We start from the raw sequence: 42,845 nt of genomic DNA, 5'->3' as shown, positions 1-42,845 counted from the left end.
TCCGGCCGCCGCCGGCCCGGCGACCCCGCCGGCCCCCTCGGCCCCCGCGGCGCCGGCCGCCCCGGCGGCCCGTGACGCCAAGCCCACCGTGCCGTCGCCCACCCCGCCCGGGGACGACGCCCCGGCCGCTCCGAGCGGCCGGACCGGGGGCCTGTTCTCCGGCTTCCGGGCCCGTCGCCCCGGCGACGACGCCCCCGAGGCGCCGACCCAGGACGGCCCGGAGGCCTCGGCGGCCGACGGTGCCGACGGTGCCGACGGCGCCGGGGAGACCCGGTCGCCGGAGCCGTCGGACGGTCCGGCGGTCGAGGTCCTGGTTCCGGCCGAGGAGGTCGCGCCGACCCCCACGCTCGAGCCCAGCTCCGCCCCGCTGCGCAGCCGCCGCGCCGTCCGCACGGAGGCCTCGCCGGCCGAGGCCGGCCCGTCCGTCGGTGCACCGGCGTCCGAGGTGGCGTCCGAGCCGACGTCCAAGCCGACGTCCGAGCCGACGTCCGGGCAGCCCGCCGCCGAGGCGACTGCCGCGCCGGCCACGGAGAGCGAGCAGGACAGCGACCCGAGCCGGCCCGCCGTCGCCGGGACGGACCGCCCTGCCGCGGACGCCCCCACCGCACCGGTCACCACCTCGGCGCAGGAGCCGCAGGCAAGCGCCCCCGCGCCGGAGCGCACCGCCCCGGCGACGGGCCGGACCCCGGTCGTCAAGGCACCCGCCAACGTCCCCACGCGCTCCGTGCCGGTCGCGTCGTCCGAGGGCGCCTCCACGCCGTCCGCGGAGCTGACCCACCTGGCCCGGACCGCGCCGACCGAGGTCGCACCGCAGGACGCGCAGGCCCCGGCGGCCGACGTCGAGGCCACCCCGGAGGCCGACCAGCCCACCGGGCCCCTGCTCGGCGCCCCCGCGGTGACGATCCTGCCCGGCGGCGGCCAGCGGGGTCGCGGTTTCCTGCGCGGTGGCCGCAAGTCCGCCGAGCCGGTGACCCCGATGACCCGGCGCGAGCTGCGCCGGCTGGAGTCCGGCGCCGGCACGGCCGACCCGGCCCCCGCGCCCGCCGTCGCACCGGTCCCCGCGCCGTCCCGGACCCGGTCGTCCGCACCGGCCCCCGTGCCGGCGGCGTCCCGGCCGTCCGCCCCGGCACCCGCGTCGGTGCGGCCGGCAGGGGCCCAGCCCACCGCGCCGGCCCCGTCCGGACTCGCCGACGTCCCGGCGCAGCGCCCCGCGCCCGCACCGCAGGACGCCCAGCCCGGCCCCTCGCTGCCCCCGCCGTCCCTCTTCGGGACGTCGCCGCAGCCGGAGCCGACCCCCGAACCGGCCATCGCCGACGGCCTGCGTCAGCGCAGCGCGCTGGCGTCGGAGGCCCTGGCCGAGCTCAGCATGCTCTCGTCCTACAGCCCCGCGGCCGTGGAGACGAAGGCGCCGAGCACCCTGAGCCGGCGCACGCCCGCGTCGACCCCGGCAGCCGAGATCTCGGTGCCGCGGCCGACCCCCGGGCCGGCGCGTCGGGCCCGCAACGCCTCGGACGTCCGGAGCATGCTCTCCGGCTTCCAGGCCGGTGTCGCCCGCGGGCGCACCTCGCCGGGCGGTTCACCGAGCGGTGAACCGGCCTCGTCCCCGAAGAGCGACTCGTGACACGGGGAGCACCACCGAACCACCGCTCCACGGCACCACCAGCACCACCAGGACCATCCCGAACCGCCCACCCGCACAGCCCGACCCCGGCGCGCGCCGGAGACCGCACCACCGGAGGAACCACGTGACCACGATGAGCACCGAGGCCGCCAACTTCAACTGGCTGCTCGACAACTTCGTCAAGAGCGTGCCCGACGTCCGCCACACCCTGGTCGTCTCCGCCGACGGGCTGCTGATGGCGATGTCGGACGAGCTCGACCGGACCAGTGGTGACCAGCTCGCCGCGATCGTCTCGGGCATGTCCGCCCTCACCGGCGGCGCCGCCCGCCAGCTGGGTGGCGGCGAGGTCCGCCAGGCGATCGTCGAGATGGACACGCTGTTCATGTTCCTGATGAGCATCTCCGACGGGTCCGTCCTGTCGGTGGTGGCCAGTGCGAGCTGCGACGTCGGCCTGATCGGCTACGAGATGGCTCTCCTGGTCAGCCGCACCGAGAGCACCCTCACCCCCCAGCTCGTGTCCGAGATGCGGTCGCGCCTGCCGCTGCACGGCGCGACCCGGGCTGCGGCGATGGGGTGACGAGATGACTGAGCTGACCCACCGTCCCTTCGCGGACGACGACCACGACGAGGACGACGCCTACACGGTCCGTCCGTACGCCGTGACCGGGGGCCGGACCGCCCCGTCGTCGGACCGCATGCCCGTCGAGGCCCTGGTCCAGGGCCTGGCCAAGCCGGACGTCGGCATGACGCCCGAGCGACGCCAGATCCTCGAGCTCACCGCCACCCAGTACCTGTCGGTGGCCGAGCTGTCCGCACACGTCCGGCTCCCGGTCGGCGTCGTCCGGGTCATCGTGAGCGACCTGTCCGACGAGCAGCTCGTGCGCGTGCACGGCCTCACCCCGAGCTCGGACTTCAACCCCGCGGCCTCCCTCAGCGTCCTGGAGAGTGTTCTCAATGGCATTTCCTCGCTCTGACGTCGCCCCGGCCGCAGCGGCCCCCGGCGACCAGAACCCTGCGGCGGCCCACGGGGTCGCCGGTGGCGGTGCCGTCGAGGCGGCCCCCACCACCGTCAAGATCGTCGTGGCCGGCGGGTTCGCCGTCGGCAAGACGACCTTCATCGGCTCGATCTCCGACATCGAGCCGCTGCGCACCGAGGCCGCGATGACCGAGCACTCGGTCGGCGTCGACGACGCCGGTGGCCAGACCGACCGCAAGACCAGCACCACGGTCGCCATGGACTTCGGCCGCATCGCGCTGCCGGGCAACCTGTGGCTGTACCTGTTCGGCACCCCCGGCCAGGACCGGTTCCTCTTCATGTGGGACGACCTGGTGCGCGGTGCGATCGGTGCGGTCGTCCTCGTGGACACCGAGCGCCTGGAGCAGTGCTTCCCGGCGATCGACTACTTCGAGGCGCGGCAGATCCCGTTCGTCGTGGCGGTCAACTGCTTCGACGGCGTCGCCAAGCACGACCTGGACGCCGTCCGGGAGGCGCTCTGCGTCCCCGAGCACGTCCCGATGATCTACACCGACGCCCGCTCGCGGGCGGCGACCAAGCAGGCGCTGATCACGCTCGTCCAGCTCGCCATGCAGCGGCTGCGCGGCTGACGCCACCTGCGACCCGGCGGACCCCTCCCGCCGGCCCCGGTCCCGGAGCGGCCACCTGACCCCTGGTCGGTGGCCGCTCCGGCACGTCCGGCCCCCCTGACCGCACCTTTCCACCAAGGTGCGGTCGATCGGCCCTCCGGACCCGCACCTTTCCACCAAGGTGCGGTCGATCGGCCCTCCGGACCCGCACCTTTCCACCAAGGTGCGGGTCCGTTGGGGTCAGGAGGCGCAGGTTTCCACCACGGTGCGGTCACGGCGCCCGGGGGAGGGTGGCTGCGCGCTCAAGGACCGCGCCTGGCGGATGCCACCCATTCGCAGGACGCAGGTGTCCGTTTGGCGAGACGCCTCGTGGTCGGGGAACGGACCGAGGGGATCATGTGTTCGCCCTGACGAGGCGTGCGCCCACACCGGTCCCCAGACCCGCGCGCGCCGAGCCCTGCGACACGAGGAGAACCGGTGCGGATCTACGACGACGTCACCCAGCTGGTCGGCAACACCCCGCTGGTCCGGCTGAACCGGGTCACCGGCGACGCCCAGGCCACCGTGCTGGCGAAGCTGGAGTTCTACAACCCGGCCAACAGCGTCAAGGACCGCATCGGCGTCTCGATGATCGAGGCAGCCGAGGCGTCGGGGCAGCTGCAGCCGGGCGGGACGATCGTCGAGGCCACCTCCGGCAACACCGGCATCGCGCTGGCGATGGTGGGTGCCGCGAAGGGCTACCAGGTCGTCCTGACGATGCCCGAGACGATGTCGAAGGAGCGCCGCGCCCTGCTGCGCGCGTTCGGTGCCGAGCTCGTCCTCACCCCGGGCAGCGAGGGCATGAAGGGCGCTGTCGCCAAGGCCGAGGAGATCGGCGAGGAGCGCGGGGCCGTCCTGGTCCGCCAGTTCGCCAACGAGGCCAACCCCGCCGTGCACCGGCGCACCACCGCCGAGGAGATCTGGAACGACACGGACGGCGCCGTGGACGTCGTCGTGTCCGGCATCGGCACCGGCGGCACCATCACCGGCGTCGGCCAGGTCCTCAAGGAGCGCAAGCCCGGTCTGCAGATGGTCGCGGTCGAGCCGGAGGAGTCGCCGATCCTCAACGGCGGCGCCCCCGGGCCGCACAAGATCCAGGGCCTCGGCGCGAACTTCGTCCCCGAGATCCTCGACACCGGCGTCTACGACGAGGTCATCGACGTCAACGCCGAGACCGCCGTGCAGTGGGCCCGCCGCGCCGCGGCCGAGGAGGGCCTGCTCGTCGGCATCTCCTCCGGCGCCGCGATCGCCGCCGCCGTCCAGGTCGCCCAGCGGCCCGAGAACGCCGGCAAGACCATCGTCGTCGTGGTGCCGTCGTTCGGTGAGCGGTACCTGTCCACCGTGCTCTACAGCGACCTCATGGAGTGACGTGCTCTCCCACGCCGACCCCGCACACCGTGCGGACAGCACCGACGGAGCCGACGCCCCCGACGGGCGCCGACCCGACCGTCGGGTGACGCACCAGCCCCCGCGAGCGCCGCACCTGCGTCCCGTGCCGTCCCCGGACGGCGCGCCGGCGCCGGCCCGCGGCTGGCGCGAGGCGCTGCGCGAGGACCTCGAGACGGCCGCCCGTCGCGACCCCGCCGCCAGGTCGCGCGCCGAGCTGCTGCTGGCCTACCCGGGCCTGCACGCGGTCTGGCTGCACCGGCTCGCGCACCGGATGTGGCGGCGTCCGGGTCTGCGGCTGGCGGCGCGCGTCGTCTCGCACGTCAACCGCGCGGTCACGGGCATCGAGATCCACCCCGGGGCGACCATCGGCCGGCGCTTCTTCATCGACCACGGCATGGGCGTCGTCATCGGCGAGACCGCGGAGGTCGGGGACGACGTCATGCTCTACCACGGGGTCACGCTCGGCGGGCGCTCCACCGAGCGCACGAAGCGGCACCCCACGCTGAGGGACGGCGTGCTCGTCGGCGCCGGTGCCCGCATCCTCGGGCCGGTGGTCGTCGGTGAGCAGGCGCAGGTCGGCGCGAACGCCGTCGTGGTGCGCGACGTCCCCGCCGGCGCGGTCGTCGTCGGCGTCCCGGGCCGCGTCGTGCGCAGCGCCCCGCGCCCGCACCCCGACGACATGGTCGACCCGGCGCTCTACATCTGAGCCGGGATCTGACCGGGACGGGTCCCGCCGGTTCGACAGCACCCGACGAGGACGGCACGAGGCCCCCGCCACCCGGAGGTGGCGGGGGCCTCGTGCACCCGGGCTACCCGATCAGAGGTTGGCCTTGCCGGCCGCCTGTGCCTCGGCCGTGGCCTGCGCGCGCCGCTCGTCGCGGTCCTGGCGGATCTCGGCCTTCTTGTCCTCACCGGCCGCCAGCTCCGGCGCGGCGGTGCGGGCCTGGGTCTTGTCCATCGCCTTCAGGGACGGCGCCTGCGCGGCGGCCGCCTCCGGCGTCGGCTGCAGGTCGACGAACTGGCCGGTGACCTCGCCGCGGACGCGGTTGCCCTCGCCGGTCGGCGCGGGGTCGTTGCCCTCGCCGCCCAGGTCGCCGCGGACGATGGTGTCGCTGACCTGGACGCCGCCGGTGCTGTTCGACACGGTCAGGTTGCCGCCGAAGTAGCTCGGGCCGTCGCACTCGCTGAGCACGCCGCCGCCGCCGATCTGCGTGCCGTAGGCGTTGCCGTCGTACAGCGCGTCACCGTCGACCTCGCTCTCGCAGAACACGGCGCCGTACTCCATGCCGGTCACCGTGAGGGTGCGGAACAGGGTGCTGTCGAAGATGTCGGAGTAGTCGCCGCCGGCGACGGAGACCGGGCCGCTCACGTCGGTGCCGTCGAGCACCAGCGCGCCGTTCGTGATGTCCACGCGCTTGCCGATGCTCGCGTCCGAGGTGAAGAGGAACGGGTCGGCGTCGCCGCCCTCCTCGACGTAGGCGCCACCCACCTGGGTGGTCTCCAGGTAGGTGCCGTAGCCCGCGCGGCTGCGCACGTTGCCGCTGACGGTGGTGTTGACGGCGTCGAGGTAGGCGTCGGCCTGGACGACGACGTTGCCGTTGAAGGTGGCGTCGACGGCGACGAGGTCGGCGCCGGCCGCGACGCGCACGTTGCCGTTGACCGTCGTGCCGGTGAGCGTGCAGGACCTGCCTGCGGGGACGACGAGGTCGCCGGGGACCGTGACGGCCCCTCCCTCACCGATGCATCGGGTGACGAGGTCCGCCTGCGCCGGGGCGCCGGTGACGGCGATCCCTCCGGCGACGAGGGCGGCGGTGACCAGGGCAGGAGCAGCTCTCATGGGGTTCCCTCCGAGTACGTAGCCCGGGCGGGTCACCCGAGCACCCCTGGACCCAACCGTGGAGCACCCGTTCGGGTCAATGCCCCGGGAGGGACCGGAGGGTGGCATTTCGGGGTCGGCCGCGTGACCTGCGCCCCACGGGGTTCCGGCCGACCGGCGCACCCGCTACATTCTAAGCGGTCGCTTACCCCTCGACGTCCGGGAGATCTTCGTGAACGACGCCCAGCGCACCGCCATCGTGACCGGGGCCGCCCGCGGCATCGGTGCCGCCACCGCCCGCCGGCTGGCGGCCGACGGGATGGCCGTCGCCGTCCTGGACCTGGTGGAGGACTCCTGCGCCGACGTGGTCCGCGAGATCACCGACGCCGGCGGCCGCGCGATCGCGGTGGGCGCCGACGTCAGCGACGCCGCGCAGGTCGAGGCCGCGGTGGCGCGCGTCGCCGAGGAGCTCGGCGCCCCCACCGTGCTGGTGAACAACGCCGGGGTGCTGCGCGACAACCTGCTGTTCAAGATGTCCGTCGAGGACTGGGACGTCGTGATGGGCGTGCACCTGCGCGGCGCGTTCACCATGGCCAAGGCCGTCCAGGCCCACATGACCGCCGCGAGGTGGGGCCGGATCGTCAACCTGTCGAGCACCTCGGCGCTCGGCAACCGCGGCCAGTCCAACTACTCCGCCGCCAAGGCCGGCCTGCAGGGGTTCACCAAGACCCTCGCCATCGAGCTCGGCAAGTTCGGCGTGACGGCCAACGCCGTGGCGCCCGGCTTCATCGTCACCGAGATGACCCAGTCCACCGCGCAGCGGATGGGCATCACGTTCGAGCAGCTCACCGAGGGCGCAGCCGCCCAGATCCCGGTGCAGCGCGTGGGGCAGCCGGAGGACATCGCCCACGCGATCTCCTTCCTCGTCAGCGAGGGCGCCGGTTTCGTGTCCGGCCAGGTGCTCTACGTGGCCGGCGGGCCCAGGGGCTGAGGTGACGACGCCCCCCGAGGTCGACGGGCCGGGGTCGCGGCAGCTGCCGGGCCTCGACCTGGACCGGCTCACCGACCACCTGACCCGGCAGGGGATCGCCCCGGCCGGGCCGCTGACCGCCTCGATCGTCCCGGGGGGCCGCTCCAACCTGACCTACCGGGTCACCGACGGCAGCCACCGGTGGGTGCTGCGCCGTCCGCCGCTCGGGCACGTCCTCGCCACCGCGCACGACATGGCGCGCGAGCACCGCGTCATCAGCGCGCTCGCCGGGACGCCGGTGCCGGTGCCGGCGACCGTGCTGCTGTGCCAGGACGACGCCGTCCTGGGCGCGCCGTTCTACGTCATGGAGCAGGTCGACGGGACGCCGTACCGGCACCGCGACGAGCTGACCTCGCTGGGCCCGCAGCGCACGCGGGAGATCGCGCACCGGCTCGTCGACACGCTCGTCGACCTGCACGACGTCGACTACGAGGCCGTCGGGCTGGGGGACTTCGGCCGCCCCGAGGGGTACCTCGAGCGGCAGGTGCGGCGGTGGGGGACCCAGCTCGACGCCTCGCGCAGCCGCGACGTCGAGGGCGTCGACGCGCTGCGCGACCGGCTGGCGGCCAGCGTGCCCGCCTCGGCCGCGCCGACCGTCGTCCACGGCGACTACCGGCTCGACAACGTCCTCGTCGACGACGACGGCCGCCTGACCGCCGTCCTGGACTGGGAGATGGCCACGCTCGGCGACCCGCTCACCGACGTCGGCCTGCTGGTCATGTACTCCGGTCGCACGCTCTCGCAGGTGCCGGGCGCACCCGTCTCGGACGCGGCCACCGCCCCCGGGTACCCCGCGGCGTCGGAGCTGGCGCAGCGCTACGCCGAGCGCTCCGGTCGCGACCTCGGGCGGCTGGAGTGGTACGTCGCGATGAGCTACTTCAAGCTCGCCGTGATCCTCGAGGGCATCCACCTCAGGTACACCCAGGGCAAGACCGTCGGTGCGGGATTCGACCGCATCGGCGACCTCGTGCTGCCGCTCGTCCAGGCCGGGCTCAGCACGCTCGACGACGGGACGGAGCACTGATGGACTTCCAGCTCGACGCGCGCACCACCGAGCTCCGAGAGCGCCTGCTGGCGTTCATGGACGAGCACGTCTACCCGGCCGAGGCGGTGTTCGAGGAGCAGCGCGCGGCCGGCGACCGGTGGGCCGAGCCGCCCGTCGTCGACGAGCTGCGCGCCGTCGCCCGCGAGCAGGGGCTGTGGAACCTCTTCCTGCCCGGCGAGCACGGCGCCGGCCTGACCAACCTGCAGTACGCGCCCCTGGCGGAGGTCATGGGGCGCAGCCCGCACCTGGCGCCGCCGGCCACGAACTGCAACGCCCCCGACACCGGCAACATGGAGCTGCTGGCCGACTTCGGCACGCCGGAGCAGAAGGAGCGGTGGCTCGAGCCGTTGCTGCGCGGCGAGATCCGCTCGGGCTTCGGGATGACGGAGCCGGACGTCGCGTCGTCCGACGCCACCAACATCGGTACGCGCATCGAGCGCGACGGCGACGAGTACGTGGTGAACGGCCGCAAGTGGTGGACCACCGGGGCGATGAGCGACCGGTGCGAGATCTTCGTCGTGATGGGCAAGACGGACCCGGCCGCGGACCGGCACCGCCAGCAGAGCATGCTCCTCGTCCCGCGCGACACCCCCGGCGTGACCGTCGTCCGCGGCCTGACCGTGTTCGGGTACGACGACGGCGACCACGGCGGCCACGGTGAGCTGAGGCTGGAGGACGTGCGCGTGCCGGCGTCCAACCTGCTCGGCGGCGAGGGCGACGGCTTCGCGATCGCGCAGGCGCGCCTCGGCCCCGGCCGCATCCACCACTGCATGCGGATGATCGGGATGGCGGAGCGGGCGCTGGAGCTCGCGTGCCGGCGCGCCCTGGGCCGCGAGGCGTTCGGCAAGCCGCTGGCTGCGCAGGGCACCGTGCAGCAGTGGATCGCGGAGTCGCGGGTGCAGATCGAGCAGCTGCGGCTGCTGGTGCTGAAGACCGCGTGGCTCATGGACACGGTGGGCAACAAGGGCGCGCACACCGAGATCCAGGCCATCAAGATCGCCACGCCGTCCGTCGTCCAGCAGGTCGTCGACCGGGCGATCCAGGTCCACGGCGGCGGTGGGCTGTCCCAGGACTTCCCGCTCGGGAAGATGTACGCCGCGGTGCGCTCGCTGCGGTTGGCGGACGGCCCGGACGAGGTCCACAAGGCGTCCCTGGCCCGCCGGGAGCTCAAGAAGTACCGCTGAGTGAGTGCCCGGCGACACCGTGCTGACGACGCGGCCGGACGAGGTCGGCCGGTGACCCGACCGTGACCTGACCGTGATCCTCGGACCCCTTCTGCGGGATAGGTTTCCGGCCGATATCCAGGTATGGCAGGAGGCTTCGTGAGCGAGACCAGTGCGGTCCCGTGCGTGCGGTACGCAGGTCTGGCGGCGGCTCGGTTCGAGCACCCCGAGGGGGTGTGCGCCTGCTTCCACGGCGGCCCGGCGCCGGTGCTGACGGACCTGGCGCGCCTCGCGCAGCCCCGCGCCGTCCAGGCCGAGGCCAGCTGACGCGAGCCGGTTCACCCCCGGACGCGCCGATCCCCGGTGCCTCGTGGCGGCCACGACCTGCGTCGGGCCGACCACGAGGGACCGGGGATCGTCTGACTCAGCGCAGGCCGTTGCTGAGCGCGCTCACGAGCTCACCGTTGGCGGTGTCGCCGGAGAGCTCCCAGAAGAAGGCGCCCGCCAGGCCCTGCTGCTGGGCGTAGTCCATCTTCCCGGCGATGGTCTGCGGGGTGTCGTAGCTCCACCACTCGTTGCCGCAGAACGCGTACGCGGTGCCGGCGACCGTGCCCGTGGCCGGGCACCGCTCACGCAGGACCTTGTAGTCCTCGATCCCCGCCTCGTACGTGCCCCGCGCCGCGCCGGACGCCGAGCCGCCGGGGGCCGCCTGCGTGACGCCCGTCCAGCCCCGGCCGTAGAAGCCGACGCCGAGCAGCAGCTTGTCCGAGGGGATGCCCAGGCTGCGCAGCTTGCTGATCGCCGTCGAGGTGTCGAAGCCCTGGGTCGGCATGCCCGGGTAGCCCGTCAGGGGCGAGTGGGGGGCCGTCGGGCCGTCGCCGTCCCAGGCGCCGAAGAAGTCGTACGTCATCGGCATGTAGAAGTCGACGTACCGGGCGGCGCCCGCGTAGTCCGCCGCCTCGATCTTGCCGCCGCTCGTCCCGTCCGCCGTGATCGCCGCGGTCAGCAGCGCGTCCTGGCCGAACTCCTGGCGCAGTGCGCCCATCAGCCGGGGGAACGCCTCCCGGCCGCTGGTGTCGCAGGTCAGCCCGCAGGCGTTCGGGTACTCCCAGTCGATGTCGATGCCGTCGAACACGTCGGCCCACCGCGGGTCCTCGACCAGGTCGTGGCACGACTCGGCGAAGGCCGCCGGGTCCTGCGCGGCCTGGCCGAAGCCGCCGGACCACGTCCACCCGCCGAAGGACCAGATCACCTTGAGGTCGGGGTGCAGCTCCTTGAGCTCGCGCAGCTGGTTGAAGTTGCCGCGCAGCGGCTGGTCCCACGTGTCGGCGACGCCGTCGACGCTCTGCTCGGCGGTGTAGGCCTTCTCGTAGTCGGCGTAGGAGTCGCCGATGGTGCACCGGCCGTTCTGCACGTTGCCGAACGCGTACATGATGTGCGTCAGCTTGTCGGCCGAGCCGGACGTCTGGATGTCCTTGACGTGGTAGTTGCGACCGTAGGTGCCCCAGTTCGTGAAGTAGCCGACGACGTAGTCACCCGGCTCCGCGGGCGGGTCCGTGGGGTCGGTCGGGTCCGTCGGGTCGGTGGGGTCGGTGGGATCGGTCGGGTCCGTGGGGTCGGTCGGCTCGTCGGCGCAGGCGCCGAGGTCCTGCCAGACGCCGGACCCGCCGGTGCTGGGCGCCTCGCCCTGGGTCCACCAGCGCGCCTGCCAGTCGCGGCCGGCGTGCGAGGCCTTGTCGCCGCCGGTGTAGACGGTGGACGACGACCACGGGGCCGCGGTGCACTGCCCGGGCTCGGTCGGGTCCGTGGGGTCGGTCGGGTCCGTCGGGTCGGTCGGGTCCGTCGGGTCGGTCGGCCCGTCGGCGCAGGCGCCGAGGTCCTCCCAGACGCCGGAGCCGCCGGTGCTGGGCGCCTCGCCCTGGGTCCACCAGCGAGCCCGCCAGTCGCGGCCCGCGTAGGACGCCGTGTCGCCGCCGTTGTAGACGGTGGACGACGACCACGGCTCCGCCGCGCACTCACCGGGCTGGGTGGGCGGGTCGGTCGGCTCGGGGTCGGGCACGCCGGGGCCGCCGACGTCGAGGTCGACGCAGTTGTAGAAGGCCATCGGGGTGTCGGCGATGTTCCAGCGCGCCAGCACCGTGTGCCGTCCGGCGGGCAGGTCGGTCAGCGTGTGGGTGACCGAGGCGGGCGGCTGCTGCCCGCCCTGGTCGAACGTGCGGTGCAGCACGCCGTCGACGAAGTACTCCCACGTGCTGGTGCGGTGCCGGGCGGTCAGGTTCCAGCGGAAGTCCACGCTGCTGCCCACGGCGGTGACGGGCCACGGCCGGCTGTGCTCGTTGAGGATGGCGAACGCCTCGACGCCGCCGTTGCACTCGGTGGAGCCCTTGGGCGCCTCGACGCTCTGCGGCTCGTAGCTGACCTGCCCGCAGTCGAAGGACGTCGTTCCGTTCGCGCAGTGGTCCTGGCGGCTGGGGGGTGACGTCACCCAGCCGTGCGCCTCGGCCGTGGGTGACATCGCGAGGGGCACGGCCAGCGCCCCCGCCATGGCGGCCGCCAGTGCGGCCAGTCTCAGTCGTCGCATCGGTCTCTCGCTTCCTCGCTGGTGGGCGGCCGGCGCGGGCGCGTGGCCCGGCGCGCGGCCGGTGTGACCGCTGCCCGCTCGGAACCGGACGACGCTCGCGTGCGTCGGCTGGGTGGAGCGGGGACGGGACGCTCCTCTCGGCTCGGACCACCGGGTCCCCGGCGATCGGGACAAAAGCGGACGTCGCGGAAGCGTATGGAAGGGTTACTAACTAAACAAGAGGTATCGCGAGGCTTTCTGAAGGCGGTCGGCGCCTATCCGGCCGTCATCCCGCGGTCATCCGGCCGTCACCCGGCCGTCACCCCGTGGCGGGCGGCAGCAGGCGCCGGCCGGCGAAGCCCGTGTCCGCGGGGTGGTACCAGTGCAGCTCGCGCTCGCCCTCCAGCCAGCACCAGGCGACCGCCGACCCGTCGAGCGTCCCGGCGAAGTCCACGAGCAGCGGGGCGAAGCCCTTGAGCTCGGCGCCGGTGCGCTGCACCTGCGACATCAGGTCGTCCAACCGCGCCTGCGCCGCCTTCAGCTCCGGCAGCCCGCCGTGAGGCGACCACGCGCCGCCGCGCACGGCCGCGGACAGGTCCGCCGCGTCCGCCCGCACGGCGACGATCTCGTCCAGCACCGGCAGGAGGCGGGCCAGCTCGGCACGCGCCTCACGCAGGGTGAACAGGCCCACCGGGCCAGCCTGCCACGCCGGACCGGGAGAACCCCACGCGAACGCGACTCCGGTCGCAGAACCGGACGAACGGGGCGAGCATCGGGTCGGCGGTCGTCGGGGTGGACGGCCCGCGGCGCAACGGGGAGGACCGATGGGAGCACGTTCGCGCGCGGTGCGGGTCGCGGCGCTCGGAGGCGCCACCGTCCTGGTGGCGGGCTGCGGAGGCGTCGGCGGCGGCGACGGGGACGACGGCGCGGGCGGCGCCACCAGCATCAGCACCATGGGCTTCGGCCTGCCCGACGAGATCGCGACCGTCCGGGTCGACACCTACGAGGAGGAGTCGGGCGTCACGGTCGACGTCACCGAGGGCGACTTCGACGAGCAGCAGTTCCTGTCCGCCGTCGCCAGCGGCAACCCGCCGGACGCCGTCCGGATGAACCGCGAGCTCCTCGGCACCTACGCCGCCCGTGGCGCGCTGATGCCCGTCGACGACTGCATCGAGGACGCCGACGTCGACATGGACGCCTTCCGCGACCCCGCCGTCGACCAGGTCACCCTCGACGGCCAGGTCTGGGGGCTCCCGGAGTTCTACTCGGTGCGCGTCGTCATCGCCGACGACTCCGTCCTCCAGCAGTCCGGCGTGACGCCCGACCAGGTCGCCACCGGCGACTGGCAGCAGATCGCCGCCGCCAACCAGGCCATGTCCGCCGGGCAGGGCGGCCAGCTGAGCCGGATCGGCTACGACCCCAAGGTCCTGGACCTCCTGCCGCTGTGGGCGCAGGCCAACGGGGTGGAGGTCCTCAGCGAGGACGGCACCCGGGCCAACCTCGACGACCCCGCGGTCGTGGAGGCGGTGGAGTTCACCGCCTCCCTCGTGGAGCAGCAGGGCGGCTGGTCGGCCGTGAAGGCGTTCCGCGAGTCCTGGGACTTCTTCGGCGAGCAGAACCAGTACGCGGCCGACCAGCTCGGCGCGATGCCGATGGAGGACTGGTACGTCAACCAGCTCGCGGAGGTGTCCGGCGGCGAGCCCGGCGTCACGGTCCTGCCCTTCAAGGACCGCGAGGGCGAGGACCTCACCTACGCGACGGGCTCGGCATGGGCGATCCCGGCGGACGCGGCGCACCCGGCCGAGGCGTGCGACTTCATCGCCACGATGACGGACGCCGACACCTGGGTCGCTGCGGCCCGCGCCCGGGCCGAGGCGCTGCGGGCCGAGGGCGGCACCTACACCGGCACGTACACCGGCAACGAGGAGGCCGACGAGGTGATCTTCTCGGAGGTCTACGAGCCGTCCGGCGTCCCGGCCCTGGACCAGGGGGTCGAGACGATCCTCGACGTCCAGGACGACGCGTTCTCGCTGCCCGCCTCACGCGCCGGTGCCGAGTTCGAGCAGGCGTGGAAGAGCGCGGTCACCCGGGTCCTCGAGGGGCAGCAGACCGCGGCCGAGGCGATGGCGCAGGCGCAGCAGGAGGCCCAGCGGGCGCTGGACGAGGCGGGCGACTGACGTGACGGCCGTCCCCACCGGCGCCACCACGAGCGCGACCACGGACGCGGCCACCGCGCACCCCGGTCGCGGGCCGTCCTCCCCGCGCAGCGCGCGGCGGCGCGCCCAGCACCGGGCGGCCTACCTGTTCATCTCCCCGTGGGTCGTCGGGATGGTCGTCTTCACGGCCGGGCCGATGGTCGCCAGCCTCGTGCTGTCCTTCCTCGAGTACGACCTCATCGGCGAGCCCGAGGTCGTGGGGCTGGACAACTACCGCCAGGCGGTCCAGGACCCTCGGGTCGCGACGAGCCTGTGGAACACGGTGCTCTACACCGCGCTGCACGTGCCGCTGTCCCTCGCGCTGGCGATGGCCCTCGCCCTGCTGCTCGTGCGCCTCGGGCGGTCCGCTGGGCTCTTCCGGACCCTGGTGTACCTGCCGGTGATGACGCCGCCGGTGGCGATCGGGGCGATGTTCCTGCTGCTGCTCAACGGCCAGACCGGCCTGGTCAACGACGCCCTCGCGCTGGTGGGGGTCGACGGACCCGGGTGGACCACCGACCCGGCGTGGATCAAGCCGGGCATCGTCCTGATGAGCCTGTGGACCGTGGGCAGCACCGCGATCATCTACGTGGCCGCGCTGCGCGACGTGCCCCGCGAGCTGTACGAGGCCGCGATGCTGGACGGCGCGGGCGCGTGGCGGCGGTTCCGGTCGGTGACCCTGCCGATGGTCAGCGGCACGATCTACTTCACCGTCGTCGTCAACACCATCGCGTCGCTGCAGATCTTCGCCGAGGTCTACACGATGTACTTCGGCAGCTCGGCCGCTCAGAACGCCTCCGGCGACGCGGCGCTGTTCTACGTCATCTACCTGTTCCATCAGGCCTTCCAGTTCCTGCACATGGGCTACGCGTCGGCGCTGGCCTGGCTGCTGTTCCTGGTGATCGTGGCGATCACCGCGGTGCAGGTGCGGCTGGCGCGCAGCCGCGTCTACTACGAGGGGGAGCGGTGAGCGCGCCCGACGCCGTCCGCTCGACGTCCGCGCTCGCCGTTCAGGAGACCGCCGCCCCGCGACGTCCCGTCGAGCCGGAGCGCACCCGCCGCTGGCCGGTGCGGGTGCTGACCTGGACGGCGACCGCGGGCGTCACCGTCCTGTTCCTGTACCCCTTCGCCTGGCTGGTCAGCGCCTCGCTCAAGCCGCGCGCGCAGGTCTTCGACAACTCGCTGTGGCCGGACCCGGTGGCGTGGGAGAACTACGTGCGGGTGTGGGAGGCCGCGCCGATGCTGCTCTGGCTCGTCAACAGCGTCGTCGTCGGGCTGGCCGCGGCGGTCACGGTCACCGTCAGCAGCGCTCTCGTGGCGTTCGGGTTCGCGTACTTCCGCTTCCCCGGCCGCAACGTGCTGTTCGCGCTCGTGCTCGGCACGATGATGCTGCCCGGCGCGGTGACGATGGTGCCGCAGTACCTGCTGTGGAACGAGCTGGGCCTGGCCAGCACCCAGGTGCCGCTGTGGGCGCAGAACCTCTTCGGGTCGGCGTTCTACATCTTCCTCATGCGGCAGTTCTTCCTCAGCCTGCCGCGCGACCTGTTCGAGGCCGCGGTGCTGGACGGCGCGTCGTACTGGCGGATGTTCCGCTCGATCGCGCTGCCGTTGGCCAAGCCCGCGCTGGTCATCGTGTTCGTGTTCGAGCTGCGCGCGAGCTGGACCGACCTCATCAAGCCCCTGATCTACCTGCGCGACACCGAGCTCTACACGATCCCCCGCGGGCTGAAGGCGGTCGTCGACCAGTTCGGCCAGGGCGGTGAGATGCAGTGGGAGATCGTCATGGCCGCGTCCGTCGTCACGACCGTCCCGATGGTCCTGCTCTTCCTGTTCGCGCAGCGGTTCTTCGTCGAGGGGATCGCCACCACCGGCCGGGGCGGGGCCTGACGCTCGCCGTGCGGGGTCAGGGGGCCTCGTGCGACGGTGGTCGCCGTGCCAGCCCCGACCGACCTCCTGCGGCGAGCCCGCGCGGCCGTCGTCCGCCACCTGCCGCTGCGCCGGGACGGGGTCGCCCTCGTCGCCGCCGTCCGCGCGGGTGACGAGCACGGACCCGGGGACGCCGGCGAGACGCACCCGTGGTTGCTGACCGCCGCGGAGCGCGGCAACCCCGCGTCCCGGCTGCGCGCCTGGACCGCGGGCAACGACGTCACCCCGCTCGTCCACGGCAGGTCGTACCTGCCGGCGGTGACCGCCGCGGTGGACGCCGCGGACGACGGCGACCTCGTGCTGTTCACCGACTGGCGCGGCGACCCCGACGAGCGCGTCGAGGACGGCGGCCGGACGATCGCCCAGGTGCTGTCCCAGGCCGCCCGCCGGGGGGCCGTCGTCAAGGGGCTGATGTGGCGCTCGCACGTGGACCGGCTGCAGTTCTCCGCGGAGCAGAACCGCGACCTCACCGAGGACGTCGTGGCCGACGGCGGTGAGGTCCTGCTCGACCAGCGGGTGCGCCCCCTCGGCAGCCACCACCAGAAGCTCGTGGTCGTGCGCTACCGCGACCGCCCGCAGGACGACGTGGCGTTCGTCGGCGGCATCGACCTCGCGCACGGGCGCCGCGACGACGCCGACCACGGCGGCGACCCGCAGTCCGTCCGGTTCTCCGACCCGTACGGCGACCGGCCGGCCTGGCACGACGTCCAGGTCGCCGTCCGCGGGCCGGCCGTCCGGGACGCCGAGGACACCTTCCGCGAGCGCTGGGACGACCCGGCGGCGCTGTCCCGGCTGCCGTGGCACGTCGTCCCGGACCTGCTGCACCGTGCCGACCGCGACGCGTCCCGGCTGGGGGAGCCGTGGCCCGACCCGCCCGCCGCGGGGTCGTGCACGGTGCAGCTGCTGCGGACGTACCCCAACCGGTGGCCGGGGTACCCGTTCGCGCCGGACGGCGAGCGCAGCATCGCCCGCGCGTACGCCAAGGCGCTGCGGCGCGCGCGGCGCCTGGTCTACGTGGAGGACCAGTACCTGTGGTCCACGGACGTCGCCCGGGTGTTCGCCGAGGCGCTGCGCCGTGAGCCGGAGCTGCGCCTGGTGGCCGTCGTCCCGCGCCACCCCCGTCAGGACAGCCAGCTGTCCGCGGCCGCGGCGAACCTCGGCCACGCCCAGGCGCTGCGGCTGGTGCGCGAGGCGGGCGGCGAGCGGGTGCAGGTGCTCGACCTGGAGAACCGGGAGGGGCGGCCGGTCTACGTGCACGCGAAGGTGTGCGTGGTGGACGACGTGTGGGCGTCGGTGGGCAGCGACAACTTCAACCGCCGGTCCTGGACGCACGACTCCGAGCTGACCGCGGCCGTCCTGGACGACCGGCGGGACGAGCGGGAGCCGCGGGACCCCGCGGGGCTGGGGGACGGCGCGCGCCGGTTCGCCCGGGACCTGCGGCTGCGGCTGTGGCGCGAGCACCTCGACCGTGCGGACGACGGCTCGCAGGACCGGTCGGACGGCGGTGACCTGCTCGACCCGGTGCAGGGTGCGCAGGCCCTGCGGCGCTGCGCCGACGCGCTCGACGCCTGGCACGACGGCGGGTGCGTGGGGCCGCGACCGCCGGGCCGGGTGCGTCACCACGTCGTCGACCCACCGCCGCGGGTGCTGCGCGCGCTCGCGGCGCCGGTGTACCGGACGATGGTGGACCCGGACGGTCGCCCGCCGCGGATGAAGCTCCGCCGGCGGCACTGACGCCCGTGGGGGCGCCGTGTCGGTGAAGGTCCGGCGCGGAGGAGCCCGCCCTGGTTACGGTGCGCACTGGCCGGTGCGGGTGCCGATCCCGGTGCCGGTGATGCCGGTGATGCCGACGATGCCGACGCGATGAGGGGGACCCGTGCCCGACTACTGGGTGCTGTGCGACGCGCTGCCCGTGCACCTGCGGCTGACCGCGGCGTCGCTGGCCGAGGCGTCGGAGCGGGTCGAGCAGCTCTTCACCGTGGAGGGGACGCTGAACGTCGGTGACGAGGAGGACGGCATCGCCTACGTCGTCCGGCTCCCCATCAGCGGTCACGCGAAGATCACCACCAGTGGCCAGCACGTCGCCGGCCGGGCGCGGATCGTGCCGTTCGACGACCCCGGGCCGCACGGCTGGGCACGGGTGGGCCGCCGGCCCCGCTGACCTGCCCCCGGCCGGCCCGCTCGGTCGGCCCGTCTCTCAGCGCCAGTGGTCCGGCGGCGGCAGCCAGTCCGGCAGGGCGGTCTGCTGGTCGCCGCGCGCGCCCCCGACCTGGGTGCGGGTGAGGAACAGCGCCCGCCGCAGGTCGGCGCCGCGCAGGTCGGCGCCCCGCAGGTCGGCGCCGGTGAGGTCGGTCAGCGTGAGGTCGGCACCGCGCAGGTCCGCGCCGAGGAGCAGGGCCCCGCGCAGGCCGGCGCGGCGCAGGTCCGTGCGCCGCAGGTCGGCGCCGACGAGGTGGGTGCCGTGCCGGTCGGGACCGGGGGTGCCGCCGTCCGCACGGGCCGCCAGCGCCGCCTCCCGCAGGACGGCGTTGACACGTCCGCGCAGGTCGTCGACGTCCGCGCCGTCGACGTCGGGGAGGCGGTCGCGCAGGGCGAGCACGTCGGACCGCTGCCGTCGCAGCGCGGACCGCAGGTGGGCGGTGCCGGGCAGGCCGAGCGCCTCGGTGACGTACCAGAGCAGCTCGTGCAGGTCCCGGGCCGGTCCGAGGGCCCGCGTCGCCGTGGTCCGCGCCGCGGGGTCGGTCAGGACGTCGCGGCCGCGCAGGACGTGCGCGGTGACGTGCTGGCCGGCGCCGAAGCAGTCGTAGGCGGTGCAGCCGGGGAAGCCGCGCCGCCGCAGCGTCGCGTGGATCCCGCACCGGTGCGTGGCCAGCAGGTGCGGACAGGGTGTGCCGGGCGGCTTGTCGACCGCGAACTCGTCCGAGGCGGTGAAGCCGGGGACGACGCAGCACAGCGCGACGCAGTCCTCGCACCGCGCGACGAGGTCGCCGCGCCCCGGTGCGTCCGTCACGCCGGTCACGTCGGTCCCACCCGTCGTCCTCGTCAGGGCTGGAACACCAGGCGGCCGGTGGTGGTCCCCTGCCCGAGCCGGGTGACGCCGTCCGCGACGGCGTCGAACGGCAGCCGCTCGCTGACGTGCGGCCTGACCAGGCCCTCGGTCGCCAGCCGGGTCAGCTCCTCGTGGCAGGCGCGGACGGCGGCCGGGTCGACCTGGTTGTACAGGCCCCAGTGCAGCCCGACGATCGAGTAGTTCTTCACCAGCGCGTGCCCGAGCGGCGGGGTGGGGATGGTGCCCCCGGCGAAGCCGACGACGACGACCCGCCCCTCGAACGCCACGCACTTCGTCGACCCGGTGTAGGCGTCGCCGCCGACGGGGTCGTACACGAGGTCGGCGCCGCGGCCGTCGGTGACGTCCTTGACGACGGCGACGAAGTCCTCGGTGTGCCGGTCGACGACGACGTCGGCGCCGAGGGCGCGCGCCACCTCCGCCTTGGCGGGACCGCCGACGACGGCGACCACCCTGGCGCCCGCGGCCTTGGCGAGCTGGACGGCGGCGCTGCCGACCCCGCCGGCGGCGGCGTGCACGAGCACCGTCTCCCCGGCCTGCAGCCGGCCGCGGCGGTGCAGCCCGAACCAGCTCGTCTGGTAGCCGAGGTGCAGCGCGGCGGCCTCGGCGTCGTCCAGCGCCTGCGGCGCGGGGAACAGCGTGGCGGCGGGTGCGGTGACGAGCTCGGCGTAGGCGCCGTCCGGCAGGCCGGGCATCCCGATCACCCGGTCGCCGACGGCCAGGCCGTCGACGCCCTCGCCGAGCCCGACGACCTCACCGCACAGCTCGACGCCCGGGGTGAACGGCAGCGGCGGCCGGACCTGGTACTGGCCGCGGCACAGCAGCACGTCGGGGAAGTTCGCGGCGGCGCCGAGGACGCGCACCAGCGCCTGCCCTGGGCCGGGCTCGGGGTCGGGGACGTCGTGCAGCCGCAGCACGTCCGCCGGCTCGCCGAGCTCGTGCACCTGCCATGCCCTCATGCGTCGTCCTCCTGGGTGGGTCGTCCGGTCGTGCGGTCGGTCGGCGGGTCGGCGTGCAGGGACGCCAGGAGCAGGTCGGCGAAGTGCCGCGCGACCTGCGCGGCGGTGAGCGGCCCGTCGGCCCGGTACCACTGGCCGACGTGGTGCACCGAGCCGAAGAAGAAGTCGACGACGAGGTCGGGTGGCACCTCGGAGCGCAGGGTGCCGTCGGCGAGCCCGTCCTCGACCAGGGAACGGAACCGCTCGTGGTACTCGCGGCGCTGCGCCCGCACCTGCTTCTGGACGTCGGCGCTGAGCTGGTGCATGGACCGCTGGTAGATCCGGGCGTCCGGGAGGTTCGCCAACGTCGTGCGCACGACGTCGGCCGCCGCCTCGTGCAGCCGGGTCGCGGCCGGGGCGTCGGCGGCCGCGATCCGCTCGAGGTGCTCGGTCTGCATCGCGAGCAGCCGGGTGTAGATCTGCGCGAGCAGGTCGTCCTTGGACGCGTAGTAGTGGTACATCGCGCCCTTGGTCAGCCCGGCGGCGTCGACGACCTGCTGCACGGACGTGCCCTCGTAGCCGCGCTCGGCGAACAGCCGGGTCGCGGCGTCCAGCAGCCGCTGCGGCACGGACGGGCCGTCGCCCCTGCTCACCACCACGTCACCGCCACCACGGGCTCACGCGCCCGCCGACCCGTGGGCCCGGGCCGGCTCGGTCACGTCGGACGGTCCGGGCGCGTCGGACACCGACTGCCGGACGTGCCGCCACATCCGGCGCATCGCGGCGACCCAGCCGTCGGGGTCGCGGGCCTTGTCGGCGTAGTACGCGGCCACCTCGACGTGCGGGAGGATCAGCAGGTCCTCGCCGCGCAGGGCCTCGGCGACGGCGTCGGCGACGTCCTCCGGGTCGAGCGCGTCACGGGTGAGGATGGCGGCGCCGGTCTCACCGGCGTCGGCGAGCATCCGGGTCCGCACGCCCTGCGGGCACAGGGCCTGGACGACGACCCCGCGGTCGCCGTACGTCGCCGCCAGCCACTCGGCGTGCGCGACGGCGGCGTGCTTGGTTACCGCGTAGGGGGCGGCGCCGAGCATGGTCAGCAGCCCGGCGGCGGAGGCGGTGACGACGAGCCGGCCGCCGCCCCCCTCCAGCCAGGTCGGCAGCAGGACCCGCGCGGCCCGCACGTGCGCCATGACGTTGACCTCCCAGGAGGCCTGCCACAGCTCCTCGGGGGCCTCGGGTCCGCCGCCGAAGGCGACGCCGGCGTTGGCGAAGAAGACGTCGACGCGCCCGAGGTGGGCGGTGGCGGCGTCGACCAGGTGGCGCACGCCCTCCTCGGTCGCCACGTCACCGGGGACGGCGAGACCGCCGACCTCGTGGGCGACGCGCTGCGCGCCGTCCGCGTCGAGGTCGGCGACGACGAGCCGCGCGCCCTCGGCGGCGAGGCGACGGGCGATGGCCGCGCCGATGCCGTGGGCGCCGCCGGTGACGACGACGCCCTGGCCGGAGACGGGGTGCGGTGTGGTGGGGTCCTGGCCGGGCTGGGAGGTCACGTCACACCCCGCCGGTCAGGGTGACGCCGCCGTCGAGGACGAGGGTGCGGCCGGTGACCCACGACGCGTCGTCGCCGAGGAGGAAGGCCACGGCGCCGGCGACGTCCTCGGGGACGCCGAGCCGCTTGAGCGGGTAGGTGTCGGCGACCTGCTCCTCGCGGCCCTCGTACAGGGCGGTCGCGAAGCGGGTCTTGACGACGGCGGGCGCCACGGCGTTGACGCGGACGTGGGGGCCGAGCTCGACCGCCAGCTGCGAGGTCAGGTAGCTCAGCATCGCCTTGCTGGCGCCGTAGAAGCCGATCCCCGGCGCGGGGCGGGTGCCGGCGACGGAGGAGATGTTGACGACGGCGCCGCCGTGCTCCTTCATCCAGGCGCGGTGGACCTCCTGCACCCACGCGAGCGCGGCGACGGCGTTGACCTCGACGATCTTGCGGGCGGCGTCGAGGTCGATGTCGATGATCGGCCCGTACACCGGGTTGATGCCGGTGTTGTTGACGAGCAGGTGCGCGCCGCCGAGCTCGGCGACGGTGCGGCGGACCGCCTCGGCGCGGTGCTCGGGGTCGTCGGCGCCACCCGCGACGCCGATCGCGACGTCCGCGCCGGCCCGATCGTTGAGGGCGGCGACCGCCTCACCCAGGGGGCCGTCCTTGCGGGCGGTCAGGCAGACCCTGGCCCCCTGGTCGACCAGCCGCTCGGCGATCGCGAGCCCGATGCCCCGGCTGGCGCCGGTGACGATCGCGGCCTTCCCCTCGAACGTGCCCATGCAGGTTCCTCCTCGTGCGCGGACCGACCGGTGGTGCTACCGACCAGTCGGTATGTTCCGCGCAGCGTAGGTGCCCGCCCGGACGGCTGACAAGGGGCCCGCGGGCCGCGTGGGGCGGCTCACCCCGCCGGTCACGCCGAGGGGGAGTCCCCGCCCAGCTCGCGCAGGTAGCGCTCCACGTCGGCGGCCAGCGCGTCCGCGTCCGGCATCTCCTCCGGCGGCAGGCTCGGGTTGAGCAGCCCGGGCCCGTCCAGCGACCGGCCCGCGGCCACGGCGTCGTACTGGCGCTCCAGCCCACGGACCGCCTCGAGCGTCTCCGGGGCGTCCGCCACCTGCTTGTCGATCTCCGCGAGGACGTCGACCCCCGCGTCGCGCAGGCGCTGCGTCGGCAGGTCCAGCTCGGTGGTCTCGCCGACGGCCTCCAGCAGGGCCACGGACGCCGGCGGGAACTCCGCGCCGGTCAGGTAGTGCGGCACGTGCGCGGTGAAGCCCATCGACCGGTGCCCGGCCTGCGCCAGCCTCAGCTCGATCAGGGCGCTCGCGTGCCCCGGCACCTCGACGTCCCCGACCCAGCGCGGGCGGCCCGCGATGAGCGACCGGTCGCTGGCGTGCGGCGTCAGCCCGACCGGGCGGGTGTGCGGGGCGGCCCACGGGATGCCGTGCAGCCCGATCGTCAGCGAGGTGCCGGTGCGCTCCACGAGGTCGACCACGGCGGCCGCGAACCGGTTCCACTGCGTGTCCGGCTCCGGCCCGGTCATGACGAGGAACGGCCGGTCGTGCCGGTCGCGCACCAGGTGGACGACGAGCTCGGGCATCTCGACGGACTCGAACCGGTCCTGGCGGAACGTCATCCGCGGACGGCGGGCCCGGTAGTCGACCAGCTGGTCGGCGTCGAACCTGGCGAGCGGCGTCGACCGCATCTCGGCGAGCAGGTGGCCGACGGCGGTCGACGCGGCGGACCCGGCGTCGACGAAGCCCTGCAGGGCGTGCAGCAGCACCGGGCCCTCGCCGCGGGCAGCCTGCGCCGGCTCGTCCTGGACCGGCAGGTCGGCGACCAGCTCGGCCAGCACCTGCTCGTCCAGCTCGTAGAGCTCCCTGGGGCTCCGCACGTGGTCCACCCTCTCCTCTTCGCACTCGTGAGCACGACCGCGCCGCGCGGGACGGGCGCGGGTACCAGTGTGAACGCCCCGCCCGCCCGGACTCATCCCGGCCCGCGTGTCCGAGATCGTCAGACACCCGTCCTTGTGGACACGACCGGGTCGCACCCACGATCGGGGACGTGCACGACGTCACGTTCGTCCTCTACGACGGGTTCCAGAGCCTGGACCTCGCCGGCCCGCTCGAGGTCCTGGACGGCGCGAGCCAGGGGCTGCCGTCCCACCAGGGGTACCGCCTGCGCCTGCTCGGCGGGACGACCGGCGCGACGTCCGTGCGCTCGTCCAGCGGGCTGCGGGTCGGGGTCGACGCCGCCCTGGTCGGGCCGGACCCGGGCGACGGCGCGCTGCGGGCCGACCGGATCGGCACGCTCGTCGTCGTCGGCGGGGACGGCGCCACCGCGGCCGCCGCCGACGGCGCGCTCGTCGCCGCCGTCGACACCCTGGCCGCGCGCGCCGACCGGGTCACGTCCGTCTGCTCCGGCGCGCTGGTGCTGGCGGCTACCGGACGGCTCGACGGCAGGCGGGCGACGACCCACTGGTCGCGGTGCGCCGAGCTGGCCGCCCGGCACCCGCAGGTCGACGTCGACCCGGACGCCATCTACGTGCGCGACGGCGACGTGTGGACCTCGGCCGGCGTCACCGCCGGGATGGACCTGGCCCTCGCCCTCGTCGCCGACGACCACGGCGCCGCGCTCGCCCACACCGTCGCCACCTGGCTCGTCATGGTGGTGCAGCGCGCCGGCGGGCAGTCGCAGTTCAGTCCCCAGCTCGTGCCGTCCGCCCGCGCCGAGCCCCTGCGGCACCTGACGACGTGGATCGCGGACCACCTCGGCTCCGACCTGTCGGTCGCCGCCCTCGCCCGCAGGGCCGCCGTCAGCGAGCGGCACCTGACCCGGCTCTTCGCCGCCGAGCTCGGGACCACCCCGGCCGCGTACGTCCAGGCCGTCCGCGTCGACGCGGCGCGGCGCCTGCTCGAGACGACCGACCTCACCGTCGCCGACGTGGCGTCCCGCGTCGGCTTCCGCAGCGACGCCGTCCTCCACCGCGCCTTCGGCCGCAGCGTGCGCACGACCCCCGCCGCCTACCGCCGCCACTTCGCGGCGCCCGTCCCGACCCCCCGGACCGCCACCACCGCCAGGAGCTGACCGTGCAGATCGCCATCGCCCTCTTCCCCGAGTTCACCTCCCTCGACGCCATGGGCCCCTACCAGGTGCTCCAGCACCTGCCGGGCGTGGACCTGCGCCTGTGCGCCGCGCGGCGGGGACGCGTCGACGACGACGCCGGGCTCCTGCACATCGACGTCGACCACACCTTCGACGACGTGCCCCGCCCCGACGTCGTCGTCGTCCCCGGCGGCACGGTCACCCGGCGGATGGCGGTCGACGGGAACGACGTCGTCGAGTGGGTGCGGTCCGCCCACCCCTCCACGGCCTGGACGACGTCGGTCTGCACCGGCTCGCTGGTCCTCGGCGCCGCCGGGGTGCTCGACGGGCTGGCCGCCACCACCCACTGGAGCGCCTACGACGCGCTCGCGGGCTTCGGGGCGCGGCCCACGGGCCAGCGGGTCGTCGTGCAGGGCAAGGTCGTCACCGGGGCGGGCGTGTCGGCCGGGATCGACATGGCGCTCACCCTGGTGGCCGAGATCGCCGGCCCCGAGGTGGCGCAGTCCATCCAGCTCGGCATCGAGTACGACCCCCAGCCGCCGTTCGACGCGGGGTCCCCGGAGAAGGCACCGGCGTCCGTCCGCGACGGGTTGCTCGCCCGCTCGATCTGACCGCCCACCCGGCCATCGACCCGGCCATCGACCCGGCCATCGATCCGGTCATCGAGCCGACCGCCGGGACGGGTCAGGCGTTCTCGCGCCGGAACGTCGTCGTGCCCCACCAGACGGCCACCGACACGAGGACCCCGGTCCACACCGCGCCCCACAGCGTCGCCGAGGTCGCGACGTCCCCGGCGAACGAGCCCCGCACCGCCTGGACGACGTGCTTGATCGGCATGACGTCGCTCAGCGTCTCCAGCCACCCCGGGGCGATCGTCATCGGCAGCAGGATCCCCGACAGCAGCAGCACCGGCAGCAGCACGGCGTTGAGCAGCGGCGCCATGACGTCCTCGCTCTTGGTGGTCAGCGCCACCGCGTAGGACGCCGCGGCGCAGGCCGCGCCGAGCAGGATCGTCAGCAGCACCCCGAGCACGAGGCCGACCGCCGACGCGCGCATGCCCATCACGAAGCCGAGGACGCACAGCACGACCGCCTGCACGAGGATCTGCAGCAGGTCGCGCCACAGCCGCCCCATGAGCAGCGCGGTGCGGCTCGCCGGGGTCACGCGCTCCGCCTCCACGACACCCTCGCGCCACTCGGCGATCAGGCCGAACCCCGCGAAGAACGCGCCGAAGACGCCGAGCTGGACGAGCAGGCCCGGGACGAAGAACGTGTACGCGTTCTGGGCGCCGAACCGGTCCACCAGCGGCTCGAGCAGCGGCGCGAACAGCAGCAGGTAGAGCACCGGCTGGGTCAGCCCGATGATCACCCACGCGGGGTTGCGCAGGTTCATCCGCAGCTGGCGCCTGAACACGATGAAGGACTCACGCAGGAAGGTCATGGTGCTCCTCACACGCCCTCGCGCAGCGAGCGGCCGGTCAGGGTCAGGAAGACGTCGTCGAGGGTGGGGCGGCGCACCTCGATGTGCCTCAGGTCGATGCCGGCCGCGTCGAGGTCGCGGACGAGCCCGGGGACCTGCGTCCCCGCCTTGCTCAGCCGCGCCCGCACGACGGTCCCGTCGACCTCGACGGGGTCGCCGCCGTCGACCGTGCGCGCGAGCGCGGCCAGCCGCTCCGCCGCCGCGGGCACCGTCGAGGGCACCACGACGTCCAGGACCACGAGGTCGCCGGACACCTCCTCCTTCAGCGCGTCCGGGGTGTCGGCCGCGATGATCTCGCCGTGGTCGATGACCACGACCCGGTCGCTCAGCGCGTCGGCCTCGTCGAGGTAGTGGGTCGTGAGGAAGACGGTGACCCCGCGCCGGTCCCGCAGGTCGCGGATGTGGGTCCACAGGTTCGCCCGGGCCTGCGGGTCGAGGCCCGTCGTCGGCTCGTCGAGGAAGACCAGCCGCGGGTCGTGCACCAGGCCCATCGCGATGTCGAGCCGCCGGCGCTGCCCACCCGACATCGCCTTCGGCTGGCGCTCCCACATGCCGTCCAGGTCCAGCTGCTCGAACAGCTCCCGCCCCCGCCGCTCCGCCTGCTGCCGGGAGACCCCGTAGAGCATGCCGTGGTCCATGATCTCCTCGCCGGCGCGGGCGACCTGGCTGGTCGAGCCCGACTGGGAGACGTACCCGATGCTGCGTCGCACGTCGACGGGCTGGGTCAGGACGTCGAAGCCCGCCACCGACGCCGTCCCCGCGGTCGGGCGCAGCAGGGTGGTGAGCATCCGCAGCGTCGTCGTCTTCCCGGCCCCGTTCGGGCCGAGGAACGACACCACCTCGCCCTCCGCGACGTCGAGGTCGACGCCCTTCACCGCCTGCACGTCCACGGTCCGGCGGCCCTGCCGGGTGCGGAACGTCTGCACGAGTCCTCGGGCGGTGATCACGGCGTGCCTCTCGTCGGCGGACGGGCTGCGGCTGGTCGCGGGGTTCGACCCCGGTGACGTGCGGCGGACGATTCTCCGGTGCGCAGGGGCGCCGCGGCCACTGCTTTTCCCGCCCCTCGGCTCCTAGGGTGAGGCCATGAGGCTGCCCGCACCGCTCGCCGCCCGCCTGCCCGGCGCCGACAGCACCCCCCTGCTGCTGGAGCTGGACCTGACCCGCCGGCTGCTCGAGGACCCGCCCGTCGCCCCGCTCGACAAGCTCGCCGCCCGCCAGGCGACCGTCCTGCGCCGGGCGGTCGACGCGCTGGAGCACGCGGCGGCCGACGAGCGGGTCGCCGGGGTCGTCGCGCACGTCGGCACCCACCAGCCGACGCTCGCGCAGTCCGCGGAGCTGCGCGCCGCCGTCCGCGCCGTCCGCGACGCCGGGAAGCTGACGGTCTGCTGGTCCGAGGCGTACGGCCCCGAGCTCGGGGCCGGCAACGCCGGCTACCACCTGGCCACCGCGTTCGAGCAGGTCTGGCTGCTGCCCAGCGGCGGCATCGGGCTCGTCGGCGTCAGCGCGTCCGCCGTCCTGCTGCGCGACGCCCTCGACAAGCTCGGCGTCCGCACCCAGATCGGCCAGCGGCACGAGTACAAGACGGCCGCCGACACGTTCACCCAGCGCGAGCTCACCGAGCCGCACCGCGAGATGCTCGCCTCGCTCGCCGGCTCGGCGACCGACACCCTCGTGTCCGACGTCGCCGCGGCCCGCGGCCTGGACGCCGACGCGGTGCGGCAGGCGCTCGCCGCCGCGCCGCTGACCGCCCCGGACGCGCTCGACCGGGGTCTCGTCGACCACCTCGGCTACCGGGACGACGTGTACGCGGCGGTGCGCGAGCGGCTCGGAGAGGTCCGGCTGCAGTACCTCGACCGGTACGCCGCCGGCGCGGAGCGGGCCCGCTGGGGGGCGTCGCTGCTGCACCGCCACCGGCCGGTCGTCGGCGTCGTCCAGGTCTCCGGCCCGATCCACCTGGGCCGCAGCCGGCCCTCGACCCCGCTGACCGGCCCCAGCACCGGCTCGGACACGGTCGGTGCCGCCTTGCGGGCCGCGGCGCGGGACGACGACGTGGAGGCGGTCGTGCTGCGGGTCGACAGCCCCGGCGGCTCCTACGTCGCCTCGGACGCGATCCGCGACGACGTGCTGCGGCTGCGCAGCCTCGGCAAGCCGGTGGTGGCGTCGATGGCGAACGTCGCCGCGTCCGGCGGGTACTTCGTCGCCATGCCCGCCGACGAGGTGCTCGCCTCGCCCGGCACGGTCACCGGCTCGATCGGCGTGCTCGCGGGCAAGCAGGTGCTGCGGGAGACGCTGGAGCGCGTCGGCGTCCGGGTCGAGGGAGTCAGCGCGGCGCCGCACGCGGACATGTTCTCCGCCCAGCGGCCGTTCGACGACGAGGAGTGGTCGCGGCTCGAGGCGTGGCTGGACCAGGTGTACGCCGACTTCACCGGCAAGGCCGCGCACGACCGGGGGATGGCGGTGGACCGGCTCGAGCCGCTCGCCCGCGGCCGGGTCTGGACCGGCGCGGACGCCGCCCGGCACGGCCTGGTCGACACCCTCGGCGGGCTGTCGGTGGCCGTGGACGCCGCGTGCCGCCGGGCCGGAGTCCGCCGCCCGGCTGCGCGGGTGCGCCCGATGCCGCACGTCGGGCTGGTGGAGCGGCTGACCCCGCCGGAGAACAGCGAGTCACCCGCGGCGGTGGTGCGGTCGGCGGGTGACGGGTCCCTGCTGGCCGGTGCCGTCGGTGGGTGGGGGGTCGAGCAGCTGCTCGCGCGGACCGGGCTCGCCCCGCACGGCGCCCTCAGCCTGCCGGTGCAGGTCCGGTTGCGCTGACCGGTTGGGCTGACCCGGGCGGGGGGGTCTGCGGGGACCGCCGGGACGCCGTCCGCACCGGCACGGCAGACTCTGCGGGCCGTCGCGTGCGGACGCGGCGCAGGGAGGGTCACGTGGACGAGGGAAGCGGCGTCGCGCTGTTCAGCGGCCTGATGGTCATGCTCATGGTGCTGCTGTACGCGGCGCTCATCGGCGGCACGGTGTACCTGTACCTGCGGATCATCCGGAAGGCCGGCTACCCGGGCTGGTACGTGCTGCTGATGTTCGTGCCGGTCCTCAACCTCGTCGTGCTGGTGATGTTCGCCCTGCAGGAGTGGCCGATCGAGCGCGAACTGCGGGCCGCGCGTCAGGCGCTCGCCGCCCGCGGCCCCGGGGCGCCCGCGATCCTGCCGGGGACGGGCCACCCCGCCCTGCACGCCGGTCCGGGCGCGGCCGCGCTCACCCCGCCCCCCGCGTGGGCCGGCGGGGCGGTGCCGCCCCCGGCCGGGTGGTCCGGGCAGGGGCAGCCGCACGGGTGGGCGGCCGGTCCGGTCCCCGGACCCGACCCGTCCACGCGGCCGCCGTCCCCCTGAACCAGGCCGGAGCCGGCCGGAAGCCCGGAGGAAGCCCGCCGGTCGACTGGTGGGATCCCGCGCGCCGGGCCGCCGATGAGGCACACTGGTCGCCGCTCGGGAGGGCTGGCCGAGTGGCCGATGGCGGCGGTCTTGAAAACCGCTGAGGCGGTATCCATCCCGTCTCCGTGGGTTCGAATCCCACGCCCTCCGCACGGTGCCCCGCGCGGCGGGGTCGGAGCCGCTCCGACCCCGTCCGCGGTGCCGGGCGGCCCGGCGGGCGAGGGCACGGGAGGCACCCGGCCGCTCACTCACCGCAGCACGCCGTGCCCGCTGCGTGGGGACCGCGTGCGGACGTCGTCGCGCACCGTGCGCGCACGGCTGCGGACACGCGACGGATGTCGTACCCGCCGCCCGGATGTGGTCGACTCGTCCTCGTGTCCGGCCACCACCCCACCCGCGCGCACGCGTCCCGCCACGTCGACCCGCGCCAGACCTCCGAGGCCCCGGCGGTCGGGCCCGCCCCGGCCCGCGGCCCGAGCGCCGGCGCCGTCGTCCTGAGCCTGCTCGCGGCGGTCGTCGCGGGTGCCGTGGTCGGCGCGCTGCTCGCCCTCGGCGGTGGCGGCGACGAGGAGCCCGGGGGTGCGTCCACGCCCCGGACGGAGCAGACCGCCGCCGCGTCCGAGCCGATCGAGCCGGAGTCGGTGGAGAGCTTCGACCCGGTACCCGACGGCAGCGGGTTCCGTGACGACGGCGGGACGTGGCGCACCCAGCGGTACAACACCGCCGACTTCGGCCGCCTCAAGCCGGGCGTCGGGCTGGTCCTGGACCTCGGGGAGCCGCGGCAGGTGAGCGAGGTGACCATCCCGATGTCGTCCTCCGGCCTGGAGGTGGCCCTGCTCGGTGGTGACGAGCCGCCCAGCGGCGAGCCCGACGACTGGACGACGGCCGCCGAGGCCACCACCGGGGACGGGCCGACCGTCCTGTCCGGGGCGGACGCCGGGGCCCACCGGTACTGGATGATCTGGGTCACCGAGCTCGCACCGACCGAGGGCGGGTTCTCGGCGACCCTCGCACCGCCGACGGTCGAGGGCCCGCCCGCCGGCTGACCCGGTGTCGGTGGGCCGTCCTAGCGTGAGCGACGTGCACGCGACCCGCACCGTCCTGCGACCCGTGGGACGGCTCGACGTCCCGGCGGTCCTGGCGTTCCTCGGAGCGCACGCCGTCCCCGGTGTCGAGCACTGGGACGGTTCCGCCTACACCCGCAGCCTGGTCGTCGAGGGGCGGCCGGCCGTCGTCACGCTGACCGCGGCCGAGGACGCGGCCGAGGGCGCGGCAGACGGGGCAGACGGGGCCGACGGGGCGGTCGCGGTGCTGGCACGCGGCGTACCGGCGGACCACCCCGACCTCGTGCGCCGACTGCGGCACCTGACGGGGTGCGACGACGACAGCGCCCCGGCCGAGGCCCACCTGGCCGCTGACCCGGTGCTCGCCGGGCCCGTGCGGGACCGCCCCGGCCTGCGCGTCCCCGGCAGCGTCGACCACCTCGAGACCCTCCTGCGCACGATCATCGGGCAGCAGGTGTCCCTCGCCGGTGCCGCCACGACGACCGCCCGTCTCGTCGCGGCCGCCGGCCGGCCCCTGCCGCACGACCTCGTCGACGCGTGCGCCGGCGTCACGCACCTGTTCCCCAGCGCCGCGGCGGTCGCCCGGCTCGACCCCACCGGCCTGCCGATGCCGCGGGCCAGGGCGCGCACGGTGACGTCGACCGCCGCGGCGCTGGCCGGGTCCGGCGGCCGGTGGGAGCCCGACGCGCTGCCCGCCGACGACGCGCTGCTCGCCGTCCCCGGCGTCGGCCCCTGGACGGCGGGCTACGTGCGGCTGCGCACCCGTCGCGACCCCGACGTGCTGCTCCCGACGGACCTGGCCGTCCGCCGGTCCCTCACCCACCACGGGCTGGACCTCGCCGCGACCGTGGCGTGGGCGCCGTACCGGTCGACCGCGATGGTGCACCTGTGGGTCGGCTACCTCGCCCGGCGGAGCGCGGCGTGAGCACGTGGTGGACGGTCGTCCCCAGCCCCGTCGACGACCTGCTGCTCGCCACCGACGGCGAGGCGCTCACACGGGTCGCCTTCCACCCCCACGACGCGCTGCACGCCGCACGCGACGGCGGCTGGCACCACGACGACAGCCACCCCGTGCTCGTGACCGCCGCCCGTCACCTCGGTGAGCTGCTCGCCGGCGAGCGCCGCACCGTCGACGTCCCGCTCGCCCCGCACGGCACCGCGTTCCAGCGTCGGGTCTGGGACGCCCTGCTGACCATCCCGTACGGCACGACGACCACGTACGGCGCCCTCGCCGAGCGGCTCGGCCTGCCCCCCGGGGGCTCGCGGGCCGTGGGGCTGGCCAACGGCGCCAACCCGCTGCCGGTCGTCATCCCCTGCCACCGCGTCGTCGGCGCCGACGGCACCCTGACCGGCTTCGGCGGCGGGCTGGAGCGCAAGCGCTTCCTGCTCGACCTCGAGTCCCGCGGCAGCACGCTGTTCTGACCGGCGCCCGACCCGTCGGTGGCGTGACACGGGTGACAGCGAGTGTCGTCTTCGGCGCCCATGGGCCATGCTGATCACTGTGCGTGGTCTGCCGTCGCTGGAGCTGCTGCTGAGGTCCAACCCGTACCCCGGGCGAGGGCTGGTCGCGGCACGCACGCACGCGGGCGGGCTCGTCGTGGGCTTCTTCGTCACCGGACGCAGCCCCGCCTCGCAGGACCGGGTGCTGACCCGCGACCCCGGCGGTGACGTCGTCGTCGGTCCCGAGCACGGCGGACCCGCCGACCCGTTCCGCCACTACACGGCGCTCGCCCGGCGCGGCGACTGGCTGTGCGTCGGCAACGGCTGCCAGGTCGAGCCGCTCGCGACCTCCCTGGCGTCCGGCACCGACCCCCTCGCCGCGTTCAGCGAGCACGGGTACACCCAGGACGAGCCCTTCTTCACCAGCCGGCTGACCCTGGCGCTGCGGCTGGACGGCGAGCCGCGCGTCCTGCTCGGCGCCACCCGCAAGCCCCTGCGCGACACGGACGCGGCGGACGTCGTCCTGCTCGGGATCGGCGCCCTGCAACCCGCCGGCGCGGCCGTCCTCATCACGACCTACCAGTCGGACGGCGACCACGTCGGACCCGCGCAGGGGTACCGGGAGGTCGCGACCGACGTCTCGGACCGCCACGAGCTGCTGGACTGCCTGTGGGGGGCGCTCACGCCGGAGTACCGGGTGTGCGCTCTGGCCCTCGACGTCGCCGACCCGGACGACGTCCTGCTGCGCAACGACTAGCAGCCGGCCGGCCGGCGGAGGCGCCTCAGGCCAGCCCGCGCAGGAACGCCTCGGCCACGGGGACGGCCACCCGGCCGCCGCTCTCGCCGTCCTCCACCAGGACCGCGAACGCCACGTCGCCCTGGAACCCGATGGTCCACGCGTGGGTCGGCGGCGGGTCACCGGCCCCGTACTCCGCCGTGCCCGTCTTCGCGTGCACCGGCTCCCCGGGGACGTCGGCGAGCGCGGCCGCCGTCCCGCCCGTGACCACGCCTCGCATCAGCTCGCGGACCGTGCCCAGGTCCGCCACCGGCTGCGGCGGCGTGGCCCCGGGTGCGGGCGCCGGGTCGACGACCAGGGACGGCGCGGCCCAGGAGCCGCGGGCGATCGTGCCGGCGGCCACGGCCATGCCCAGCGGGCTGGCCAGGACCCGGCCCTGCCCGATCGTCGCGGCCGCCTTGTCGACCGGCGACTCGCTGACCGGCACCGACCCGGTGTAGGCGTCCGCGCCGACCGACCAGTCCACGCCCAGGCCCATCGCGGCGGCGGCCCGGTTCAGCGCCGCGTCGTCCAGGGTCGTCGACAGCGACACGAACGCCGTGTTGCACGACTCGGCGAAGTCGGTCCGGAACGGCACGTCGCCCGCCGCACCCCCCTCGAAGTTGCGGAACGAGCGGCCGTCCACCGTCGCGGTCGGGGGGCAGGGCACCACCTGGTCGGGCGTGAGGCCCGCCGCGAGCAGCGCCTGGGTGCTGATCGTCTTGAACGTGGACCCGGGCGGGTACTGGCCCGTCATCGCCCGGTTCGTGCCGGACGCCGGAGTGTTCGCCACCGCCAGCACCTCGCCGGTGCCCACCCGGACCGCGACCAGCGCCGCGTTCGCGCCCGGCGCGGCGGACGCCAGGGCGGCGTCGGCGGTCTGCTGCACGTGCGCGTCCAGCGTCAGCGTCACCGGTGTGCCGTCGACCGGCTCCACGCCGAACAGCTCGGTGGTCTCCTCGCCGCGGGCGCGCACCACGGTCAGGCCCGCGGTGCCGCCGAGCCGCTCGTCGTACTGGCGCTGCAGGCCCGACAGCCCCGCGGTGTCCCCGGCGGCCAGCCGCCCGCCGGACTCCTCCACGAGCTCGGCCGTCACCGGCCCGACCGTGCCGAGCAGCGCCCGGGCGAACTCCCGCGTCGGGGCCAGCGGCAGCGTCGACTCGCGGAACACCGTGCCGGGCAGCGGCTGCAGCCGGTCGCGCAGGGCGTCGTAGTCGGGTCGGCGCAGGGTGATGACCTCGACGAAGGCGTCGGGGGAGGCGCCGCGCACCTGCTCGGCCAGCGCGGCGGCGTCCACGTCCAGCAGTCCGGCCAGGGTGGTGCTCAGCGCGGCGACGTCCTGGACGCGGGAGGGCTGCACGCCGACCACGACGACGGGCTGCTGGCCGACGAGCACGGAACCGTCGGTGGCCAGCAGGTCGGCGCGCTGGGCCGGCACGCGGCGCGTCGACAGGGTGTCCCCGGCCTGCACGTCGGGGGCGACGAGCCCGGTGGACCACTGCGCCGTCCAGCGCGACGGGTCCTCCTCCGCCAGCGGCACCTCCCGCGCGTAGGACCAGCCGTCCGGGCCGAACGGCCAGGTGACCTGCAGCGTGGCCGTCCCGGTGCTGCCGTCGTCCGGCGAGCGGGTCACGTCCGCGACCTCGACGGTGGGTGGCACCTCGCCCAGCCCGGCGACCACGGCGGCGTACTCCTCCTGCACGGCCGCGGGGTCCCCGTCCCACGGGGCGCCGGTCAGGTCGCCCGCGGACCACGCCACCGCCACCTGCTCGGCGGCGCGGCGGGCGGCGTCGTCCCGCTGCGCCTCGCGGTCCCGGTGCCGCAGCACCAGGAACCCGGCGACCAGCGCCACCACCACGACGGCCGCCAGCGCGGCCAGAAGTCCGTTTCGCCCCCGTCGACCCACGCGCGGCACTCTAGAGGGCCTTCCGGAGCGTGGCGGGCGTGGTGCAGTCTGTCGCCACCCGACGAAGGAGTCAGCCCGTGCGCAGCACCATGCAGAACCGTCCGCTCCTCATCTCGCAGGTCCTCGAGTACGGCACCCGGCTGCACGGCGCCTCCGAGGTCGTGACCTGGACGGCGGACGGTCCGCGGCGCACGACCTACCGGGACTTCGGCGACGAGTGCCGCCGGCTCGCGAACGCGCTGCGCCGGCTCGGCGTCGACGGTGACCAGCGCGTCGCCACCTTCATGTGGAACAACACCGAGCACCTCGCCCTCTACCTGACCGTGCCGTCGATGGGCGCGGTCCTGCACGCCCTGAACATCCGGCTCTTCCCCGAGCAGCTCGTCTACGTCGCCAACCACGCCGCCGACGAGGTCGTGGTCGTCGACAACTCCCTCGCCGCGCCGTTCGCCAAGCTGCTGCCGCACCTGCGCACCGTCCGCGACGTCGTCGTCAACGGCCCGGTGCCCGACGAGGTGCGCGAGGCGCTCGCCGGCTCGGGGGCGCGGGTGCACGACTACCGCACCCTCGTGGACGCCGAGGAGCCGGAGTTCACCTGGCCCGACCTGGACGAGGACACGGCCGCGGCGATGTGCTACACGTCCGGGACGACGGGCAACCCGAAGGGCGTCGTCTACTCCCACCGCTCCAACTACCTGCACTCGATGCAGGTCTGCATGGGCGGCGGGCTGAGCATCACCCAGGGCGACCGGGTGCTCGCCGTCGTCCCGATGTTCCACGCCAACGGGTGGGGCCTGCCGTACGCGGGGCTGCTGTCCGGCGCGAGCCTGGTGATGCCGGACCGGTTCCTGCAGGCCGAGCCGCTCGCCGCGATGATCCAGGCCGAGAAGGTCACCAGCGCCGGGGCCGTCCCCACCATCTGGGCCGACCTGCTGCGGCACCTCGACGAGCGCTCCGAGGCCGGTGAGCCGGTCGACGTGTCGTCGATGACGCGGGCGATCGTCGGCGGCTCGGCGTGCCCGCCGTCCCTGATGACGGCGTTCGAGGAGCGGTACGGCGTGCAGGTGCTGCACGCGTGGGGGATGACGGAGACCTCCCCGCTGGGGTCGGTCGCCGTCCCGCCGGCGGAGGCCGAGGGGGACGAGGTCTGGCGGTACCGGGTCACGCAGGGGCGGTTGTCGCCGCTGGTGGAGGCCCGGCTGATCGGGCCGGACGGCCAGGAGGTCCCCTGGGACGGCGAGTCCGTCGGCGAGCTGGAGGTGCGCGGGCCGTGGATCACCGGCTCGTACTACCTCGCACCCGACGAGGAGGCGGACGCCGAGGCGCTCGCCAAGTTCGACGACGGGTGGCTGCGGACCGGGGACGTCGGCTCCCTGACGCCCGACGGCTTCCTCAGCCTCACCGACCGGGCGAAGGACGTCATCAAGTCCGGTGGCGAGTGGATCAGCTCGGTGGAGCTGGAGAACGCGCTGATGGGGCACCCGTCGGTCAAGGAGGCCAGCGTCGTCGGGGTCCCCGACGAGCGGTGGGGTGAGCGGCCGCTGGCGACGGTCGTCGTCGCGGACGGCACGGACGTCACCGCCGAGGAGCTGCGCGAGTTCCTGGCGGACAAGGTCGCCCGGTGGCAGCTGCCGGAGCGGTGGGCGTTCATCGACGAGGTGCCCAAGACCAGCGTCGGCAAGTTCGACAAGAAGGTCCTGCGGCGCCGGTTCGCCGAGGGGGACCTCGACGTGCGGACGCTCTGACCGCGAGCCCCCGCTCGGGGGCGCGCGGCCGCCGCGCGGGGCGGCGGCGGGGTCAGCCGCAGATCGTGTCGACGTCCTGCGCGGTGTCGGGGTCGGCGTCCGGGACGACCGGCTCGCCGTCGCGGCCCAGCGTCACGGTCGGGGACGGCTCGGGTGCGGGGTCGGGTGCCGTCCCCGGGGCCGTCGTCTGGCTCGCGGGCGGCGGCTCCGGCGCGGGCGGCACGAGCGCGTCCTCGACGGCGTCACGGATGGCGCCGTAGTCCGGGTCCACGGTGTTGACGTTCTCGTCGGTGAACGGCAGCGACCGCAGGGTGCCGCCCTGCACACGCCGGGCCAGCTCGACGAACGCGTCGAGGTGGTCGGCGGGGATGTCGGTGCGCACGTTGCGCTCGGCGGACGCCGCCAGGCGGGGGAACGCCCGGGCCAGCGCGACGGGGTCGATCTGCTCCGCCGCGGCGGCGATGACGCACTGCTGGCGCTTCATCCGGGCGTAGTTGCTGGAGTCGGCGCGGGAGCGGGCGAACCACAGCGCGTCGTGCCCGTTGAGGACCCGGCGCCCCGGCTCGATCCAGCCGACGGGCCGCTGGCCGGTGATGCCGATCGGCACCCGGCGGGCGACGGTGATCTCGAGGCCGCCGAGCGCGTCGACGACGTCCTCGAAGCCGGCCATGTTGACCATCGCGTAGTAGTCGATCTGCAGCCCGAGGATCTCGGACACGACCTGCTGGGTGGCCGTCAGGCCCGGCTCGTCGACCCCGGGGTAGAGGTCGGGGTTGGCGTCCGCCCAGGTCCACACGGCGTTCAGGTGGCAGTCCAGGCCGTCGCAGTTGAACCCGTTGGGCCACTCCCGCGCGGCCGGGGTCCCCTTCGGGAACGGCGCGTTCGGCAGGTTCCGGGGCAGGTTGAACAGCACCGTGTCGCCGGTCCGGGTGTCGATGCTGGCGACGATGATCGTGTCCGGCCGGATGCCCTGGCGGTCCTCGCCGTCGTCCGTGCCGAGCAGCATCACGTTGAGGCGCGGCACGTCCTCCCACGGGTCGGCGTCCGCGGCGTCGGGGGCGGCGAGGTTCGGGTCGCGGCCCTCGTCGCCGAAGACGTTGAGGACGACGGACCGCTGCGCGAGCGCGTACCGGCCGACCGTCCCGGCAGGGACGAGGACGGCCGTGACGAGCGCGGTCACGAGGGCGAACGCCAGCAGGTTCTGCCCGGCCCCGAGGGCGCCGCGGCGCAGCGCCCGGTGGCCGGCGACGATGACGGCGGCCCACACCAGCCCACCGGCCGCGGCCGCGACCGCGATCGCGAGCAGGGCGTCGGGGCGCACGGCCAGGCGCAGGGCGACGTCGTCGAGGCGGCCGGTGGCGTACAGGCCGACGACGCCCGCGAGGACGGCCGCGAGGGTGGCGAGCAGGAGCCAGCCGACCCGGCGCCGGCCGGCGGCCAGCTGCGCCGTGCCGGGGACGAGGGCACCCAGGGTGGTGAGGGTGACGAGGCGGCCGAACCCGTCGCCGCGGGCACTGGCGTGCCGACCCCGGCTGCGGGCGGAGCGGGCGGCGGTGACGGCCTCGTGCCGGGCGCGGGCGCGCAGGGCGCGACGGCTCGGCAGGGCGTCGGCGCTCACGCTCGCTCCTCTCACGCTGGACGGGCCGGTCGGCGGCTGGGACGACTCGCGGGACGACTCGCAGTGACCATTCCACCACTGCCTGGGCCGGGTGCAGCGCGTGGACGACGCGTCCGCTGTGCGGAGGTCGTGAAGATCATGGCTCTCGCGCGGCCGTGCGGGCCGCGGGTGGGCCGTCCGGGTGAGGGGCGCGTCGACCCGCGGGTGGTGGGGTGCTGCTTTGCCGACGTCGCCGCGGGACGGCTACCCTGGCGCCGCGAGGTCCAGGAGGCGTCGCCTAGTCCGGTCTATGGCGCCCGCCTGCTAAGCGGGTTTGGGTCTAACAGCCCATCGAGGGTTCAAATCCCTCCGCCTCCGCCATGCGATCAAGCCCCCGCCCGGGTTGTGGGCGGGGGCTTGATCGCATCTCAGACGCTGTGGGATTTGGGAGGAGCGAGCGCCAGCGAGCGACGGCTCCCTCCGCCTCCGCCAGCCGCCGGCGCCCCCGCCAACCCACCCACCCCCCTCACACCAACGGCGCAACTCCGGTCCCTGTGAGGGACCGGACCTGCGCCGTTGACCACGGACCGTAGGACGGCGGCGGGGCCGCCGTCCTACCGGTGCGTCACTGGACGCCGAGCCGCGCCTTGAGCCCGTCGAGCTCGGTCCACAGCTGCGCGGGCAGCGTCTCGCCGAACTTCTCGAACCACTCGGTGATCTGCGGGATCTCGGCCTTCCACTCCTCGGCGTCCACCGTGAGGCAGGTCGCGAGCTCCTCGTCGGTCATGCCCAGGCCGTCGGTGTCCAGCGACCCGGCGGTCGGCACGTGCCCGATGGGGGTCTCCTGCGCCTCGGCGGTGCCCTCGATCCGCTCGATGATCCACTTGAGGACGCGGGAGTTCTCGCCGAAGCCGGGCCAGACGAACTTGCCGTCCTCGTCGCGGCGGAACCAGTTGACGTAGAAGATCCGCGGCAGCTTGGCGGAGTCGGCGTCCTTGCCGACGTTGATCCAGTGCTGGAAGTAGTCACCGGCGTTGTAGCCGATGAACGGCAGCATGGCCATGGGGTCGCGGCGGACGACGCCGACGGCACCGGTGGCGGCGGCGGTCGTCTCGGACGACAGCGTCGCGCCCATGAACGTGCCGTGGACCCAGTCCCGGGCCTCGGTCACCAGCGGGATCGTGCTGGCGCGACGCCCGCCGAAGAGGATCGCGGAGATCGGCACGCCCTTCGGGTCCTCGTACTCCGGCGCGAGGATCGGGCACTGGTTGATCGGGGTGCAGTAGCGGCTGTTCGCGTGGCTGGACAGCTCGCCGGACTCCGGCGTCCAGTCCTCGCCCTTCCACGACGTGGCGTGCGAGGGCTCGTTCTCCAGGCCCTCCCACCACACGTCGCCGTCGTCGGTCAGCGCGACGTTGGTGAAGACCGAGTTGCCCTTCTCCAGCGTGCGCATGGCGTTCGGGTTGGTCTTCTCGTTGGTGCCGGGGGCGACGCCGAAGAAGCCGAACTCGGGGTTGACGGCGTAGAGGCGGCCGTCGTCGCCGAACCGCATCCAGGCGATGTCGTCGCCGAGCGTCTCGACCTTCCAGCCGGGGATCGTCGGCTGGAGCATCGCCAGGTTCGTCTTGCCGCAGGCGCTCGGGAACGCCGCGGCGACGTAGTGGACCTGCTGCTGCGGGGACGTCAGCTTGAGGATGAGCATGTGCTCGGCGAGCCAGCCCTCGTCCCGCGCCATCACCGACGCGATGCGCAGCGAGTAGCACTTCTTGCCCAGCAGGGCGTTGCCGCCGTAGCCGGAGCCGTAGCTCCAGATCGCCCGCTCCTCGGGGAACTGGACGATGTACTTGGTGTCGCTGCACGGCCACTTCGCGTCCTGCTGCCCCGGCTCGAGCGGGGCGCCGACGGAGTGCAGGGCGGGGACGAAGTCCGCGTCGAGCTCCTCCATCCGGCGCAGGATCCGCTCGCCCATGCGGGCCATCACCCGCATCGAGACGACCACGTACTCGGAGTCGGTGATCTCGACGCCGAACATCGGCTTCTCGGCGTCCAGGTGGCCCATGACGAACGGGATGACGTACATGGTCCGGCCACGCATCGACCCGCGGTACAGGTCGGTCATGATGGCCTTCATCTCGTCCGGGGCCATCCAGTTGTTGGTGGGCCCGGCGTCCTTCTCCTCGACGGAGCAGATGTAGGTCCGGTCCTCGACGCGGGCGACGTCGGTCGGGTCGGAGGCGCACCAGAACGAGTTGGGCTTCTTGCTCTCGTCCAGCCGGACGAACGTGCCGGCGTCGACGAGCTTGTCCGTGAGCCGCGTCCACTCCTCGTCGGAGCCGTCGCACCAGTGGACGGCGTCGGGCTGGGTGAGCTCGGCGACCTCGTCGACCCAGGCGCGCAGCCGGGTGTGCGTGGTGGGCTGGGTGCCTTCACCCGTGGTGGTCTGCGTGGTCATGGTGCGTTCTTCCCTCCGCGCGGTCGCCGTCGACCTGGTCAGTGGGAACGGACGTCCACCGAGGGGTGCGGGGCGCCCCGGGCTCGACCGGGGCCACGACCCTCGGACGTCGTCGTTCCGGGCGTGTGGCTCACGGTAGCCCTGCATCCACAGGCTGAACATCGCGAGAACAGGCCCCGCTCGTGAAATCTCTCACAAGAGAACCGGTTTCGCCGGAAGGCTGCCCGAGGGTGCTCGATCGTGCAGGAACTCGTGCGTACTCGGGCACGGCGGCCGAGGCGACGGTGCAGGTGAGGTGCAGCTCAGGGACGCGGCGGAGCGCCCCGACGTCGTCCGCGCGGGTCGATCACTGGTACGTGACGAGGTCCGGTACGGGGGTGAGGTCGAAGGTCTGCTCGGGGGTGAAGGTCGGGGAGTCCTCGTCGTAGAAGTTCTTCCACCCCCAGGCCAGCTCCGGCGAGGCGCCGGCGAGCACCGCCCGCCAGGTGGCGAGCTTCTGGCCGGGGTTGCCGTTGCCGTCGGCGTGCACGAGCACCTGGACCTCGTCGAGGCCGGTCACGACCTGCTCCCGGCCCGGCAGCATGCTCAGCCGGAACTGGTGCAGCACGAGCAGCTTCTGCGGCAGCTGCGCCTCGCGCGTGAGCTCCGCGAGCCACGTCACCACGGCGTTGACCTCCGCGTCGTCCACCGAGCCGATCTGCTGCATGTGCCGCTCGCCGGGCGCGAGCCGCCACTCCGGGTCGAGCGCCAGACCCACGTGCGGACGCCGCAGCAGGTCCTCGTACAGGCGCGCCTGGGTGAGGAAGTCGGTGCGTCCGGGCTGCAGGTCCAGCAGCACGTACACGCCCGCCTCCCCGGCGGCGTCCACCCACGGCGCCAGCTCCTCCGCCGGCACCTCGTTGGAGTAGTTGCCGTCCGCCCCCGGGCCCGCCGACGCCACCGTGGCGATGATCTCGAACGCCGGGACGACGGGCCGGTCGCTCAGCGCGTCGTACGGCGCGGCCGTGTCCTTCGCCCGGACGACCGCCTGCTCCAGCGGCTGCTCACCGAGCACGCCCAGGGACGGCGTCCCCGGGTGCCCGTAGAGCGCGACGAGGCGCCGTCCCGGGAAGAGGGTCTGCCCGCCGCCGGGCAGCTGCACGCCGGTGCGGACGACGCCGAGCCGGCGGTCCAGCACCTCCTGCGTCCCGAACGCCGCGCCGAGCGCGAGGACCGCGGACGGTGGTGACCCGGCGAACGCGGTGACCAGCGGCGCGGACGAGCGCGGGTCCCCGTCGGGCACGACGTGGACGGCGGCCCCGGCGGCCCGGGCGGTCGCCACGGCCGCGAGGTGGTCGGGGGTCCCGGTCGTCAGCACCGCCACGTCGTCGAGCGGGTCGGGCCGGTCCGGCACGTCGAGGCCGTCGGCGTCCCGCCCGGTGGCCGGGGGCTCGCCCGGGTGCGGGGCGAGGAGCGCGGGCTCGGCGGGGTCCAGCCCGGCGACGGCCATGGTGGCGGCCGCCGCGGCGACCACCGGGGCGTCGGCCTCGGGTAGGGAGGCCCACTCGCTGTCGACCAGGTCGCCGAGCGCGGCGTCGTCCTCGGGGGCGGGGACGGCCCGCACGTCGGGTGGCGGGGCGACGTCGCCCACGACGACCACCGTGTCCGTCCCCAGCCGGTCGAGGTGAGCGGCGACCTCGCCATCCGCCGGCGCCGGCGTGGGCGCGGCTGTCCCCGTTCCCGTCCCCGTCGGGCCGGAGTCGTCCGCCGGGGCGCCGAGCAGCAGCGGGGCGCCGACCGCGACGGCGACCGATCCCGCCCGCAGCTGCGCCTCGACGTCACCGACCGGGGCCAGCACCGCCACCGGGGAGCGCTCGTACAGCGCCGCCACGGTCGCCGCGGCCAGCGAGGCGGCGTCCGCGCCGGGGACCACCGCGGCGCCCTCCGGCTGCGCGAGGGTGGCCGCCGACGTCGTGG

General features: G+C 74.8%; 37 protein-coding genes, 2 tRNA genes and 3 pseudogenes (1 of these 42 cut by a window edge). 26 read left to right on the top strand and 16 right to left on the bottom strand.

Features of this window, described 5'->3' with window-relative positions; genetic code table 11:
* The 6 genes and pseudogenes from ACYVQV_RS06840 to epsC all read left to right on the top strand — a co-directional run.
* Positions 1 to 1,621 (top strand): annotated as a pseudogene (locus ACYVQV_RS06840) (hypothetical protein); the annotation flags it as partial.
* A 124-nt stretch (positions 1,622 to 1,745) separates the two neighbouring features.
* Positions 1,746 to 2,198 (top strand): roadblock/LC7 domain-containing protein, encoded by a 453-nt coding sequence (locus tag ACYVQV_RS06835; RefSeq protein WP_461022515.1) that lies wholly within the window; start codon positions 1,746 to 1,748, stop codon positions 2,196 to 2,198.
* A 4-nt stretch (positions 2,199 to 2,202) separates the two neighbouring features.
* Positions 2,203 to 2,595: a DUF742 domain-containing protein gene (locus tag ACYVQV_RS06830; RefSeq protein ID WP_461022514.1), complete on the top strand. Its 393-nt coding sequence runs from the start codon at positions 2,203 to 2,205 to the stop codon at positions 2,593 to 2,595.
* Positions 2,576 to 3,226, top strand: a complete 651-nt coding sequence (locus ACYVQV_RS06825; RefSeq protein ID WP_461022513.1) for a GTP-binding protein — start codon at positions 2,576 to 2,578, stop codon at positions 3,224 to 3,226. Before ACYVQV_RS06830 ends, ACYVQV_RS06825 begins: the two co-directional genes overlap by 20 nt.
* Positions 3,227 to 3,682: 456 nt before the next feature.
* Complete coding sequence (cysK, locus tag ACYVQV_RS06820) at positions 3,683 to 4,612, top strand: cysteine synthase A (protein WP_461022512.1); 930 nt, start codon at positions 3,683 to 3,685, stop codon at positions 4,610 to 4,612.
* A gap of 124 nt (positions 4,613 to 4,736) precedes the next feature.
* Positions 4,737 to 5,339: a serine O-acetyltransferase EpsC gene (epsC, locus tag ACYVQV_RS06815; protein WP_461022523.1), complete on the top strand. Its 603-nt coding sequence runs from the start codon at positions 4,737 to 4,739 to the stop codon at positions 5,337 to 5,339.
* Between the two features lie 111 nt (positions 5,340 to 5,450).
* Here the strand turns inward: epsC and ACYVQV_RS06810 are convergent, their stop codons facing one another.
* Positions 5,451 to 6,470, bottom strand: a complete 1,020-nt coding sequence (locus ACYVQV_RS06810; protein ID WP_461022511.1) for a hypothetical protein — start codon at positions 6,468 to 6,470, stop codon at positions 5,451 to 5,453.
* A gap of 211 nt (positions 6,471 to 6,681) precedes the next feature.
* On the opposite strand from ACYVQV_RS06810, the gene fabG reads away from it, so the two are divergent.
* The 4 genes from fabG (at position 6,682) to ACYVQV_RS06790 (ending at position 10,014) form a co-directional block, all read left to right on the top strand.
* Positions 6,682 to 7,440 carry a 3-oxoacyl-ACP reductase FabG gene (fabG, locus tag ACYVQV_RS06805; RefSeq protein ID WP_461022510.1) on the top strand — a complete coding sequence of 253 codons (759 nt, stop codon included), beginning with the start codon at positions 6,682 to 6,684 and terminating at the stop codon, positions 7,438 to 7,440.
* Between the two features lies 1 nt (position 7,441).
* Positions 7,442 to 8,503 carry a phosphotransferase family protein gene (locus tag ACYVQV_RS06800; RefSeq protein ID WP_461022509.1) on the top strand — a complete coding sequence of 354 codons (1,062 nt, stop codon included), beginning with the start codon at positions 7,442 to 7,444 and terminating at the stop codon, positions 8,501 to 8,503.
* Positions 8,503 to 9,708, top strand: coding sequence for an acyl-CoA dehydrogenase family protein (locus ACYVQV_RS06795; protein ID WP_461022508.1), 1,206 nt, complete (start codon positions 8,503 to 8,505; stop codon positions 9,706 to 9,708). The genes ACYVQV_RS06800 and ACYVQV_RS06795 overlap by 1 nt, the downstream gene beginning before the upstream one ends.
* A 138-nt stretch (positions 9,709 to 9,846) precedes the next feature.
* On the top strand, positions 9,847 to 10,014 hold the full coding sequence (locus ACYVQV_RS06790) for a hypothetical protein (RefSeq protein ID WP_461022507.1): 168 nt from the start codon (positions 9,847 to 9,849) through the stop codon (positions 10,012 to 10,014).
* 97 nt (positions 10,015 to 10,111) lie between these two features.
* Here ACYVQV_RS06790 and ACYVQV_RS06785 read toward each other — a convergent pair whose 3' ends face one another.
* The 3 genes and pseudogenes from ACYVQV_RS06785 to ACYVQV_RS06775 form a co-directional block, all read right to left on the bottom strand.
* Positions 10,112 to 11,746, bottom strand: coding sequence for a glycosyl hydrolase family 18 protein (locus ACYVQV_RS06785; protein WP_461022522.1), 1,635 nt, complete (start codon positions 11,744 to 11,746; stop codon positions 10,112 to 10,114).
* Between the two features lie 30 nt (positions 11,747 to 11,776).
* Positions 11,777 to 12,202: pseudogene (locus ACYVQV_RS06780) on the bottom strand (lytic polysaccharide monooxygenase auxiliary activity family 9 protein); the annotation flags it as partial.
* Between the two features lie 364 nt (positions 12,203 to 12,566).
* Positions 12,567 to 12,938 (bottom strand): DUF2203 family protein, encoded by a 372-nt coding sequence (locus ACYVQV_RS06775; protein WP_461022506.1) that lies wholly within the window; start codon positions 12,936 to 12,938, stop codon positions 12,567 to 12,569.
* 133 nt (positions 12,939 to 13,071) lie between these two features.
* On the opposite strand from ACYVQV_RS06775, the gene ACYVQV_RS06770 reads away from it, so the two are divergent.
* The 5 genes from ACYVQV_RS06770 (at position 13,072) to ACYVQV_RS06750 (ending at position 18,529) form a co-directional block, all read left to right on the top strand.
* Positions 13,072 to 14,424, top strand: a complete 1,353-nt coding sequence (locus ACYVQV_RS06770; RefSeq protein ID WP_461022505.1) for an ABC transporter substrate-binding protein — start codon at positions 13,072 to 13,074, stop codon at positions 14,422 to 14,424.
* Position 14,425: 1 nt separating this feature from the next.
* Positions 14,426 to 15,412 (top strand): carbohydrate ABC transporter permease, encoded by a 987-nt coding sequence (locus ACYVQV_RS06765; RefSeq protein ID WP_461022504.1) that lies wholly within the window; start codon positions 14,426 to 14,428, stop codon positions 15,410 to 15,412.
* On the top strand, positions 15,409 to 16,329 hold the full coding sequence (locus ACYVQV_RS06760; protein ID WP_461022503.1) for a carbohydrate ABC transporter permease: 921 nt from the start codon (positions 15,409 to 15,411) through the stop codon (positions 16,327 to 16,329). The genes ACYVQV_RS06765 and ACYVQV_RS06760 overlap by 4 nt, the downstream gene beginning before the upstream one ends.
* Before the next feature lie 45 nt (positions 16,330 to 16,374).
* Positions 16,375 to 18,102 carry a phospholipase D family protein gene (locus tag ACYVQV_RS06755; protein WP_461022502.1) on the top strand — a complete coding sequence of 576 codons (1,728 nt, stop codon included), beginning with the start codon at positions 16,375 to 16,377 and terminating at the stop codon, positions 18,100 to 18,102.
* 142 nt (positions 18,103 to 18,244) lie between these two features.
* A complete protein-coding gene (locus tag ACYVQV_RS06750) occupies positions 18,245 to 18,529 on the top strand; it encodes a hypothetical protein (RefSeq protein WP_461022501.1) in 285 nt (94 codons plus the stop codon).
* Here the strand turns inward: ACYVQV_RS06750 and ACYVQV_RS06745 are convergent.
* The 6 genes and pseudogenes from ACYVQV_RS06745 to ACYVQV_RS06720 all read right to left on the bottom strand — a co-directional run.
* A pseudogene (locus tag ACYVQV_RS06745) lies at positions 18,505 to 19,378 on the bottom strand (pentapeptide repeat-containing protein); the annotation flags it as partial. The gene ACYVQV_RS06750 and the pseudogene ACYVQV_RS06745 overlap by 25 nt on opposite strands.
* Positions 19,379 to 19,410: 32 nt before the next feature.
* Complete coding sequence (locus ACYVQV_RS06740) at positions 19,411 to 20,394, bottom strand: NADPH:quinone oxidoreductase family protein (protein WP_461022500.1); 984 nt, start codon at positions 20,392 to 20,394, stop codon at positions 19,411 to 19,413.
* On the bottom strand, positions 20,391 to 21,026 hold the full coding sequence (locus tag ACYVQV_RS06735; protein WP_461022499.1) for a TetR/AcrR family transcriptional regulator: 636 nt from the start codon (positions 21,024 to 21,026) through the stop codon (positions 20,391 to 20,393). Before ACYVQV_RS06735 ends, ACYVQV_RS06740 begins: the two co-directional genes overlap by 4 nt.
* A 24-nt stretch (positions 21,027 to 21,050) precedes the next feature.
* Entirely contained in the window at positions 21,051 to 21,923 is an 873-nt protein-coding gene (locus ACYVQV_RS06730) for an SDR family oxidoreductase (RefSeq protein WP_461022498.1), read from the bottom strand.
* Position 21,924: 1 nt separating this feature from the next.
* The gene (locus ACYVQV_RS06725) at positions 21,925 to 22,686 is read right to left on the bottom strand and encodes an SDR family oxidoreductase (RefSeq protein WP_461022497.1); all 762 of its coding nucleotides are present in this window, start codon (positions 22,684 to 22,686) and stop codon (positions 21,925 to 21,927) included.
* Between the two features lie 131 nt (positions 22,687 to 22,817).
* The gene (locus ACYVQV_RS06720; protein WP_461022496.1) at positions 22,818 to 23,795 is read right to left on the bottom strand and encodes a PAC2 family protein; all 978 of its coding nucleotides are present in this window, start codon (positions 23,793 to 23,795) and stop codon (positions 22,818 to 22,820) included.
* Positions 23,796 to 23,965: 170 nt separating this feature from the next.
* On the opposite strand from ACYVQV_RS06720, the gene ACYVQV_RS06715 reads away from it, so the two are divergent.
* Together ACYVQV_RS06715 and ACYVQV_RS06710 are read left to right on the top strand one after the other, a co-directional pair.
* The gene (locus ACYVQV_RS06715; RefSeq protein WP_461022495.1) at positions 23,966 to 24,988 is read left to right on the top strand and encodes a GlxA family transcriptional regulator; all 1,023 of its coding nucleotides are present in this window, start codon (positions 23,966 to 23,968) and stop codon (positions 24,986 to 24,988) included.
* A gap of 2 nt (positions 24,989 to 24,990) precedes the next feature.
* Positions 24,991 to 25,617 (top strand): DJ-1/PfpI family protein, encoded by a 627-nt coding sequence (locus ACYVQV_RS06710; RefSeq protein WP_461022494.1) that lies wholly within the window; start codon positions 24,991 to 24,993, stop codon positions 25,615 to 25,617.
* A gap of 73 nt (positions 25,618 to 25,690) precedes the next feature.
* Here ACYVQV_RS06710 and ACYVQV_RS06705 read toward each other — a convergent pair whose 3' ends face one another.
* Both ACYVQV_RS06705 and ACYVQV_RS06700 read right to left on the bottom strand, forming a co-directional pair.
* Positions 25,691 to 26,446, bottom strand: a complete 756-nt coding sequence (locus ACYVQV_RS06705) for an ABC transporter permease (RefSeq protein WP_461022493.1) — start codon at positions 26,444 to 26,446, stop codon at positions 25,691 to 25,693.
* Positions 26,447 to 26,454: 8 nt separating this feature from the next.
* A complete protein-coding gene (locus ACYVQV_RS06700) occupies positions 26,455 to 27,432 on the bottom strand; it encodes an ATP-binding cassette domain-containing protein (RefSeq protein ID WP_461022492.1) in 978 nt (325 codons plus the stop codon).
* A 136-nt stretch (positions 27,433 to 27,568) separates the two neighbouring features.
* Here ACYVQV_RS06700 and sppA point away from each other — a divergent pair, with 136 nt between their 5' ends.
* From sppA to ACYVQV_RS06665, 7 genes are all read left to right on the top strand, one after another.
* Positions 27,569 to 29,296, top strand: a complete 1,728-nt coding sequence (sppA, locus tag ACYVQV_RS06695) for a signal peptide peptidase SppA (RefSeq protein ID WP_461022491.1) — start codon at positions 27,569 to 27,571, stop codon at positions 29,294 to 29,296.
* A 113-nt stretch (positions 29,297 to 29,409) separates the two neighbouring features.
* Positions 29,410 to 29,868, top strand: coding sequence for a hypothetical protein (locus ACYVQV_RS06690; protein ID WP_461022490.1), 459 nt, complete (start codon positions 29,410 to 29,412; stop codon positions 29,866 to 29,868).
* Positions 29,869 to 29,967: 99 nt separating this feature from the next.
* Positions 29,968 to 30,060 (top strand) — tRNA-Ser (locus ACYVQV_RS06685).
* Positions 30,061 to 30,284: 224 nt separating this feature from the next.
* Positions 30,285 to 30,956 carry a hypothetical protein gene (locus ACYVQV_RS06680; RefSeq protein ID WP_461022489.1) on the top strand — a complete coding sequence of 224 codons (672 nt, stop codon included), beginning with the start codon at positions 30,285 to 30,287 and terminating at the stop codon, positions 30,954 to 30,956.
* Positions 30,957 to 30,990: 34 nt separating this feature from the next.
* On the top strand, positions 30,991 to 31,899 hold the full coding sequence (locus ACYVQV_RS06675; protein ID WP_461022488.1) for a DNA-3-methyladenine glycosylase 2: 909 nt from the start codon (positions 30,991 to 30,993) through the stop codon (positions 31,897 to 31,899).
* Positions 31,896 to 32,396, top strand: coding sequence for a methylated-DNA--[protein]-cysteine S-methyltransferase (locus ACYVQV_RS06670; RefSeq protein WP_461022487.1), 501 nt, complete (start codon positions 31,896 to 31,898; stop codon positions 32,394 to 32,396). The genes ACYVQV_RS06675 and ACYVQV_RS06670 overlap by 4 nt, the downstream gene beginning before the upstream one ends.
* 67 nt (positions 32,397 to 32,463) lie before the next feature.
* A complete protein-coding gene (locus ACYVQV_RS06665; protein WP_461022486.1) occupies positions 32,464 to 33,171 on the top strand; it encodes an IMP cyclohydrolase in 708 nt (235 codons plus the stop codon).
* A gap of 25 nt (positions 33,172 to 33,196) precedes the next feature.
* Here the strand turns inward: ACYVQV_RS06665 and ACYVQV_RS06660 are convergent, their stop codons facing one another.
* A complete protein-coding gene (locus tag ACYVQV_RS06660) occupies positions 33,197 to 35,095 on the bottom strand; it encodes a penicillin-binding transpeptidase domain-containing protein (RefSeq protein WP_461022485.1) in 1,899 nt (632 codons plus the stop codon).
* A 77-nt stretch (positions 35,096 to 35,172) separates the two neighbouring features.
* Between ACYVQV_RS06660 and ACYVQV_RS06655 the strand changes: the two genes are divergently transcribed.
* Complete coding sequence (locus ACYVQV_RS06655; RefSeq protein ID WP_461022484.1) at positions 35,173 to 36,840, top strand: long-chain fatty acid--CoA ligase; 1,668 nt, start codon at positions 35,173 to 35,175, stop codon at positions 36,838 to 36,840.
* A 52-nt stretch (positions 36,841 to 36,892) separates the two neighbouring features.
* On the opposite strand, the gene ACYVQV_RS06650 is transcribed toward ACYVQV_RS06655, so the two are convergent.
* Positions 36,893 to 38,458 carry an LCP family protein gene (locus tag ACYVQV_RS06650; RefSeq protein WP_461022483.1) on the bottom strand — a complete coding sequence of 522 codons (1,566 nt, stop codon included), beginning with the start codon at positions 38,456 to 38,458 and terminating at the stop codon, positions 36,893 to 36,895.
* 266 nt (positions 38,459 to 38,724) lie between these two features.
* Between ACYVQV_RS06650 and ACYVQV_RS06645 the strand changes: the two genes are divergently transcribed.
* Positions 38,725 to 38,818: transfer RNA gene (locus ACYVQV_RS06645), tRNA-Ser, on the top strand.
* A 244-nt stretch (positions 38,819 to 39,062) separates the two neighbouring features.
* Here ACYVQV_RS06645 and ACYVQV_RS06640 read toward each other — a convergent pair.
* Both ACYVQV_RS06640 and ACYVQV_RS06635 read right to left on the bottom strand, forming a co-directional pair.
* Complete coding sequence (locus ACYVQV_RS06640; protein WP_461022482.1) at positions 39,063 to 40,889, bottom strand: phosphoenolpyruvate carboxykinase (GTP); 1,827 nt, start codon at positions 40,887 to 40,889, stop codon at positions 39,063 to 39,065.
* Positions 40,890 to 41,235: 346 nt separating this feature from the next.
* Positions 41,236 to 42,845, bottom strand: partial view of a hypothetical protein gene (locus ACYVQV_RS06635; protein WP_461022481.1) — the 3' portion only. Its footprint extends 124 nt past the window's final position; only the last 1,610 of its 1,734 coding nucleotides appear in the window; its start codon lies beyond the right edge, outside the window — the gene reads right to left on this strand; it ends in the stop codon at positions 41,236 to 41,238.

It is taken from the genome of Thalassiella azotivora, assembly GCF_054781695.1.
Note: the sequence above shows the minus strand (reverse complement) of the source record. Positions and strands in the feature narration are given on the sequence as shown.

Coding starts and splice junctions, on each gene's coding strand:
- ACYVQV_RS06825 (WP_461022513.1), top strand. CDS start 2,576: ATGGCATTTCCTCGCTCTGACGTCGCCCCGGCCGCAGCGGCCCCCGGC.
- ACYVQV_RS06740 (WP_461022500.1), bottom strand. CDS start 20,394: ATGAGGGCATGGCAGGTGCACGAGCTCGGCGAGCCGGCGGACGTGCTG.
- ACYVQV_RS06830 (WP_461022514.1), top strand. CDS start 2,203: ATGACTGAGCTGACCCACCGTCCCTTCGCGGACGACGACCACGACGAG.
- ACYVQV_RS06810 (WP_461022511.1), bottom strand. CDS start 6,470: ATGAGAGCTGCTCCTGCCCTGGTCACCGCCGCCCTCGTCGCCGGAGGG.
- ACYVQV_RS06640 (WP_461022482.1), bottom strand. CDS start 40,889: ATGACCACGCAGACCACCACGGGTGAAGGCACCCAGCCCACCACGCAC.
- ACYVQV_RS06705 (WP_461022493.1), bottom strand. CDS start 26,446: ATGACCTTCCTGCGTGAGTCCTTCATCGTGTTCAGGCGCCAGCTGCGG.
- sppA (WP_461022491.1), top strand. CDS start 27,569: ATGAGGCTGCCCGCACCGCTCGCCGCCCGCCTGCCCGGCGCCGACAGC.
- ACYVQV_RS06725 (WP_461022497.1), bottom strand. CDS start 22,686: ATGGGCACGTTCGAGGGGAAGGCCGCGATCGTCACCGGCGCCAGCCGG.
- ACYVQV_RS06795 (WP_461022508.1), top strand. CDS start 8,503: ATGGACTTCCAGCTCGACGCGCGCACCACCGAGCTCCGAGAGCGCCTG.
- ACYVQV_RS06665 (WP_461022486.1), top strand. CDS start 32,464: ATGCTGATCACTGTGCGTGGTCTGCCGTCGCTGGAGCTGCTGCTGAGG.
- ACYVQV_RS06770 (WP_461022505.1), top strand. CDS start 13,072: ATGGGAGCACGTTCGCGCGCGGTGCGGGTCGCGGCGCTCGGAGGCGCC.